The organism is uncultured Bifidobacterium sp. (assembly GCF_959020155.1).
Taxonomy (GTDB): Bacteria; Actinomycetota; Actinomycetes; order Actinomycetales; family Bifidobacteriaceae; genus Bifidobacterium.
This window is the reverse complement of sequence record NZ_CAUERC010000007.1, coordinates 1-57,671: the sequence shown is the minus strand read 5'-3', so window position 1 is coordinate 57,671 and position 57,671 is coordinate 1. Positions and strand designations below refer to the sequence as shown.

Below are 57,671 nucleotides of genomic sequence, written 5' to 3'. Positions count from 1 at the left end.
CTGCAGCTTGTAGGTGTCGCGCGTGCCCTGCATCATCGCGTCCTGCAGCTGCTCGACAATCTGGTGACGGACCTTGTCGAACTCGCTTTCGTCTTCCGCGACCGCGTTGAGGTAGATCTTCGGACCGGTGATGACATCCGCGGTCTCGGTGTCGACGACCACGAAGCTGGACACGAAGCCTTCGGTGCCGAGGATGCGGCGCTTCTCGAGTTCTTCGTCGGTCAGTTCGCCGACGGAATCGCCATCGACGTAGACGTAGCCGCACGGCACGGAGCCGACGACCGCGGCCTGGCCGTGGTACAGGTCGACGACGTCGCCGTCTTCGGCCAGCACGACGTTCTGCGGATCGACGCCGGTCTTGACGGCGATCATGCCGTTGGCCACCAAGTGGCGGTTTTCGCCGTGGATAGGCATGGCGCACTTCGGCTTGACGATGTTGTACATGTACAGCAGCTCGCCTTCGTTGCAGTGGCCGGAGACGTGCACGGCGGCGTTGTCTCGGTTGACCACGCGGGCTCCGAGCTGCACGAGCTTGTTGATGACCTTGTAGACGCCATGCTCGTTGCCTGGGATCAGGGAGCTGGCGAGGATCACCGTGTCGAACTCGTTGATGGTGATGTCACGATGGTTGCCGTCGGCGATGCGGCCGAGCGCGGCCATCGGCTCGCCCTGGGAGCCGGTGCACATGTAGACGAGCTTGTCGTCCTGCACGTCATGGGCCTGCTTCAGGTCGATGACGGTGTCCTCGGGCAGACGCAGGTAGCCCAGATCGGCGGCGATGGACATGTTACGGACCATGGAACGTCCGACGAACACGACCTTGCGGCCGTACTTGTGGGCCGCGTCGACGACCTGCTGCACGCGGTGCACGTGGCTGGAGAAGCTGGCCACGATGATCTTGCGAGTGGCCTGTGCGAACGCCTGGTCGAGCGCCGGACCGATGGAGGTCTCCGGCTTGACGAAGCCCGGGACCTCGGCGTTGGTGGAGTCCATCATCAGGAGGTCCACGCCCTTTTCGCCGAGCTTGCCGAATTCCACCAGATCGGTGATGCGGTGGTCGAGCGGCAGCTGGTCGAGCTTGATGTCGCCGGTGTCGATAAGCGAGCCGGCGGGGGTCTGCACGAACACGGCGAGCGCGTCCGGAATGGAGTGCGTGACGTTCACGAATTCCAGGTTGAACGGGCCGACCTTGAGCTTGTCGCGTCCCTTGACCTCGACGAGCGTCGGGTTGATGCGGTGTTCCTTGCACTTGGCCTCAACGAAGGCGAGGGTGAGCTTGGAACCAATCAGCGGAATGTCCGGGCGGAGCTTGAGCAGGTACGGCACGCCACCGATGTGGTCTTCGTGGCCGTGGGTGAGCACGAGCGCCTCGACCTTGTCGAGACGGTCCTTGATGTAGTGGAAGTCAGGCAGGATGAGGTCCACGCCCGGCTGCTCCTCTTCCGGGAAGAGCACGCCGCAGTCGATGAGCAGGATATGCCCGTTGTATTCGACCACGTTCATGTTGCGGCCGATCTCACCCAGACCGCCGAGCGGCACGATGCGCATGGAGCCCTTGCGGTACTTCGGCGGGGCGATCAGCACCTCGTCCTGCTGGGGCGCGGTGGATTGCGGCGCGGAATGCGACGGGCGACGGTTCGAACCGTTGCCGCCACGGGATCCACGGGAGCCGCCGTTGCGCGACGAGCCACCGCGGCCGCGGGTGGAGGACTTCGCCTTCTTGGTGGCGGTCTTCTCGGACTTCACAGCCTTGTCGGACTTGGTTGCCTTGGCTGCGGATTCGGTGCGCTTGGCAGCTTTGCTGCCGCGCTTGTGCGTTGTGGTGTTCTTGGTTTCTTCTGTTGCCATTTCCTAGTTGGATTTCTGTTACTCATTGTCTCCGCCTCTGCGAAGACGAGGAATTAAAGCAGGCCGCCGCCGTACATGCGCGGCGGCCAACCGCACGTTATGTAATGCGATTTTACAGCAGCCCTGCGGCGCGCATGCCCTTTTCCGCACGCACGAGCTCCGCTTCGCCCGGGCCGACGTTCGGCAGGCGCATTTCCGTGGAGTCGAGGACTCCGCGCACCTTCAGCGAGGCCTTGGCCATCACGGCCTGGAAGCCGTTGCCGTTCATCGCTTCGACGAGCGGCGCCAGCTGCACGGAGATGCGCTGCGCTTCGTGGATATCGCCACGATCGAACGCGTTGGCGAGGTCACGCATCGGACCGGCGGCCGCGTGCGCGATCACAGAGATGATGCCGACGGCGCCGACGGACAGGAACGGCAGGAACAGGCCGTCATCGCCCGAATACCAGGTCAGACCGGTCTCCATGCGCTTGCGCACCGCGCCTGCGATGTCGCCGGTGGCGTCCTTGACGGCCTTGACGTGGTCGAGTTCGGCCATACGGCGGTAGGTCTCCAGCTGGATGTGCAGTCCGGTACGGCCCGGCACATCGTAGACGATGATCGGCTTGTCCGCGGAGTCGTTGACCGCCTTGTAGTGGCGGAACACGCCCTCCTGCGACGGACGGGAATAGTACGGGGCGACCACGAGCACCGCGTCGGCGCCCGCCTCCTGGGTCTGCTCCACCATGCGCACGGTGTGCGCGGTGTCGTTGGAACCGGCGCCGGAAATGACCGGCACGTCCACGACTTCCTTGACGGCCTGAACCAGCTCGACCTTCTCCTCCATGTGGGTGGTCGGCGATTCGCCGGTGGTGCCGTTGACCACAAGACCGTCGGCACCATCCGCCACGAGCTGCCTCGCCAGCTGTTGCGCGGCTTCGAAATCTACGGCTCCGTCGGCCTTCATGGGGGTGACCATGGCCGGAAGGATACGTCCGAAGGGAGCAGGATCGAGCAGATGCATTGTACCGTCGTCAGTCTTAGGGCTTGTCATACGGCTAACGGTACTTCCCTCTGCGGACGCTTGCGATTTCATGAGACGCGAAAAGTCACATTTTGGAAGGCCTGCCGACGATGACCGCGACGACGCACTGCAGGAAAGCGACGAACGTGAACACCATCAGCGGCACATGATGGCCGCCGGTGGCCTGGACCAGCACGCCGAACATAAGCGGGCCGAGCGAGGCGATCAGATAGCCGAACGACTGCGCGACGCCCGACAGCACCACGGTTTCGGCGCTGTCACGGCCGCGCAACGCGATCAATGCGAGCGCCACCACCAGGGACGCGCCTTGCGCGCAGCCGCCGACGAACGCCCATACCGGCATGAGATGCGGCAGCAGCAGCATGCCAAGGCCGGCGATCAGCATGGGAGCGCTGGCGGTAAGCGCCGCGCAGACCTGGTTGCCGCGCACGTTCATGAATTTCGGAATGAGCAGGCCGGAGAAAATGCCGATGCCTTGGAAGATGAACAGATGCACGCCGGCGGTGGAGGCGTCGTAGCCGATGGACGCCGAGATGGACGGCATCCAGTTGGACATGGTGTAGAAGGCGGACGATTGCAGTCCCATGAAGGCCGTCACGTACCACGTCATCGGACGGCGCAGCACGCGGGTGAACACGCCATGCGACGATTGCGTGGAACATGCCGGTCGCTGTGCGGAATGCGGGTTTTGTGCGTTGGCCGTCGTGCTGCGATCGCCAATATCATCGATATCGCCAGTATCGCTGGTTTCGATGGTGCCGCCGGCGGAAGCGATAACGACTTTGCGATTGTGCAGGATACGCAACGCCCACAGCACGGCGACGACCAGCGGCGGCACACTCCAGAAGGCGAGTGACGCGCGCCAACCGCCCCACATCTGCGCAAGCGGCGCGGACAGCAAACCTGCGGTGGCGCTGCCGGCGGTGATGCAACCGGAATAGACGCCGGTCGCCATCGCGACATGGCCGGCATAGTCACGTTTCGCGATCACCGGCACAAGAACGTTGCCGACGGCGATGGCGGAGGCGAACACCACCGTGCCCAGCCAGATGCCAACGCCGCCGCCGAACGAGCGGATGGCGTCGCCCGCCGCGATGCACAGCAGGGCCAGCAGAATCGACATGTCGATGCCGATGCGGCGTGCAAGGAACGTGACCAGCGGGCTGACCGCGGCGAAGGCGATCAGCGGAATCGCCGTCAATACGCCCTGCACGCCCTCACCCCACGCAAGGTCGGTTCCCATTTGGGCGAGGACCGGCCCGACGGCGGCGATGGCGGGCCGCAGATTCAGCGATACGAGGAAGATCAAAGCCACCCACAATCCGGTGGAGGACCGGTCGTACGCCAGCATGTTTCGTTTTGAATTCATTCCGTTCCCATTCCCGCTTCCACTTCCGTTTACCGCCGTTCCAACGGGACGTGCCGCGCCTAGATTTTCCCTATCAATCTTCAAGCTCATCGAGCGCATCGAAGCAATCGTTGATGCCTTCGATACGCGCGTGCACCTCGTCTTCGGTATCGACGAGGCATTTTCCGACTTCGTCCACCATCAGGGCGATCAGGGCGAACGCCGCGGTGAAGCTCGTCAGCACGTGGGAGTTCAGCACCACTTTGAAGAAGGCGACGTTACGGCCGATGACGGCGTTGCGCGCCGAAATGTCGCCAATCACCACCACGGTCAGGCCGCGCTCAAGCATCACGTCGATGAGCCGCGAGAAGAAGGGAAGACGCCGGCCCACGCCGATGATGACGATTACGTCGCCTGCCGCATAATCAACCAGATCTTCGGCTATGGACTGGCCTGGATTCGGCAGAATATCAACGTTTCCGCGTAGCCGCATCAGCTGTTCGCGCATGTGCAGCGCCACGGGATAGCTGCTGCGGTACCCGACCACCGCCACATGCGGGGCCGTGGCCATGGCTTGGCATGCGGATGACAGTTGCGCGCGGTCGATGCCTTCAAACGTGCGTTTCAGGCTTTCCTCGTCACGGCGCAGATGGTCGGCGACCAAATCGTCGCACTGGGTGTGCCGTGAAAGCTCCGGAGAGCCAGGACGATGGACGCGACGCACGTCACGTCTGAATTCGCCCGCGTTCGCATAGCCGAGCTTGCGGTACAGGCGGCTGAGCGTCGGCTGCGAGATGCCGCTCAACTGCGACAGCTCCACGGAATTGCAGACCAACACATCGGTCAGATGGCCCAGAATGAACTGCGCGGCCTCACGTTCCGTCGCAGTCAGCGAATCGAAGGATTCCCGGATGCGCGCCACCAAGCCGAGGTCCGCGGCAGCATTGCCTTCCTCGTCCATGGCGTCCTTCGAAGCCCCCATATTGTCTGAAAGCATAATTCCAGAAGTCACGCTCATCGCCCTTCCCTGCAGTACATTCTCACGCGGCGCATCCGCTCTCCTGACGATGCTACCCCTTGCTTTCCGGGTTTCACCAGGTTTGGCCGCCGACAACTGTCACGACGAATGAAGAATTTCAGATGCCGTAAGCACTGAAATGCATCCATCACAGGCAGTGGCGGCGCCTCTTGGCAACGCGACCCACCATCAGGAGATGACCGACCATGGCAAAAACAGCTTACCCCACACAATCAACATCGCATATCGGGCGGATTCGGCATAGAAGAAACGGTGCCAAACCAGCGAAATGGGCGACTAACGCGGCAACAAAATCCCCGACTGTTGCGAACACTGTTGAACCGGCATCGCGCCCGGCCGAATGCGAGGCGAACGCGGTGCGCAAGATCGTACGGCTGGTGGCACGCACCGGCTGCCGCACGCATATTCTGCACGTGTCCAGCGGTCTGAGCGTGGACGTGCTGCGGCGGGCGAAGGCCGAAGGACTGCCGGTCAGCGCGGAGACCTGTCCGCATTACCTCACGTTGGATTGCGACCATATTCCCGACAACGCCACCGCGGTCAAATGCTGTCCGCCGATTCGTGATCTGCATGAGCAGGACGCGCTATGGGCGGGGCTTGCCGACGGCACGTTGGATGGTGTCGTCACCGATCATTCCCCGGCCAGCGCGGATATGAAAGCCGGCACGCTCGCCACCGCGTGGGGTGGCGTTTCCAGTCTGCAGGTCGGATTCCGCGCGGTGTTGACGGGTGCGATGCGGCGCGGCTTGAGTTTGGCCGACGTCGTGCGGTGGATGTCGTGCAACACCGCACGGCTTGTGGGACTTGACGATCGTGGCGATATAACGCCGGTATTGCGGGCCGATTTGGCGATTATTCGCCCGTACGAACGGTTTGTTGTGGATGCTACCGCTTTGGAAAGCCGCAATCCGATCTGCGCCTGCGATGGCATGACGCTTAACGGCGTCGTCACGCGCACGTTTGTAGCGGGGCGGGACGCGCTCTCCGGAGTGCGGGAGGGGAATCTTATCGTTCGTCCGTGAATCGGAATCCGTAAATCAACCATTCAACAAAAATCCCCAACCCGCCGACGGCCGGATGTCATTCGATGTCGGCAGATTGGGGACGGACGAGAATCAGGTCTCAGCCCAGGTAGGCGGCCGGGTTCTGGGCGAACTTGTCGGCGCAACCGGGGTTGCAGAAGTAGTAGGTGACGCCGCCGTATTCGCGGGTCGCGGCCGCGGTGGCCGGATCGACGCTCATGCCGCAAACCGGGTCCTTCGCAACGTTCGCCGCGGAATCGCCCATATTCGAAGCCATGCCGTGGCCGTCATGACCGCCGCAGCAGTGTCCGGCGCCCATCGCGCCCATGTTCTCGGCTTCCTTCTTGGCCTTGTGATCGCTGAACAGTCCCATGATCGTTCCTTTCCGACTGTGCTGGTTGCCATTATTTTTGCTCGGATCGGGCTTGCGTACCCGATACGTCTTGTTTTTCGCCGCCTCCGCGTCCGGATCGAACAGGCGCAGCCGGCTTGCGTTCGTCACCACGCACAACGACGAGAACGCCATCGCGGCGCCGGCGATCATCGGATTCAGCAGCGTTCCGGTGAACGGATACAGCACGCCGGCCGCGATCGCGATGCCGATGCTGTTGTAGCCGAGTGCGAAGCCGAGGTTTTGCGCGATGTTGCGCATGGCGGCGTGCGTCAGGTCGAGCGCATGCACGAGCCCCATGAGCGAGCCGCGCATCAGTGTCACATCCGCGGATTGGACGGCCACGTCGGTGCCGGTGCCGATGGCGAAACCGACGTCGGCTCGGGCGAGGGCGGGCGCGTCGTTGATGCCGTCGCCGACCATCGCCACCGTATAGCCTTGCGATTGGAGTTTTGCGATTTCGTCGGCCTTGCGTTCCGGCCGCACGCCGGCGATCACATGACGTTCGTCGATACCGACCTGGCTTGCGATGGCGCGTGCGGTGGTCGGATTGTCTCCCGTGAGCATGACGGCTTCGACGCCACGTTTGCGGAGCAGTTCGATGGCTTGGCGCGAGTCGGCTTTCGGCACGTCGGCGACGGCGACGATGCCGGCGAGATGGCCGTCGATGGCCGCTAGGATCGGCGTTTTGCCTTGCTGCGACAGGAGTTCCATGTCGGCGATGATGGCGTCGAGGTTCGTATCGTGGATGGTCTCGGAGGCAATTTCGGAGGTATCGGACGTAATGTCGGGCATGTCGACGTCAAGGTCGTCGATCAGGTCGGTGTTGCCGACGGCGACGGTGTGCGGCAGACCGCGGAAGGTGACGCGCGCGGTGACGCCACGGCCGGCAATCGCCTGAAAATCGGTGGTTTGCGCGAGTTCCGCAACGTCCGCGACGTCGGCTTTTTCCGCAGCTGCGGCAACGATCGCAGCAGCGAGCGGATGCTCGGAATCACGTTCGGCGGCGGCGACAATCGTCAGCAAATCATCGGGACGCCGATGCCACACGCCCAACGGCAGCACATCGGTAAGGGTGGGTTTGCCGGCGGTGATCGTGCCGGTCTTATCCAATACGACGGCATTGACTTTGCCGCATGTTTCCAACGCTTCGGCGGAACGGACCAGCACCCCCATGCGAGCCGCGCGGCCAGTCGAGACCGTCACCGACAACGGAGTCGCCAGTCCGAGCGCGCACGGGCAGGCGATCAGCAGCACCGATACCGCGGCGACCAGCGCGTGCGTGACACGCGGTTCGGGGCCGAACGCGAACCACAGCGCGCACGACCATACGGCGACGAGCACCACGATCGGCACGAAAACGCCGGAGATACGGTCCGCCAATCGTTGCACGGGGGCTTTCGAGCTTTGTGCGGCGGCCACCATGCCGATGATCTGCGCGAGCACGGTGTCCTTGCCGACTTTCGTGGCGCGGTACCGCAGCGAGCCACCACCGTTGATGGTGACGCCCGTCACTTCGCTGCCCTCGGTTTTGGCGACCGGCATGGCTTCGCCGGTGATCATCGATTCGTCCACGGTGGAGCTGCCGGATATGACGATGCCGTCGACCGGCAGCTGCTCGCCGGGGCGGATGGCGATGATGTCGCCGACGCGCACGTCATCGATGGCGATGCTGGTTTCCCTGCCGTCGCGCACCACGCGGGCGGTTTTCGGTTGCAGACCCGCCAATGCGCGCATGGCTTCACCGGTGCCTTTGCGGGCGCGCGCTTCGAGCAGCTGGCCGACAAGCATAAGCGTGACGACCACACCGACCGCTTCGAAATACGGTTCGCGCGCGTTCTCGGGCAGGACGTTCGGCGCGAAGGTGACCACGCAGGAGTAGGCGAATGCGGCCAGCGCACCAAGGCTGACGAGCGCGTTCATCTCCGGCGAGCGGTGAGCGATCGCGGCGAAACCGCTGCGGAAAATCGGCAATGCCGCATAGCCGACAATCGGCAGCATCAGCAGGAACTGCAGCCAGTTCGGCATCGGATACAGCATGAGCATGGTGGAGCCGAATACCGGAATCGTGCAGACGGCCGCCACGATAAGACGGGTGATGAGGGCGCGAATTTCCGATTCCGATCCGCGCGATTTGCCCGAATCACCCGAACCGGACGTTTGGACGGCGCCTTTTTGCGCGCATTGCACGCCTGTTTCCGCGGAACCGGCGGCGGCACCGACACTTGCATGCTTTCCCGGCAGTATGCGCAACGTGCCGTGCAGCATGTTCATACCGCATGCGAAGGGATACTCGCCCGGCTGGTCGGGATGAAGCGTCAGCGTGGTCGTGCGGAAGGCGGGCAACGCAAGATCGACCCCGAAATCGGAGAACACGACATGCGACGAGCATTCGCCGTCTTCCTTGCGATCGAAGATCAGCCGCAACGGCACGCCGGCTTCGGCTTCGATGACGGCCGGGCTGTACCCGCCTTTGACTTCGACGACCGCTTCCTGCACGCCGTCGCGCAACGGCGCACGATACGCTTTGCGCGGTGCGAAGAAGAACCACAGCACGCCCGCCGTGACGAGCAGCGCCATAATAAGCGCGATTGCGATGTGCATATTCCAGCCGCCTTCCGTCCGTAATTGGCTTTCGATTTCGGCAAACACCATCACAATATACCCCTATAGGGTATATTGGCAAGAAGGACGAGCAAACTTCAGCCGTAGATAAAATTTTCAGCGCAGCGAGGAGGACGATATGAACGCCACACAACATGGGTACGCAAGCGACCAGAAGAGGATCATCGCACGATTGAATCGCATCGAAGGGCAGGTGCGCGGCATTCGGCAGATGACGGAAAACGGCGAATACTGCATCGACATTCTGACGCAGATTTCCGCAGCGGACAGCGCGCTGAAGTCGGTGGCGCTACTGCTGCTCGACGACCATCTGCACCATTGCGTCGCCAAAGCCGCGGCGGAGGGCGGTACCGTCGCCGACGAAAAGCTGGCGGAAGTCAGCGCCGCCATCGCACGCCTTGCCAAATAATCGGAACAGATCCGCCATAAAAAACTGCCGACGGGAGACACATGCGCCCGTCGGCAGTTTGAAAAAGAATTACGGTTACAGGTCGAGGAACTGGTCGAGGCCGACGGTCAGCCCCGGATAGGTTCCGGTGGAGACCTTGCGCACGGCCAGCAGCACGCCCGGCATGAAGGAGATGCGGTCGAAGCTGTCGGCGCGGATGGTCAGCTGTTCGCCGGAGTTGCCGAACAGCACCTCCTCGTGGGCGTTGAGGCCACGCAGACGCACGGCGTGCACGTGGATGCCGTCCACCACCTGGCCGCGGGAGCCGCCATCGGTTTCGGTGGCGTCCGGAACCGGACCCAAGCCGGCCGCCTTGCGCGCTTCGGCGATGCCCTGCGCGGTGTGGAAAGCGGTGCCGGACGGGGCGTCCACCTTGGTCGGGTGGTGCAGTTCGATGACTTCCGCGGATTCGAAATACGGCGCCGCGACCTTTGCGAAATGGTCGGCGAGCACCGCGGAAATGGCGAAGTTCGGCGCGATGAACACGCTCTGGCCCTCACGCGGAGCTGCTGCGAGCGCGGCACGCACCTGGTCGAGCTTCTCTTCGGTCCAGCCGGTGGTGCCGACCACCACGTCGACGCCCTGCTTGACGAGGGCGAGCACATTGCCCAGCGACACGCTCGGCACGGTGAATTCCACCACGACGTCGGTGTTTTCGGGGGTGATTGCGGCCAGGTCGTCGCCTGCGTCGAGCGCGAGCGCGAGTTCGGTGTCGGCGGCGGAATCGACGGCGTCGACCACATGCGAGCCCATACGGCCCTTGGCGCCGACTACGGAAACCTTGATCATTGCAGCTCCTTGATGCTTTCGCGGACGCGCATGTTGCGCATGTCGTACGTTTGCCGTGCGCGCTTGCCGCGCGCATAATCGCATGCGTTTTCACACATGTTTTTGAATCACGCGCCCACGTCCATAACGTGTTCCACTTACGAATCTAAAGAGACGCTTCGACGCGGAGGCAGGCGGCTATGACGCTTGACGATCGAACGTCGGTCAGCCGCGGCGACGCGCCAGCAGCCAGCCGATCAGCGCGAACGGAATCGAACAGCCCACGAACACGGCGGGCAGGCTCAATCCCGCGCTTGGATTGAAATGGTCGAGCACGATGCCGGTGATCATGGAGCCGAACGACGCGCCCATCGTGCCGGCGGTGCTCACCCAGGACAGGCCTTCGGTGAGCGATTCCTCGGGCACGGTCTCCTTGACGACGAGGTTGCCGGAGGCGAACACCGGCGAAATGGTCAGGCCGGTAAGGATCTCCACCAGTCCCATCACGATCAGGTTGCCCTGGCACAGGTGGATCACCACGAAGCCGACGGTCATCAACGCGAGGAACATGATCATGTGACGCCAGCGGGAGCCTTTGAGCTCGCGCGAGCCGAAGACCAGCGCGCCCATGCAGGATCCGACGGCCAGCATGGCGAGCTGCACGCCGAGCACGGAGTCGAGGTGCAGCGATTTCATGACGGCGGTCATGGATGTATCGAACGCGGTGAACGCCATGTTGAACACGATGAACACGGCGAGGAGCGGCAGCACACCCGCATAGGTGAGCACGTTGCGTTTCCTGCGGTCGCGATCGCCCGTCTTGAGCCGATCCAAATCGAAACGGTCCGCGGAAACCGCGGCACCAGCGGCACCGCCGGCCGCCAATCGCACGTCAGCATCGTCCGTATCGGCCGCGACGACCGTGATTTCGCGCAATACCGGCGGTTGAGTGTCACGCAATGCGAAGAACACGGCACCGCCGAACGCGCAGGCGAGGGTCGGCACGAACAGCTGTGATACGGGATGCACGGACGCGGCCAGGAAAGCCGCCAGAATCGGCCCGAAGATGAACACGATCTCGTCGATGGCGGATTCGAGCGCATACGCGGTGTTGAGCAGGTCCTCCTTGTCGGCGCGGTCGAGCACGTACGCCCAACGGGTGCGCACAAGCGCGCCGAACGAGAACTGCGTCATGCCCATGACCACGGCAAGCACGAACAGCAGCGGAATCGGCACGCGCATCAGCGCGGCGAACGCGAAGCCCAGCATGACGATGATCTGCACCGTCAGGATCACCGGACCGACCTTGCGCTGGCCGAACCGGTCGAACAGGCGCGCGTACAGCGGCGTGACCGCGGCGGTGGCGAGCACGTACGCGGCGCTCATCACGCCGGCGATCGTCCAATTGTCGTACATGTGGTTGAGCGCGAGCACGATACCGAGGCCCATCATGGACATCGGCAGTCGCGCGATGGCTCCGGACACGCAGAACGCCTTCGTGCCGGGAATGCGGAAAAGCTGCGCGTATGGCGATTGCGTTTTCTGCGATTCGTGCGGTTCGTGCGATTGCGATTGCGGTTTCGCGCCCGTCACGCCGTCACCTTTCCCCGGTAGATGAACATGTCGTCGAACAGTGGCGGCACTTCGCCGTCGGCACTGCCGCCGAGCCGGGCGACCGTCTCGCTTGCCGTGCGGTGCGCGATGCAGTCCAACCCCTTGTGGTCGTAGAAGCTCACGTCGCAGTCGGAATCGGTGTGCAGGTAGAACGCGGGCACGTCCCATGCGGCGAAATGCTCCTGCATGCGTCTCCAAAGCCGCCCGCCCACACCGTGGCCGCGCACGTCGGGGTTGACGATGAACAGTTCCAGCTCGCCCATGGTGGTTTCGTTGGCGCGCCCTTCGCGTTCCAGATCGAGTTCCACCGAGAAGCCGGATTTCAGCGCCGCCATATGCTTGGCGGCCTCCGGATCGGCGTCGATGCGGCGTTCCAAGGCCTTCATTTCCTCGCCGACTTCGATTTCGTCGAGCTGCGGCGCCTCGCCGGCGACGCGGATGAACGTGACGCCCGCGAGTGTGCCGTCGGCGGCGAACGCGCCGTTGGCGAACGTGGTCGGCAGCAGGTAGTGCAGCACGAAATATCGGGAGATCAGCCGCGACATGTCCGCGCCGACCTTGTCCACATCCTGCGGCCAGGTACGGTCGAACAGGTCGACCACCGCGTCCAGATCGCCCCAGCCGATGGGACGGAAGACGATTGCCGATGCGTTGTTTGTTCCGGCACCCATGCCGGCGTTCGGGATTGCGGTTGCGCTGTTCGCAGCCATATCAAACACTCCTTAACTGTCGTTGCGTCCGGCATGTGCGCCCGCCCACACATGCTGCACGAGGGTAGCGGCGTTCCTCCACAACGCTGCCTGCATAGCGGTTTCTCCCGCAGGCAGGCCGGAAAGCGCCGCTCCCCCGCTTTCTTCGGTCAAGGAGCCATTGCGCACCGGCACTAGTCGTTGTCGGATTGCTGCGGAATTCCGTAGCTCAACTCGGCAAGGATCTCTTCTTCTGTTTTGTCGAGGGCGTCAAGCTCCCGATCGGCCTCGTGAGGCTCACTCACATAGTAGAGACAGGCGTCGATTGCATCCAACGGCACCCCTTCCATCGCCGCGAGCAGCAGGCGGTACAGGTCGAGCTGTGCGAGCTTCTCCTTGATTTCGTCCGGTTTGCGTGGTTTTACGCCGGTTTTCCAATCGACCACGGTGTAGCGTTTCATCTCGTCCGTTTCGTCGAGACCGCCGAAGAACACCGCGTCGAGTTTGCCGTTGACGATGGTGCCGAGCTGGGACATGTCGACGACGAGCTGGCGTTCCGCCCATGCTGGACGTCGTTTTGCCCACGGCGAAGCGACGAGACGACGCTGCCAAGCGGCCAGTTTCCGTTCGTCTCGCAATTGGGCGTCCTGCGATGGTGCGTCCTGCGATTGCACGCCGCCGTTGTCCGCGTCGACTTGCGTATCACCTATCAATGCGATCAGTTCCGCACGCGACTGCGCGGCCATACCGGCAGCACCTTCCGTACCACCGATGCCGTCGACGTCCGCATCCGCCATGATGAAACGCTCAGCCCATGCGTGGAACCGCGTGCCGAGCTGTGCCGCCGGCGAGGCGACGTGCGGAATCGGACGGACCAGACCACGCCAGTAGGCGCGGGAGTCACGCTCGCCCATGGAGCCGGCGCGCGCTTGCAGCGAGGTGACGTTTTGGCGGCCGGCAGCAAGGATACGTTCGCCTTTGGCACGCACGGCCTCGTCGAAGGCGTCCTGCGATTCGCCTGCGTCAGCCACGTCCGGTTCCGGCATGAGATGTTCGTCGGCGACGAGCAGTTTGGCGAGACGCAGCAGTGAGTTTCCGGTTTCCGGCGATGGCGTGGCGGATTCATCGGCAACGTCGCCCTGCGTTCCCGTGGATTCAGCGATATTCGGTTCGTCGGATTCGACGGCACGTACCTGTTCGGCCGCGGCACGCAGCCTGTCGGCGACATCGGCGCTCAGATCGCACGGCCAAGGCAAAGTATGGTCGTCCGAGACCGGTTCGAGCGGCGTGTTCCATGCATCGCCCACCACGGCATTCTCGAAATCGCGGGCGTGTTCGCCTACGAAATAGCCGTCGGGCAGGTCAAGTCCCAGCGTGTTCGGGGAGCCGTCCACATCGTCGGACAGGCTGTCCGGTTCGCGTACCGCGGTGACGATTCCGTTCATCGAATCGCGCGTCTCCAGCCAGAAATTCGACGGCGCGGCGCTTTTCTTTCCCTCCGCCAGGCGGGAGTCGCGGCTCGTCTCGTTGCATCCGCTGTATACGAGCAGCGCCTCGTAGCGGGCGCGCGTCAACGCCACGTAGGCGAGACGGCGTTCGTCGGCGTGCAGTCGGCGGCCGTATTCCTCCTGTTGCGTCAGGTACAGGCTTGCCGGATCCATTCCTTCCATATCGTCGACGGCCATGGTTCGCAAGGTGCCGAACACCTCGTCGTCGATCACTTCCGCATCGTCCAATCCGTCGAGCGATTCCACGGGATTGCCCCCGATGGGCGCGTCGTGCGGGAATCGTGGCAGGATATCCGCGTCGGCGCGCACCGGAACCGGCACCGCGGACGGGTCTTCCAGCCAAGTGTGGGCTTTTTCGAAGTATTCCGGCGGCTCCCATACGCCGTCGCGCCGACCGCCCGGATGGTCTTCGTCCGTTTTGACGCTCAGGTGGTCGCCTTGACTGGACGGGAAGGTGCCGTCGCGCATGCCGACCACGGCCACGGCGTCCCATTCCAGGCCTTTCGACTGGTGCACGGTCATGAGCACCACATCGACGGGGGTATCTGGTGCGGTGGCGTTGTCGTCGGACGCGTCACGCAGCGAATCCACCCACGAGATGAACGCGCGCAGGCTTGGCGTGCCCTGCGCGGCGATTTCCTGCAAGTAGGTGTCCACCAGAGACAGCATCGCGTCGAGTGACGAAGCGGCATGCGATGTGGCACGATTGCCGGCATCTGGATGCCGCATCCGTTCGGCGAGCAGCAGGTCGATGTCCAGTCCGAGCGCGGTGATGGCCGTGCGTACCACTTCCGGCAACGGATGGCCGGCCGTGCGCTGCACCTGTTGGATGACGCGACCGGCGTGGATGACGCTCGCGGCTCCCGTACGGCTCAATACGCCGTCGACGAGGTGCCGCAGATCGCCGCGCAGCAGCACGTCGATCAGGAAGACGGCGTTGGGCACTTGGTCGCGGTAGGCGCGCACGGTGGCGCGGATGTCGGCGTCGGACGGATTCGCATCCGCCTCCACGATGCCGGCCGACACGAGCGCGCGGTAGCGTTGCGCGGTGTTGAGCCGTTCGGCGATGCCGGCGAGCGCCTGCAGATCGTCGGCGGACAGGCCGAATCGTGGTGTGGCGAGCAGCCGCATGAGCGCGGCGCTGTCGGTGTGGTCGCATACGACGTGCAGCAGGGCGAGGATGTCTTTGATTTCGGGACGTTCCAGGAGTGCGGCCTGGCCGACGACGAGTGTGGTGAGGCCGGCTTGTTCCAGTGCGTCCTCGTAGGCTGGCATCTGCGTTTTGGAGCGGAACAGGAGCGCCACGTGCGGACGGTTGTCTTTGGCTCCGTCGGCGAGCTCGTTTTCGGTTGGCGTGTGCAGTGCGATCGCTTGTTTGGCGAAGCGTACGACGGCGTCGATTTCCTGGCCGAATGTGGCGTAGCCGAGCACGCCGAGCGTACCTTCGGGGGCATTGTCGATGTTGGCGAGCGGGGGCACGTCCACTTCGCGCATAAGCGAGCTGCCGCGACGTCTGGCGGGCAGGCGCAATGGTTTCGTCAGATTGTTGGCCGCTTCGAGCACCATGCGCGAGTTACGTCGGGTGACGGTCAGCGTGTAGGGCTTGTCGGTGGCGTCGTGGCCGAAGTCGTGTTGCAGCATGCGGAATGCGCCGGGGCTGGCTCCTCGCCATGCGTAGATCGATTGGAAGGGGTCGCCGACGGCGTTCACCGCGCTGCGATGGGTGGAATCGGCGTGGAACAGTGCGGTCAGGAGGGCCGCCTGCGTGGTGGAGGTGTCTTGGTATTCGTCGAGCAGCACGTGCGTGTAGCGTTTGCGGTAGGTGGCTCCGATGGAGGGGAATCGGGTGACGAGTTGGAATGCGGCGATGGTGAAGTCGCTGAATTCGGCCATGTTGAGGGCGCGTTTTTCGGCGTGGTAGTCGGCCACGAGGTCGAGTAGCAGGTCGCGTTTGCGGGCCGTGCCGGCCAATTGCGCGGTCTTGTAGACGCAGAGTTGGTGGCATTGGGCGCGGTATTCGCGCATGCGGGTTTCGAAGGCGGTGTCGGATTCCTTTTTCTTCTGTTTCGGAGCCTTGCCCACTTTCGGCTCGCCATCGGGAACGTCCTCGTCTTCAAGCGCTTTGGCCACTTGCGCCACGAACGCCTTATCCCATGCGCGCACGCGTTCCACGGCTTCGTCGAAGCTGGTGCAGTCGCTGCCGATCATGGCTCCTGCGATGGCGTTGGATAGGGTGAACACGTTGCCGGCGATGGTGGAGAATTTGCCGAGTTCGTCGCCGCCTTGGTCGAAGGCCATGAGCTGGTCCATGTGCTTGTCGAGCACGGTGTGGATGAGCTGCAGCGCTCCGGCTTCGCTCAATGGCTGCGTGTTTTGGTCGAAGCCGACGAGCAGGCCGTATTGGCGCACGATGGTTTGGAAGAACGCGTCATAGGTGGAGACTTCCGGTTTGAGGAAGGCGACGCGTGTACCGCGTCCGGCTTGGTTGCGTGTCACGGCAGCGGAGACGCGCGAAAGCAGTTCGGAGGCGGCTTTGCGTGTGAAGGTCAGGCCCAGAATCTTCTCGGGACTGATGCCCTGGTCGATGAGGGTGATGATGCGGCGGGTCATGGTGTAGGTTTTGCCGGAGCCGGCGCCCGCCACCACGACCACGTCCTCGTATGAGGGGGCTTGGATGACGGCGGCCTGTTCCGGACTGTCGGTGAATTTCGGCGTGGCGGCCGGCACAGTGCCCATCGCATCGCCCTTTGCTGTGGCCCCGTTCGTTGACATGCTTCCGTTCATACCGTTACTCCCGTTCATGCCACGGTCCTTTCGAATACGGTGTTCTGCTCGCCTTGGCAGGCCGGGCAGACCCCACTGCCGTACGTTCTGCAGTATCCGACGTGTTCCACGGTCGGACGCGCGGTGATGCGGGTGGCCCGGCTCGCCGCGGCCGCATAGAAGACGCGGGAGATCATGGTCAGCGACCATACCGTCATCTTCGACCGCGATTCCAGAAGTTGCTTCCAATGTTCTTCGCTGACCTGCGCCGGCCGTTCGACGTCGTCGAGGCCGCTGGTGAAGACGCTGGCCATTTTGGGCACGTATTTGCGGGGTATGAAATCGCCCGCGTTGATGCTTCCGCCGGCGAACAGCGCCTGCTGGTGGTACGCTTCGTCGCCTTGCCCTTTGCGTGGCGCGGGTGCCGCGTATTCCATGACGTGGAACAGGGCGCTTTGGGTGATGTCCGGCATGGCTGCGATCGCCTGCGCGCCGCGTTTTCCGCCGTGTTCCGGGAATGCGAGGCCCAGCTGGTAGCAGACGAGCTGCAGGTCGCTGAACAGGGAGCGTCCGTTTGGCACTTTGCCGGTTTTGTAGTCGATCAGCCGTACCTGTTCGCGGCCGTCTGCGGTACGGCGGTGTTCAAGACGGTCGATTCTGCCCGACAGGCGTACGGTGAGCCGGTCGCTCATGCCGGTTTCCGGCCAGCCGTCGACGAGCGCGCCCATGATGGCGATGAGTTCGTCGCGGGAGATCGGAGCGTTGCCGTCGATGGCGTTGTAGGCGTCGAGGATGTCGTCGAAGTCGAATCGCGCGGCGAACTGCCGTTCCGCTTCGGCATGGTCCAATGTTCCCACGGTGATGTTTTCGGTGTTGTTCGACGGGTATCCCGTACGGTTCGACTTGACGAAATATGTGGCGATGTTGCGCAATGCGACCGACGCCTTCGCGTCCTTGCCGAGCGCCTTGTACCGTTCCTCGGGGTCGTCGATGGCGTTGAGGTCGCCACGTAGGGTCTTGTATCGGCTGATCATCCATTGGGCGATTTCGTCGATGTTGTCCTCGTCGCTTACCGCGGTGTGGTTTTGGGGCAGGTCGAGGCCGGCTTCGGTGGCCTGTTGCGCGACGGCGTGGATGAGCGAGCCGAAGCTGGTGGCCGCGCTGCCCATGCGTGGGCCGGCGAAACGGTTCTCCAGCATCCAGCACACCGGGCACGCCCACAAACTGTCCACGGCGGATGGAGAAAGGGTGACCACGTCGGATTGGCCGTCCGTTTTTTCGATGGATTCCGGTTGTTCGATAAGCTTCGCCTTGTCGGCATGCTCCGTTTTTCCGTCAGATTCCATCTTGCCGTCGATTCCCGTCATATCGTCGGCTCCCGCATGTTCCGTAAGGAACGCCCAATTGTCGGGATTCGCGGCGGCGATGCCATGCGATGCCAACAACGCCAAGGCTTGCGCGGCATCGCGCGCTTGGGGGGAATCGGCCGGCGCATGGGCCAGCACGCTTCGCGCGGCGGCGACCAGGCCACGCGGGTCGGCCTCCAGTCCCGCGTATTCGCCGGCCTCGCCGACCGCCGTGTACACGCGTGTTTCCGCATCGGCATCCCGGTCGCGGTCGAACCATTCCGGCAGGTAGCCGTAGAGGAAGTCGGACGGCACATGGTCTTCGTTGAGGACCGCGCTTACCGTCACGCGCTCATCGGCGCGGGTGAGCGCCACAAGGAGGCTTTTCTGTTCGGAGGCGAGCACCGCGGCGAGCTGCGCGTTTTCGCGGCCTGCGGAAGTGACGATGTCGTCGGACAGTCGTCCATGCAGCATGATGTCGGCGAGCTCCTCCCCGCCAAACAGGGTGTTGCGCGGTGAGAGGTTCGGCCATTGGCCTTGTTGGAACGCAGGCATGAATACTAGTTTCCAATGTTTTCCGGCAGCTCCGGCGGGCGTGGCGAGCGTCACGGCCTGATCGATCGGCGCGGTATGCGCCAGGGAGTCGGCTTCGATGGCGAGCGCGCGGACCTGTTCGATGAACGCGTCGATGGTGTGCGCTGCCGTCACGCCGTTCGATTCGCCGCCGGACGCGTAGCTGAACAGGCGCATCGCGGTGTCGAGCCGGTCGTTGGCCGCGCGGCCTTCGGCGTTGTTGCGCAACGCCGTTTTCTGCCAGATTTCGGCTTTGCCGAACGCCTGCCATGCACAGTCGAGCATGTATTGCGGTTCGTGGGATGTCAGGCGTGCCTCCGACCGCAGGGTATCGTCAAGCATTTTCCACAGGCGTGCGAAGGCTTGCGCTTGGGGGTCTTTGCGGCCCAGTACGGAGGCGATCGCGTCGAGCACGCGGTCAGTGTCGCCTTCCAATAGCAGGATGTACAGCGCGTTCATGCCGAAGGATGGTTCGTCCGCGTCCTCAGCGGCACGCTCTCCCGTCATCAGCCGGTCGTCGGTGTCGATTGCCGGCAGGCCCATGTCGGCAGCGTTTTCCGTGTCCGACGCCGATGCCGCCACGCGTGCGGTGTGGAAGGTTTCGACGTAATCGTTCCAATCGTCGATCAGCTGTGGCAGCAGCGCGCGTCCGGACGTGTCGGACGTGGTCGGATCGGCTGTATCGTCATGCAAAACCGTGGCCAGCGAGCCGAGCGCGTTCATCGCCGATTCGACCACGCACAGCCGAGCCGGACGTTCGCCGGGGGTGGTGATCAGCGGCGAGTTCATGATTGATGCGACGCGTGAGCGCACGTATGCGCCGGCCGTGTCGAGGTTCATGGACGAGGTGGCGATGCCTTGCCGTTTCAGTTCGGCCAGTTCGATCATGGAGAACAGGCCCTGCACGAACGGTTCGTCCTTGAGGGGGCGGGTCACGCTCGAATAGCGTACGGGCACGCCGTCGGCGCGTAGCCGTTCGCCGAACGTGCGCACGGTGGCGTTGTCGTGGGCGATCACGGCCATGTCGTTCCAGTCGCGGCCGTGTTCGAGATGTTCGGTTTTGATTTTCCACACCACGTCGTCGAGTTCTTCGACGGTGGAACGGTACATCGCGGCTTCAAGACTGCCGTCGTGCGTCTCCGGTATGGCGATGGCCGGCATTTTGCCGGGGCGGTTCGCCAGCGCGTCGTCGGTCGATTCCGTGCTGGCGATGGTCAGGCTCACGCGGCTCGCCACCGCGGCCAGGTCCGTGCCTTCGGCCATATGGGACGGTTCCAGCCGTACCAGTCGCGCGCCCAATCGCGATTGCGCCATGTTGAACAAATATTCAGGGTACGATCCGCGGAACGTCTGCACCGCCTCGTCGGGGTTGCCGACGAGCAGCAGTCGCACGCCACGGTTGCGCAATGCGGTGAGAAAGTCGAAGCCGGCGAGTGTGGCGTCCTGGAAATCGTCGACGATGACGAGTTTCGGCAGGTCGGACGTTTCGGCTTCGTTCACGGCGGCCGCGGCGTCGATCATGAGCTGCGAGGCGTCGAGACGGTATTGGTCCGGATATGCCTCGTTGATGGCCTGGTTGTATTCGGCGCGCAGCGCGAAGGCGAGCCGCCATTGCACGCGCAGTCGTTCGCGTCGTTCGTCAAGCGTGCCGTGCTCGTCGGCAGCGCGGGAAATCAGCGCGTCTTCGAGTTCCGGTTTCGCGCCGATCTCGTTCATGCGGGCAAGCATGTCGCGCAGCTGGTTGGCGAAGGCGTCGGTGGCGTCGTCCACCACCATGCCCGACCAGTCGGCGACCACGAAGTAGGTGCGCAATAGCGCGCAGGTGGAGCATTCGTCGCCGTGCTCGGCATGTTCGGCATGCTTGGCGAGCACGCGGCGGATGACCACATCCTGTTCGGCCCCGTTGAGCAGTTTCGGCAGGGGTTGTCCGGCATGCGATCGCACGGCGGTCATGATGCGGAACGCGACGGCTGGCAGGGTGGTGACGGGGCGTGCCTGCGAGATCGCGGACAGTTCGCGGATCACGGTGTCGCCGAGCCGGTCGGCCACCTGTCTGCCGGAGACCGTCATCACGGCGTACGCGTCGCCATGCCGCTTCATCGCAGCGACCAGCATGTCCAGCGCGAACCGGGTCTTGCCGCTGCGGGGTGCCCCCGCAACCAATGTCGCGTCATCGAGATCGTCCACATCCATCATGTCTCCCCAGCTTAGCCGAACGGTCCGGCTACGAATCGCATATCATCGTCCGAAGCCGTCCTGAAAACGTCATCGTGGACACCGCCATCTTTATATATGGACATCGATACCCTCTACAAAGTTTTTCGGACACCGCCACCAATAAGATTGACTAGCGGCGCATCCCGGGAAGGTTCAACAGCGAACAGACGGCCTGCCCATGACGACGAGTACGGTCGAAGCATAGACGCAACGCACGGAACCGGGCAGGAACTACAGGAAAGAGGAAGCATGGAAGCCTCAAGGAGCATTCCCCCTCAGATTCCCGGCTACACACTGATCAAACGGCTGGGCTCCGGTTCCGAAGCCGACGTGTACCTGTACCAGCAGCTTTCCCCGGCCCGTCAGGTGGCCATCAAAATCAGCAAGAACACGCTCGACCCACGTGCCGCGGTCCGCTTCCGTTCCGAAGCGAATTTCATGGGGCAGATCTCCACACACCCCTACATTCTTTCCGTCTATGAGAACGGCGTGACCGTCAACGGGCGCGGCTACACCGTGTTCGAATACGCTCCGGGCGGCAATTACAAGACGTTTCTCGAGCATGGCCGTCTCACCGCCGACCAGATGCTCACCGTCGGCATTGATCTGGCGAGCGCGCTGTTCACCGCGCATCGCAAAGGCATCATCCATCGAGACATCAAGCCCAGCAATATTCTCATCAACGCGCACAATATGCCCATGCTCGCCGATTTCGGCATCGCCGGGACCGTCTATGGGCGTCCGGGTGTCGGCTTCACCATCGCGTGGGCCGCGCCGGAGGTGCTTGCCCAAGGCGGTGGCGGTAATGAATCGTCCGATATCTATTCGCTTGGCGCCACGCTGTTCGCCATGCTGATCGGCCAATCGCCGTACGAGTATTTCTACGCCGATGTGCTGGGCGATTCCCAACGGCAGGTGCGGGCCGAACGGCTCAAGTCCGTCATTCTCAACAATCCGCTGCCCAAGCTCAACCGTCCCGACGTGCCGGCCGAAGTGGAACGGGTGTTGCGTAAGGCCTTGAGCCGTACGCCCGAGGATCGTTACTATTCCGCGTTGGAGTTCGCGCGCGACATGCAGCGCGTGCAACAGGCCTTGTATGGCCGTGCCGTGCAGACCACCGTCGAGGGTGTGCCGGATTATCCGCAGAACATGTACGCGCAGACTTCCGCATTCGACCAGTCCGCCCCGGTTGCGAAACAGCATGCCCGGTGGGCGAAGCCGTTGGCCGTCACGGTTGCTGCGGCGGCCGCCGTGGTCGTGATGGCGTTGGCGTTCGTCACCGTCGTCATGCCGAATATGGATGCGTCCTCCGACAACAGCAAGGTGCAGGTGCAGAACCATGGCGCCCAGAACCATGCCGAGGACGATCCCGATTCGGCGATCACGTCGGGCAGTGTGCCGAGCGTGCAGGATCTTACGGGCGAATACACCGCCGACGGCAAAGTGCGGTTCACATGGGTCAATCCTTCGCCGAAGGATGGCGATTCGTACGCGTGGTCGCTGGTCGGCGATTCGGGAACCGACCCGAACGCGCAGGGCACCACCACGGAGTCGACGAGTATCGAAATCGATCCGGCCGACGGCGCGCAGACGTGCGTGCAGGTGAGTCTGGTTCGCGCGGACCGGCAGATGTCCGAGAATCCCATGATCGCGTGCGCGGCCAAGCCGTGAGTTTGCGGCCGGATGCGGGTGACATGAACCGATACGAACCAATACAGCCCGGCATGCATGCGGGCAAACAGGTAGGCGCATGCGGTTGGATGCGCGGTCAAGCAAAGTTTGGGCACAATCAGGGAAGAGCCAGTCGATGAGCAAGCATAGGAACGCCGAGAACCAGTCGGCGCAATCGTACGAACGGCAGTTGCGATTCGGGTCGATGCTGCGCAAGCTGCTGCCTTCCGGCAGTCGCCGGTGGATCACGCCGATCGTCATGCTGCTGCTGTTGCTGGGCATCGTCGCCGGGGCCGTCATCGTCAGTTCGGTGACGCAACGTCACGTGCAGCTCGACGATGGCACCGTGTGGGTCACTTCGCTCAAGGACCGCAAGGCCGCCCGTTTCAACGTGCGCAACCGGGACGCCGATGCGGGCGTCGCCTCCACTGCGGCCCGGTTCGACGTGGCCCAGCATGATGGCTCCACCGTGATCTCCGAAGGTACGAAGGCCAGCAACATCGAGGCCTCCACCGTCAGCGAAAGCGGCAACACCACCATCAAATCGGATATGCGGACCGTCGTCGGAGGCAACACCGCGGCGTTCATCAACGTCAAGACGGGCAATGTGTGGGTCGGGTCCGCCGATGATGTGAAATCCATGAATCCGACCACCGATTCGCCGAAGATGAAGCTGGGGTCGGGTGGCCGTATCGCGGTGACGCATGACGGTGTCGTCTACGGCTACCGCACGTCCGACGGCGCGGTGCTCAGTGTCGACGGACCTCAGGGAACGCCCGGCAAGGATGCGACGATCAAGGGCGCCACGAATGTCGAATCGTTCACCGTGGTCGGCAAGACGCCGGTCGTAGCCGGTGCCGGCAAGGTGTTCTGGCCGAAGGGCAGCGCGGATATCGGCCTGCAGGGTCAGGCGACGTTGCAGGCGCCATCCACGGATGGCAGGCAGACTGGCTGGGTGGCGGTTTCCACGCCGCGGGGCATCGCCATGGTCGATTTGGGCAGCAAAAAGGTCACGCAGCTGCCGAACGCCGGCAAGGGCGATGCCGCGCAGCCGGTGTCCACCAATGGCTGCGTGTTCGCCGCGTGGGCGCAGAAGGCCAACAATTACATCAGGGTGTGCGCGGCGAACGACAAGGACGCACAGTTTTCCTCGTTGGAAGATGTCAATCCCACCTCGCAGCTCGTGTTCCGCACCAACCATCGTCTGGTGGTGCTCAACGACGTGGTCAACGGCAATGTGTGGAATCCGCAGGAGTCCACCAAGGTCATCAAAATCCAGTGGAACAAGGTGGAGACCAAGCAGTCGAAGCAACAGCAGCAAAACAACGACAGCGCCAACAACCAGCACAATTTCAGCAAGAACTGTTCGGCGCAGTCGGGGCAGATCAAGGCCGTGGACGATTCGTTCGGCGCGCGCGTGGGATCGCAGCAGATTCTCGACGTGTTGCGCAACGACGAGCAGACCGACTGTTCCGTGCTGCGCATCACGTCGGTGAGCGCTCCGGATGGCGCGAACATCACCGTCTCCCCCGTGTATGACGGCCGGTATCTGCAGCTCGACGCCTCCGGTGCCGCCGCGGGCAACGTGTCCTTCAGCTATGAGATTTCCGACGGACGCGGGCAGACGTCCAGCGCCACCGTGTCGCTCACGCTGGCCGGCGGCGACGACCATGCGCCGCTGCAGAGCGACACTCCGCCGGAAATCGACGTGGAGCAGGGTGCTTCGTACACCGCGAACGCGTTGGGCAGCTTCTCCGACCCCGACGGCGATCCGCTGACCTTGGTGTCGGCATCGCCGCAGAACACCGATCAGGTGACGGTGTCCACGCGAGCCGACGGACAATTGGTCTTCAACGCCGGTTCGATGTCGTCCGGCAGGGCGGGCATCGAGGTCACGGTGTCCGACGGCCAGCAGACCGGCACCGGCATGATCTACTTCTCCGTGAAACCGGCGAACACGCTGGGCGCGGTCATCGACCCCGTGGTCAAACAGACCACGCCCGACACCCGCACTACCATCGCGCTCAAACCGTACGTGCACGGCACGTCCGTCGAACCGGCCGAATTGACCGCGGTGGAGACGCCGTCCGGCGCGGCCACCACCATGAACGCCACCGACATGTCGATCACGTTCACCGCCTCCAATCCCGGCACCTACTATGTGCCGTACACCATCACGCAGGGTTCCATTCCGTCGACCGGTCTGGCTCGTGTGGAGGTGCAGGCGGTGGCCGGAGACGCCGCCAAGCCGATCGCGGCGAACGATGTGGCGCTGCTCGGCGCGGACAATACCGCGATCGTGGAGCCGCTTGCCAACGACGTCGACCCGATGGGCGGCGTGCTGTCGGTGACCAGCGTCACCGCGGACGCGCAAAGCGGCATCAAAACCGGTGTGGTGAGCAACAAGCGCGTCTATATCACCGCGCGTCAGGTGCCTACCGAGCCGGTGCGGATCTCCTACACCGTGGCCAACGCGGCCGGATCGTCGACCGGCGTCATCGTCCTGCAGCCGCCGGCGCTGACCACGTCGAATTCCGTGCCGAAGGCCGAGAACATCACCACACAGGTGCGCACCGAAGGCATCGTGTCCGTGGACGTGCTCGACCATGTCACGTATTCCGACGGCACCACGGTGAGCCTGCAGAACGACTTGCAGTATGACAAGAACACGTTCAAGGGTCTGGTGTTCGTGTCCGGCGACACCGTGCGCTATCAGGCCACCAGACAAACCGGCTCCTTCCCCGTCACCTACACGGTGAAGGACAATCTCGGCAACGCGGCCTCGGCCACCATCACCATCAACGTGCATCAGAAGGACGCGTCCAACAAGGCGGCTCCGACACCGTCCGACGTCGAGGCGCAGGTGGCGGCCGGTCAGAAGGTGCAGATTCCGATCACGCTCACCGGCATCGACGCTGACGGCGATGACGTGCAGCTGCTCGGCTTGGGCAACAAAGCGCCGAAACTGGGCCGTATCAGCGAGGTGGGCGCCACGTATCTGGTGTATGAGGCGTATGCCGATTCGTCCGGAACGGACACCTTCTCCTACGCCGTGGAGGATTGGACCGGTCAGAGGGCCACCGCGCAGGTGCGTGTGGGCGTGTTCAAATCCGGAGCCGATTCGGGTGTGTACGCGCGCGACGACGAGATCACGCTGCGTCCGAACACCGCGGCCACCGTGCCGGTGGCGCAGAACGACATTTCCGGGGACAATACTGATCTGACCGTGTCCAAGGACGTGGAATCGCAAGGCATCGGCGGCATTCAGGTCGTTGACAACATGCTGTCGTTCACCACGCCGAAGCAGGCGGGCACGTATTACGTGGTCTACACCGTCAAGGACAAGGCCGGCCTGTCCGATTCGGCGACGTTGACGGTGAATGTCGACGAGAACGCCGCCATCGACCCGCCGACCGCGTACGATTACCGTGTTCCGGCCGCCGCCACGATCGACAAGAAATCCGTGGACGTGGACGTTTCGCAGTGGATCGCCAATCCGTCCGGCACCGCCGACGAGCTTCAGGTGGGCGTGGATCCTTCCGCGACCGACCATGCGCATGTCAAGGGCGGCAAGGATTCCACCATCATCACCGTTGATCTGACCGACGAGGCGCGCGCGGTGCCGTACACCGTCACGAACACGACGTACGGCATCACGTCCACCGCGTTCATCCAAGTGCCCGCATATGGCGTGTTTCCGCCGGTTCTACGTCCGAAGGCGCCGGCGTTGAAGGTCAATGCGCGTGAGACCATCACCATCAACATCGCCGACTACGTGCGTGTGGGCGCGGGCAAGACCGCGTATGTGGACGGCGCCGATTCGGTGAGCGCCACGAAGGCCGCGGACGGCGACCTGTACGTCAACGACCAGACGTTGAGGTTCACCGCGCCGAAGGATTACGCGGGTCCCGCGTCCATCACCTTCACCGCGGTGGACGGCAAGCGAGACAAGAACGACAAGGTGAAGATCGTCAATTCGGCGGTGCTCACGCTTCCGATCACGGTGATCGGACGTGAGGTTCCGCCGCCGACGTTCTCATCCTCCACCGTCGATGTGGTGGCCGGCGAGAAGGCCACTACCATCGATCTGACGGCGCTGACCCATTCGGCGTCGGGCCTGTACGAGGATGAGAAGCAGTACTCGTATTCCGGCGGCGTGAATTCCGGCAGTGTGGATGCCAGAGTGTCTCCCTCCGGCACGTTGACCGTGTCCGCGGACAAGACGGCCACGCCGGACACCACAGTGAGCGTGCCCGTCTCGATCAAATATGCGAAGGGTACGGTGAGCGCCGGTATGACCGTGCGCGTCACCGCGTCCAACAGGCCGCTCGCCCGTGTCACCGAGAAGACCGTGAAAATCAAGGCCGGTTCCAGCGAGCAGGTGAATCTGCTGTCCGACGCGTACAATCCGTTCCCCGACACTCCGCTGACGGTGACCGGATGCACGTCCGATGGCGCGTCGAAGCTGACGGTGGATTGCCCGTCCAACGGCGTGGTGTCCATCAGGGCGGCTTCCGACATCGGCGCGAACACCAACAAGGTGGTCGTCACCGTGCGCGACGCCACCAAAACAAAGGAACGTGAGGTGACCGGCACCATCAGCGTTTCGGTGATGGACAAGCCTGATGCGCCGCTGCTTTCCGCGGTGTCCGGCGACCCGCAGGATGGCGCCGTGAATCTGAGCTGGACGGCCGGTTCGGCCAACGGCAGCCCGATCACCGAATACAAGGTGATGTGGGGCGGAGACGCGTCCGGCGAGCGCTCGTGCGGGCAGAAAACCTCCTGTCTCATCGACGGGTTGAAGAACGGCAAGACCTACTCGTTCAAGGTGCAGGCCAGGAACGAGGTCGGCTGGTCCAAGGATTCCAACGCCGTCGAGGGCACGCCGGACAAGCTGCCTGATGCGCCGACGGATGTGACGGCCAGTGTGAAGGGCAACACGGTGAGCGTCACGTGGAAGGCTCCGGACGGCAATTTCTCGTCGGTGAACAATTACGAGGTGACTTTGTCCGGCAGGAACGCACCGTCCAAGCAGACGACAAATTCCACCGGAATCGATTTTGTTTTCGATAACAACGCGATTTCCGACGGCGACTCGTACACGGCTACGGTACGCGCCCACAACAAGGTGAATTGGAGCCAACCGTCCAAGGCGTCCGACGCGGTCAAGCCGTGGGGCAAGCCCGATGCGCCGAAGATCTCCGTGACGAACGACGACACCACGGGAACCGTCACCGTCGAATCCGTGGGCAACACCCGCAACGCGGGATGCAAGGCCGTCGAGATTTCCGGAGATGTCAGCGCAAGCATCGACGGATGTTCCGGATCCTACGATTTCAAGATTCCGGACCATGATCTCAACACCAGGGAATACACCATCAAGGCGGCGGTGGTCGGCAAGGAGAAAACGACCAGTGACGATTCGACCGTACGTTTCACACCGAAATACGCGGTGAAGGCGCCCGAATCGGTCAGCGTCAAGGGGCATGACGACGTGTGCGTAGTCAGTTGGAAGGAGAACGGCCACGCCGACGGGTTCACGGTGAGCGCGGACGGACTCGGCTCCTACCATGCCGGCGCTTCCGAACGATCGCACGATTTCCCGCTCAAGGAATGGCAGTTCTGTTCCTCGGGTTCCGTCACGCAGCATTTCAATGGCGCGGCAAGCACCTCCAAGTCCGGCAGGGCCGATCCGGCATACGTCCGCAAGGTGAAGGCCGCCGTCAAGGCGCCGATGCTGACGTGGGACGCCAATGATCCGAACATCATCAAGGTCAGCGGCGGATCGGTGAACATGTACGGCCAGCCCGGCAAAACCGTGATCACCTTCACCGCGGACGGCAAATCCTATGACGTCGCCTGGGCATTGGGCTCCGACAAACTGAACGTCAAGGACGTGCTGCCGACCGGAGCCGATTACGCGTGGAAGGCGAAGGTGGTGGGCACCGACACCGCGCTCAACAACGAGGACAATGGCGGCACACTGCTGGACCATGACAGGTACAAGGCTCCCACGCCGAAACCCGAACCGTCGGAACCTTCAGAACCATCAAAACCGTCGGAGCCATCGGATTCTGACGCGTCCACGGAAGGCGAAGCGGCCACGCGGAATGACCGGCCTGTGGCATCCTCCGTCGCCCTGTCCACCGTCGACGGCGCATCCAAGCCTTGGATCCGCGGCCTGGCCTACTACGCCAGATGGTGAAACGGACGATCACAGCAATCGCAAACACAACGAACCATCCACACGAGCAACACAACAAGCAAGGAGCAACCCATGAGCAACGATTTCGATGACGCCACCCAGCTGGGTTCCATCGGCCATAATCCAAGCGTTCCCAGCCAACCCGGCCAGCAGCAGCCGGCGTTCCACACGCCGAATCTGCCGGAACAGCCGCAAGCCGATGAGGATCCGGAGGGCACGCTGCTGAGCGCGCACGGCACCACCCAACCGGCGTTGCCGCAACAGTCCGCCCCGGCAACGCCGAACCAGCCGCGGTTCCGTCAGCCGATGCCGCAGAACCTTCGCCAACCGGCCGCCAATCCGGCAGTCGCAATGCCCGCGCAGCAGCCCGTCCAGCCAACCCAACCCGTCCAACCCAGCCAGCCTGTACAGCCCGTCAAACAATCCCAGCCGGTCGTCGACACGTCCATGATGACCGCACCCAGCAAAGACATCACCGAATTCCATGAGAAGTTCGCCAAGCTCGTAGACAACGTCTCCCAGGTCGTGGTCGGCAAGGAAGCACCCATCCGCCAATGCGCCACAGCCATGGTGGTCGGCGGGCACATCCTGCTCGAAGACAACCCGGGCACCGGCAAAACCCAGCTGGCGCGAGGCCTTGCCAACTCCATCGACATGTCGTTCAAACGTATCCAGTTCACCCCGGACCTGCTGCCGTCCGACGTGGTCGGCGTCACCTACTACGACCAGAAGCGCGGCGAATTCGAATACCGCGAAGGCCCGATCTTCGCGTCCATCGTGCTCGCCGACGAAATCAACCGCGCCTCACCGAAAACACAGTCCGCACTGCTCGAAGTCATGGAAGAGCAGAAGGTCACCGTCGACGGCGTCACCCACCCGGTGCCGCAGCCGTTCATGGTCATCGCCACCCAGAACCCGATCGAACAGCTCGGCACCTACAAGCTGCCGGAAGCGCAGATGGACCGTTTCCTCATCAAAACCACCATCGGCTATCCAAGCCACGACGTGAGCGTCAACATCCTGAAACAGGTCAACGTCACCGACCGCGCCGCCACCGTGCATCCGGTGCTCACCGGCGAAGACGTGCTGCGCATGCGCAACATCAGCGAAACCGTGCATCTCGACGACGCGATCCTCGAATACATCGTGCGACTGGTGGAAGCCACCCGCCACAACGAACGCATCCAAGTCGGCTCCTCCATGCGAGGCGCGCTCGCCTTGACCCGCTGCGCGCGCGTATGGGCCGCCTCCGACAACCGCGGCTACGTAGTGCCCGACGACGTCAAAAACCTCGCCGTACCCGTGCTCGCGCACCGCATCACCCTCACCGCCGAAGCCACCTTCGCCGGAAATACCCCCGAACAGATGATCGGCCAGATCCTCGAAGACGTGCCGGCCCCGACCCTGGGCGCCAACGCCTGAAACACAATCCGCCCCCGGCATACGCACCACACAATCCGAAAGGTCAAGGAATGCGGCATTCGCACACAGTGCAGCGCAGACGGACCATCCAACGATCCCTACGCCGCCTCAAACATCGCATCAAGCGACTGGCCACCTCATACGTGTCGCCGCTTGGCTGGGCGGTGACGGCGCTCGCCGTCGCCTCGCTGGTGGCGTTCGTCCTGCTGGGGTGGCATGAGCTGCTGGCCATGGCGGTGGTGTTCGCGGTCATGCTGGCCGCGGCGGTCATGCTTTCCCTTGGCAACACCTCGTTCCAAGCCACCATCGACGTGTCCAGCAGACGCGTCACGGTGTCAGACACGGTGAAAGTCGACGTCTGCGTGGACAATCCAGGCCGCACCCCCACCACGTCGGCGCGCGGCGACCTGCCCATCGGAGACAACCACGAACGGTTCGCCATTCCCATGCTCGCCGCAGGCCAGTCACGCCAGACGACCGTGGAATTCACCGCCGTCAGCCGCGCGGTGCTGCCCATCGGCCCGCTATCCATCCGCAAAGGCGACCCGTTCGGTCTGATCCGCCACGAAAAGAAACTCGTGGACCAGATCAACGTGTTCATTCATCCGCAGACCGTGCTGCTCAGCACCCTGAACGCCGGCATTCCACGCGATCTGGAAGGCCAGCCAAGCGGCGAAATCGTCGACGACGACCTCGACTTCTACGGCCTGCGCGAATACGAGCCCGGCGATGACGTACGCAACGTGCATTGGCTCAGCTCCGCGAAAACCGGATCGCTTATGATCCGCCAATACGAAGCCACCCGCCGTACCGACACCGCTCTGACCATCAGCGTGAACCCGGATGATTACATCGATTCCCAGGAATTCGAACTGGCCGTATCCGTCCACGCCTCCATCGGCGTGCAATGCCTGCAGCAGAACCGGCCAGTCACCGCGCATGCCGGTTCCACGCACGCCATTCCGCGCAACGCCACGGAATTTCTCGATGGCTGCAGCGGCATCGACCCTGACATCGACGACAATCCCAACCTCGCGCAAACCACTCTCGAACATGCCCCCGACGCATCCTTCTACTTCTTCACCGTCGGCAGGCTCAAAACCATCGACGACATCAAACACATGGTCCTCGCACTCCCCCGCTCCGCAACCTGCGTGGTGCTTCAAGCCGCAACCGGCCAACCGCGCGCCATCAAACGCTACTCCGACTTCACCTTGGCAACCGTGGGAGACCTCAACGACCTCCCCATGATCATGGGGGTGCTGGCATGAGCACCACATTCACCAACACCGGCAATTTCACCGGCAACCTCACCGGCACAGGCACCAACTCCGCCAACACCAACACTGGCATGGCAACCGGCACAGGCACCGGCTCATGGGCGGACTCCACCCACTCCGTCATCTGGATGTCCCGCAGCGGCAAGTCCCCAGCCATGCCCAACACCAACCAGCCGCACGCCGCGCAATACGCAAGCCTCACGGTCGCCGCCCTACTGACCATCGCCGCAGCCAGCAACCTCATCGACGTATACGGCTCCGCCCTGTCTTGGACGAGCGCCGCAATCCCCGCCACCATCATCGGCTCGCTCGTGGCGCTTGCCGGTCTCGTTCCCGCGTTGCGCCTGTGGTGGCAGATGTTGTTCATGGCGTGTGCGCAGCTGGTGGTCGGCCCGGTCATCTTCCTGAATGGCACCACCATCGCCCATGTCATTCCCACATTGCGCACGTTGACGCAAGGGTGGATGCGGATGCTCGGCTCGTTCAAATACCTGCTGGCCATCGACCCGCCGACCGGCACCGGCGACGGCTCGCTGCTCGCCGTGTGGACGATTTGCCTGTGGGCCGCGCTGCTGGCCGGTATCTTCGCGGTTGCGGAGGATGGCCGGCTTACGATGGTCGCGGTCGTTCCCGTCGTGGCGAATCTCGCGATCTGCGCGCTGCTTGGCACGTCGAGCGGCTTCTACCGTATGGCGATCGGCACGATTATGGCGGTCGTGCTGGTGGTTTGGGTCAGCGCGCGTTGGAAACTGTTGGAATTGGGCCGTTGGCTCAGTTCCGTAGTCATCGTGCTGCTGGCTTCGGCTGTGGCGATCGGCGGATGCTTGGTGGTCGGGCAAAACCGCACCATTCTGCGCGACCATTATGATCCGCCGCTGAGCCCGTACGATTACACCAGCCCGTTGAGCGGCATGCGTTCGTATATCAAGAACCATAAGGACGATGTGCTGCTGACCGTCGACGATCTGCCGGCCGGTTCCACGGTGCGTTTGGCGGTTATGGACCGTTTCGACGGCAATGTGTGGAACCTGTCCGATTCCACCATGGCTTCGGATTCCTCCAACTACCATCGTGTGGGCGATTCCATCACAAACAACGCCACCGGCAAGCGGTTCACCGCGAAATTCACGGTCAATGACGGTTTGAGCGACTATTGGCTGCCGATGGCCGGCGCGGCTTCCAGCGTGAAGTTCGCCACATCGTCGGACGCCGATTCGTTCTACTACAACACCGACACCATGTCGGCGATCTACCCTTCGCGCACCTCTCCGGGATTGTCCTATACGGAAACCGGCGTCATTCCGCGGACGCCGACGGATAAGGAGATCGCCAAGGCGAATGCTTCCTCCATCAGCCAGCCCAAGGCGGAAGATGTGCCCGATTGCGTGGATAAGCTGGCCACCGCGATTGCGGGCGGCCAGTCCAAGGGCGGCGAGGCCGCGCAGGCTCTTGCCGACAAGCTCAGGGAATCCGGCTGGTTCTCCCATGGTTTGAATGGCGATTACCCGTCCAGGGCCGGTCACGGCAACTATCGCATCGACCAGCTGCTCGCCGGCAGTGCGATGGTCGGAGACAGCGAGCAATACGCTTCCGCGATGGCGCTTATGGCCCGCAGTCTCGGCTTGCCGAGCCGCGTAGTGCTGGGCTTCCTGCCGAAGAACGACGAGGGCGAGATCAGTGACAGCCGCACCGAGAAGCATGGCAAAACCACCACCACGAAATTCACCGGCAACGATGTGACCGCTTGGGTGGAGATCAAGCTGGACGGTTACGGATGGGTGGCGTTCTACCCGACACCGAAGGAAACGAAGGTTCCCGACGAGAACCAGAATCTCACTCCGCCCAATCCGCAGACCTTGGTGCGTCAGCCTCCGGTGCCGCTTACCGATCCGCTGCGTGACGACAACCAAGCCAAGGGCAAAACATCGCTTGGCGGCAGCATGGCCGACGAGACGCCGACGAGCCTGTTCTGGCAGCGTTTCGGCAGAATCGTCAGAAAAGTCGCCATCTACGGCAGCCCTCTGTGGACGGTGCTCATCGTCTGCGGCCTGCTGCTCGCCATCAAGTCGATCGCCCTGGCTCGGGCGCGCAGGCATGGCAGCGCATCGCAACGCGTCGCTGCCGGATGGCAGGCGGTCGCGGCGCTTGCCCGGCAAAGCGGCCTTGACGTCCAAGGCACCAGAAACGAGCAGGCGCAGGCCATCGCCGAACAGATGGGCTTCGAAGCCGATACACTGCTCGCGCTGGGCAGGGAGGCTGATTACGCGGCCTTCTCCGGAGGCGATGTCACGCAGGAGCATGCGGAACGCTACTGGCATGACATCGCCGAAGAACGAAAGTTCATGCTCGGCTCGCTGCCGACGTTCCGCAGGTGGCGGGCGAAACTATCGCTTGCGGACATGTTCCACTTCCGGAAAATCCGCTTGCGGAAAATCGGTGTGAAAGGGCGGGACTCATGAACGTCAAACATATTGAGGTCGGTCTGAACAGCAATATCGGCTTGCGTAGGAAAGACAACCAGGACAGCGCCTGCGCAAGCCACGGCGTGTATGTGGTGTGCGACGGCATGGGTGGCGGCAAGGGCGGCAAGCAGGCCAGTTCCGATGTTGCGGAACGGTTCGCGCGTTTGGCCGAACTGCCGACGCGCGATCTTGACGCGATTGACGAAACGCTGATCCTTGCCCAGCAGGAGGTGCTCCGTCTGGGTGAGCAGCTCGGCGGCGTTGCGGGCACTACCATCAGCGGCGTGCTGCTGCCGACGCGTGTCGGCGATGACGCGATATGTTCCGACGAACGGTGTTACATCGTCAATGTGGGCGATTCCCGCACGTACCATATGCGCGCCGACGGCAATGGCGCGTGGCTGGCGGATTCGCTGACGTGCATCACCCGCGACCATTCGGAACGGCAGAACGCCATCGATTCGGGGCAGATGCTGCCCGATGAGGCGAGCCGTTGCATTCCGCGCAACATCATCACGCAATGTGTCGGCGCGCCTGCCGGCATCCAGCCTGACTGGTACGCCGCGCGTGCGGACGGACGGTTCATCATCTGTTCCGATGGGCTGCATGCGCAGATCGGCCGTGAGCAGCTTGCCGAGATCGCGGCGGCGTACGCCGACCCGCAGATGGCCGCGGACATGCTGGTACGCGCCGCGCTGAACGCCGGCGGCCGCGACAACATCACCGTCATCGTGGTGGATATGCGTTCCGATATGCCGTGCGACGAGGATTGGAACGTCAGCAAGATCGGCGATGACGAGGATATCGACGATGCGCTGGACGGTACGTTGCAAACGTTACGAGTCATTCAATAAGATGGTTACAGACCACGAGACAAGGAGATCATGATGGTCGATTTCGATGCCGCGGTGGCGGCCGTGCAGGATCCGAACGCCGATCCCGTGTTCCTGGCGAAAATCGCGTACGAGAATCCGGAATTCGGTGCGAATGTCGTTGCCAATCCGCGAGCGTACCCGGGTCTGAAGCGTTGGGTCGCCGAATTCGGCGATGAGCGCGCCCGCCAGCAGCTGGTGGCGATGGGCTGGCCGGTTCCGCAAAATGGCGTGCAGCCGCAGCCGATTGCCGAACCGACGGCCCAGCCAATGGCCGAACCGATTGCCGAACAGGTCCAGCCGGAACAGCAGTATCAGCCGGCAGTGGCGGAACAGTTCCAGCAGAAGCAGCAGTATCAGCCGGAACAGCCGGTGAACCAGCAATACGGTCAGGACGCTGCCTATGCGGCGTCTAACGAGGCTTCGACCGAGTATGTCGACCCATACATGAATCCCGCCGATTTGTCCGAAGTGGCCGATTATTCATCGAGCCAGCCGCAGAACGAACCGGAACAGCAGTATGCCGAACAGCAGTATGCCGCGGCCCAGGAATCGCCGGCAGACGCGGGGTTCACCGCGGAACTGGCCATGACCACCACCGATCAGATGCTGATGGCCCGTATCGCCAGCGAAGCGCCGGAGCTTCGTCCGTGTCTTGCGCGCAATCCGTACATCTATCCGGAATTGCTTGCCTGGCTTGGCCAGTTGAACGATTCGGCCATCAACGCGGCCATTCGTCTGCGCCAGCAGTGAGCTAACGCCGATTATCAGACCATTTGAAACATAAGGGGTTGTCGCGGGAATCTCCGTGACAACCCCTTATCGTCTTACCGCTAACCGTCCGCGCCGACGCTGTCAACACAAATCGTCAACGCAGTCCGTCAGCGTAATCGTGTCTTCACTGACAAACGCCCTCACTGTTTGCGGAATTGGAAGAACTGGTCGCCGATACGCACCGTGCATGGCGCCTCCAGCTGCATCGGCTTGTGTTCCACTTTGGTTTCGACATCGTCTTGGATGATGTACGTGCCGTTGAGCGAACCGTAATCCTCTATCCACAGCGTGCCATCCTGGTCGAAGCTGATCGCCGCATGGTTGCGTGAGATTGTGCGCGTCGGATCCTCCAGCTTGACCGATTTGGCGCCGGCGGGCACTTCGGCCGAAGGCTTGCGGCCAAGGAGCACGCCCATATCCACGATCACCTGCTGTCCGGTCTGCTCGTTGTCCAGCACGTACGTGTGCTTCGGCTGCTTCATGGTGAAGGCTTCGGAAAGCACGGTGCCGTCCCAGTCGATATCGTCCTCGTCCGAAACGGCAGCGTCGCCCTTCGCAACGGAAACATCCTGCATATCGTGGTCGCCCGACTCGTTCTGTGCGGCGAGCCGTTCGCGTGTTTCCAAGGAATCGGCGGCATTGTCGACGGGTTCGGCTGTGGGTTGCGCCATCACCGTGACGTCATCGTCATACCACCCTGGTTCGGGCGGCGGCGGGTAAGGTAGAAAACTCATATTCCCATTGTAGGAAGGTGACGTCCATGCCGTCTGACGATACTCATTCTGCAATACGATGCTCGCATATTCCGTCTCAAAATATTATGCTGTAACTCGTCAAAAGAGACGGACACGTCGATGTTTCCCTCCGTGTTCACGGATTCGACATTCAAAAAAAAGGAAAAAGGATAAGAAGGACTTTTCACATGGCGAACACTCCTCCGTATGGTCAACCGCAGAATGGGCAACCGCAGTATAACCAGCCTCCGCAGCCGCAGGCGCCAAACTACAGTCAGCCACAGCCGGGCGGGCCTCAATACGGACAGCCGCAACCCATGCCGTACGGCCAGCCGCAGCAATACGGACAACCGCAACCTTATGGACAGCCTCAGCCGCCGATGCCGCAGTATGGTCAGCCGCGGCCGATGCCGTACGGTCAGCCCGCCATGCCCCAGCCCACCGCGTCTCAACCGGCGGTTCCACAGCCTGCGATGCCACAATATGCCCAATCGCAACAATACGGTCAGCCGCAACCGCCAAAGCCCGGCAACTTTCCTTCCCAGCAAGCCGGCGCCGCGGCCAAAAATAAGCCGCCGGTCGCCATTATCATCGGCGCGGTGGCCGCAGTCGTCGTCATCGCGCTGGCAGCGGTGTTCTTCCTTACGAATCGCGTCAGCCGTTCCGATTACGAGGAAGCGCTGGTCCAAACGCAGGCGTTGGAAAGCAGCTATACAGCCATCAATGAGGAATTCAGCTCGGCGGCGAGCGCAACGGACAACGATTCATCCTCCGCTTATGACGAGGGCAAGAAGAAGTTGAAGACCTTCAAGCAGGACAGCGACAAGCTGGCTGCCATGAAGGCCGTGAAGAAAGACAAGGACGTCAAGGAGAAGTACGAGACGTTCGAGCAGGACCGTGCGAAATACGAGAGGTACATGAACGATCTGGCCCAGACCATGCCCGCGCTCATGAAGATGACGCATACCTGCACGAAGCTGCCGAAATTCGACTCCGCCGACATGTCTTCGTACTATCGCGATCTTTCCAAGGCGCTCGAAAGCTGTGCCGCCGACGCCGGCGATCTGGCCAAGGTTCCCATCAAGTCCTATGCCGAGTATGGCGCGGATATGCAGGAAAGCGTCAGCAAGAAGAAGGACATTGTGGATCAGATGGCCGATCTGAATCTCAACGATATCGAGTATGGGTCCGCCGATTACGAAAAGCTTCAGGATCTTCATGCGAAGATGTCCGACATCGATTCGCCGACCCTGGATCAGTCCGATTTGCAAAAGGCCGCGAAGGAGGCCGATCTCAGCGGTTCGTTGAAGGATCTGGAAACCACGCTTTCGGAGAAGATCAAGTAACGTCAAAAGACGACTGCGAAACCCTCCCCCGCGATTAATCCACAACCTCGCAATCCCACGACATATAGATATAGCGAAAGGCGGAACCGACCAATACCGGTCGGTTCCGCCTTTCGCTATGTCAGATGATTCGTCTGTCGACTATCGTGAGGGGAATCTCACAGGGTGTCGCCCAGATCGGTCTGGCCGCCGTTGTCGTCCAGGAAGTCATCCGGGTTGAAGTCATCGCCCAGCTTCAGGTCGCCGAAGTCGATGTTGGAGAAGTCCACATCGGACAGGTCGGTGTCGCCGAAGGAGCTGTCGGTGCCTTCGCCGCCCAAACCGAAGTTCGGGTAGATGGTGTCGCGGATGGCCTTGTCGGGCTCCACCGTGGCATTGCGGTAACGGGCGAGGCCGGTACCTGCCGGGATGAGCTTACCGATGATGACGTTCTCCTTGAGGCCCTTGAGGTCATCGACCTTTTGGTTCAGGGCGGCTTCGGTGAGTACGCGGGTGGTCTCCTGGAAGGAGGCCGCGGACAGCCAGGAATCGGTGGCCAGCGAAGCCTTGGTGATGCCCATCAGCTCCGGACGGCCGGCGGCCGGCTTGCCACCGTTCTTCACGGCTTCCATGTTGGCGGCCTTGAAGCGTGCCTTGTCCACGAGTTCGCCCGGCAGCAGGTCGGTGTCGCCGGAGTCGATCACGGTGATGCGACGCAGCATCTGGTGCACGATGACCTCGATGTGCTTGTCGTGGATATCCACGCCCTGGGAGCGGTACACGGTGTGCACTTCCTCCACGATGTTCACCTGTGCGGCGCGCGGGCCGAGGATGCGCAGGATCTTCTTCGGGTCGACGGAGCCTTCGATGAGCTGGGTGCCGGCTTCGACATGGTCGCCGTCCTTGACCAGCATCGGCGCACGACGGGTCACCGGGTAGACGATCGGCTCGACGGAGTCGTCGTCCGGCTTCAGGGTGACCTGACGGCCGCGCTCGGTGTCTTCCACCTTGACCACGCCGGCGAACTCCGCGATCGGAGCCTCGCCCTTCGGGGTACGGGCTTCGAAAAGCTCGGTGACACGCGGAAGACCCTGGGTGATATCGGAAGCGGAAGCGACGCCGCCGGAGTGGAAGGAACGCAGCGTCAGCTGGGTACCAGGCTCACCGATGGACTGTGCTGCCACGATGCCGACGGCCTCGCCGACATCCACCAGCTTGTTGGTGGCCAGGGACCAGCCGTAGCACTTGGCGCACACGCCACGCTTGGATTCGCAGGTCAGCACGGAACGGGCCTTGACCTCTTCCACGCCGTGGGCAACGAGATCGTTGAGCACGTCCATGGACAGGGCGTCGCCGGCCTTGTACAGCACGGTCTCGCCGTCGGCCGGGTCGATGACGTCGGCCGCGAGCAGACGGGAGTACGGGCCACCGTCGGCGGCCTTGACCAGGTGCAGGTTGCCTTCGGCATCGCGTTCGCCGACCTTCATGGTCAGGCCGCGCTTGGTGCCGCAGTCCTCCTCGCGCACGATCACGTCCTGGGAGACGTCCACCAGACGACGGGTCAGGTAGCCAGACTCTGCGGTACGCAGTGCGGTATCGGCCAGACCCTTACGCGCGCCGTGCTGGGAGATGAAGTATTCCAGCACGGACAGACCCTTACGGTAGTTGGACTTGACCGGTCGAGGAATGATCTCGCCCTTCGGGTTTGCCACCAAGCCTCGCATACCTGCGATCTGGTTGATCTGCATCATGTTTCCTCGTGCACCGGACTGCACGATGATGGCCAGGTTGTTCTTGGAGTCGAAGTGTTCCTCGACCGCCTCGGAGACCTCGCTGGTGCACTTGGTCCACAGGTCGATGAGTTCCTGACGGCGCTCCTCTTCGGTGAGCATACCGATTTCGTAGTTCTCGTTGACCTTGTCGGCTTCGTCTTCGTACTTTTCGATGTACTCGTCCAGTTCCGGCGGCTGGATAACGTCGGAGAACGCGAAGGACACGCCGGACCACGGTGCGCGGGTGAAGCCCAGATCCTTCAGGGCGTCCAGCGTCGCGGCCACCTGAGCGGTGGAGTAACGGGTCGCGATGTCGTCGACGATCTTGCTCAGACGCTTCTTCGGCGCCTGCTCGTTGACGAACGGGTAGTCGACCGGCAAGGTGCCGTTGAACAGGATACGGCCGTAGGAGGTGGCGAACAGGACGGAGCCGTCATGGAAACGCTCCTCCTTGACCACGTCCGGGCTGCCCGGTTCCGGATCGACGACCTTGACCTCGCCCGGCTCCCAGTCCTTCGGCAGCACGAAGTCCTGCGGAAGGCGGATGAGCACCTTGGCCTGCATGTCGATCTCGTGCTTGTCGAGCGCCATTTCGGCCTCTTCCAGCGAGGAGAACACGCGGCCCTGGCCCTTGGCGCCGTCGATGACGGTGGTCAGGTAGTACAGACCGAGGATCATGTCCTGGCTCGGCATGGTCACGGTGTGGCCGTCTGCCGGCTTCAGGATGTTGTCGGAAGCCATCATCAGGGAACGGGCCTCAGCCTGGGCTTCGGCGGACAGCGGCAGGTGGACTGCCATCTGATCGCCATCGAAGTCGGCGTTGAATGCGGCGCAGGCAAGCGGCGGCAGGTGGATGGCCTTGCCTTCCACCAGGATCGGCTCGAATGCCTGGATGCCCAGACGGTGCAGCGTAGGTGCACGGTTCAGGAGCACCGGATGCTCGGAGATGACCTCTTCGAGCACGCCCCACACTTCGGAGTCGGCGCGGTCCACGAGGCGCTTGGCGCTCTTCATGTTCTGCGCGAAGCCCTGGTCCACGAGGCGCTTGATGACGAACGGCTTGAACAGCTCGAGGGCCATCGGCTTCGGCAGACCGCACTGGTGCATGCGCAGGGACGGGCCGACCACGATCACGGAACGGCCAGAGTAATCCACACGCTTACCGAGCAGGTTCTGACGGAAACGGCCCTGCTTGCCCTTGAGCATGTCGCTCAGGGACTTGAGCGGACGGTTCGAAGCGCCGGTGACCGGACGGCCACGACGGCCGTTGTCGAACAGGGAGTCGACGGCTTCCTGAAGCATGCGCTTCTCGTTGTTGAGCATGATCTCCGGGGCGCCGAGCTCGATGAGACGCTTCAGACGGTTGTTACGGTTGATCACACGACGGTAGAGGTCGTTGAGGTCGGAGGTGGCGAAGCGGCCACCGTCGAGCTGCACCATCGGGCGCAGGTCCGGCGGGATGACCGGGATCACGTCGAGCACCATGGCCTCCGGCTTGTTGCCGGTGGTCAGGAAGGCGTTGACGACCTTGAGGCGCTTCAGGGCACGGGCCTTGCGCTGACCGGTGCCGGTGTCGATCTCCTCGCGCAGCTGCTTGGAAGCGGCGTCAAGGTCGAAGTCCTGCAGACGCTTCTTGATGGCTTCGGCGCCCATGCAGCCTTCGAAGTAATCGCCGTAGCGGTCTTCCATCTCACGCCACAGGTCGACGTCGCCTTCCATGTCTCCCGGCTTCAGGGTCTTGAAGCGGTCGAACACGGCGCTCAGACGCTGGATCTGCTCGTCGTAGCGGGTACGGATGGCGGCCATTTCACGCTCGGCGCTGTTACGCAGCTTGGCGCGTGCGGAGCCCTTGGCTTCGCCTTCGGCTTCGAGCTCGGCCAAATCGGCTTCGACCTTCTTGGCGCGCTCCTCGATTTCGGCGTTGCGGCGCTTCTCGAGGTTGGCGATCTCGTTGTCGAACTCCTGCTGCAGGTCCGGCAGGTCCTGATGACGCTGCTCTTCGTCCACCTTGGTGACCATGTAGGCCGCGAAGTAGATGACCTTCTCGAGGTCCTTCGGCGCGATGTCCAGCAGGTAGCCCAGTCGGGACGGCACACCCTTGAAGAACCAGATGTGGGTCACCGGAGCGGCGAGCTCGATGTGGCCCATGCGCTCACGACGCACACGGCTCTTGGTGACTTCCACGCCGCAGCGTTCGCAGACGATGCCCTTGAAGCGCACGCGCTTGTACTTGCCGCAGGCGCATTCCCAGTCGCGGGTAGGTCCGAAGATCTGCTCGCCGAACAGGCCGTCTTTCTCCGGCTTCAGGGTACGGTAGTTGATGGTTTCCGGCTTCTTGACCTCGCCGTAGCTCCAGTTGCGGATGTCGTCGGCGGTAGCCAGTCCGATCCTCAGTTTGTCAAATTCGTTGACGTCCAGCACTCTATTGTCCTGTCTATCGATTCTTAATGCTTATCACGTTGTTCAGGGACCGACCGCGGCGCACGCTGTGTCATGCAGCGCGGCCGGTCCTTTCGATCACTGGAATTCGGGTTCCTCGGCAACCTGATCTTCCTTGGCGGCAGCGTCAGGACGCGCACCAATGTTGAAGCCCAGATCATCGGAGGATGTGGACGGATCGTCGTCCTCTTCCTTCATGTCGATAGCCACGCCGTCGGCGTTGAGCACTTCGACATTCAGGGACAGGGACTGCATTTCCTTAAGCAGCACCTTGAAGGACTCCGGGATGCCTGCCGGCGGCAGGTTCTCGCCCTTCACGATGGCGCCGTAGACGCGCACGCGGCCGTCGACGTCATCGGACTTGGTGGTCATCATTTCGTGCAGCGTGTAGGCGGCACCGTAGGCCTCGAGGGCCCACACTTCCATCTCGCCGAAGCGCTGGCCACCGAACTGAGCCTTGCCGCCCAGCGGCTGCTGGGTGATCATGGAGTACGGGCCGGTGGAGCGGGCGTGGATCTTGTCGTCGACCAGGTGGTGCAGCTTCAGCATGTACATGTAGCCCACGGAGATCGGCTTCGGGAACGGTTCGCCGGTACGGCCGTCGAACAGGGTCGCCTTGCCGTCAGGGCCAACGAGCTTGTTGCCGTCGCGGTCCGGAAGGGTGCAGCTGAGCAGGCCCTTGATGGTCTCCGGACGGACGCCGTCGAACACCGGGGTTGCGACCGGGGTGCCCGGAGCGCCCTTTTCGGCGCCCTGCGGCACGTACTTCTTCCAAGCGGCCTCGGCATCCGGATCCAGGGAGATGTCCCAGCCGGCGTGCGCGATCCAGCCGAGGTGCAGTTCCAGCACCTGGCCAAGGTTCATTCGAGAAGGCACGCCCAGCGGGTTCAGCATGATGTCCACCGGAGTACCGTCGGCGAGGAACGGCATGTCCTCTTCCGGCAGGATGCGGGAGATGACGCCCTTGTTGCCGTGACGGCCGGAGAGCTTGTCGCCCTGGGTGATCTTACGGTGCTGTGCGATGTAGACGCGAATCATCTGGTTCACGCCGTTCGGCAGTTCGTCGCCGTCTTCCTCGGCGTCTTCGCGGGTGATTTCCTTGACCGCGATGACGGTGCCGGTCTCGCCGTGAGGCACGCGCAGCGAGGTGTCACGCACTTCGCGGCTCTTCTCACCGAAGATGGCGCGCAGCAGACGCTCTTCCGGAGTCAGCTCGGTCTCGCCCTTCGGGGTGACCTTGCCGACCAGAATGTCGCCGGCTTCGACTTCGGCGCCGATGCGGATGATGCCACGCTCGTCGAGGTTGGCCACCGCGTCCTCGCCGACGTTCGGCAGGTCGCGGGTGATCTCTTCGGCACCCAGCTTGGTTTCGCGGGCGTCGATCTCGTACTCCTCGATGTGGATGGAGCTCAGGGTGTCGTCCTGCACGAGGCGCTGGGAGATGATCACAGCATCCTCGTAGTTGTAGCCGTTCCACGGCATGAAGGCGATGAGCAGGTTCTTGCCCAGTGCCATCTCGCCCTTCTGGGTTGCCGGACCATCGGCCAGCACGGTGCCGGCTTCCACGCGTTCGCCGTCGTGGATGAGCGGGACCTGGTTGTAGCAGGTGGTCTGGTTGGAGCGCTGGAACTTGGCCAGCTTGTAGGAGCTGGTGGTGCCATCGTCGTTCATGGTACGGATGATGTCGGCGGACACGTAGGTCACCACGCCCGGCTTCTCGGCCAGGATGACGTCGCCGGAATCGACGGCGGCGCGCCATTCGGCGCCGGTGCCCACGAGCGGACGCTCGGATTCGATCAGCGGCACGGCCTGACGCTGCATGTTGGTGCCCATCAGCGCTCGGTGTCCCTCATCGTGCTCCAGGAACGGAATCAGGGAGGCGCCGACGGAAACCATCTGACGCGGGGAGACGTCCATGTAATCGACGGAGCTGACCGGCACATCGACCGCTTCCTCTTCGCCGACTCGGGCAAGGGCCTGCTTCTTGACGAAGTTGCCGTTCTCGTCGAGCTCCTGGTTGGCCTGGGCGATGACGTGCTCGGCATCGCGGTCTGCGGTCATGTACTCGACTTCGTCGGTGACGTGGCCGTTGACGACCTTACGGTACGGGGTCTCGATGAAACCGAACGGGTTGATGCGTCCGAAGGTTGCCAGAGAGCCGATCAGACCGATGTTCGGGCCTTCAGGAGATTCGATCGGGCACATACGGCCGAAGTGGGACGGGTGCACGTCGCGCACTTCCATGGAGGCGCGGTCGCGGGACAGGCCACCGGGGCCCAGAGCGGACAGACGACGCTTGTTGGTCACGCCAGCCAGCGGGTTGTTCTGGTCCATGAACTGGGACAGCTGGGAAGTGCCGAAGAACTCCTTGATGGTGGCGTTCACCGGACGGATGTTGATCAGGGACTGCGGGGTGATGGCCTCCGGATCCTGGGTGGTCATACGCTCGCGGACCACACGCTCCATACGGCTCAGGCCGGTGCGCAGCTGGTTCTGGATCAGCTCGCCGACCTGGCGGATACGACGGTTGCCGAAGTGGTCGATATCGTCGACGTCCACGCGCAGGTCAACGTCCTTGCCGTCGCGCTTGCCCGGGAACTTGGTATCGCCCGCATGCAGGGTGACCAGGTACTTGATGGTGGCGATGATGTCCTCGCGGGACAGGCTGCGGTCGTTGACGTCCTTTTCCAGACCAAGCTTGCGGTTGATCTTGTAACGGCCGACGCGGGCCAGATCGTAACGCTTGGTGTTGAAGTAGAAGGAGTCCAGCAGGTTCTTGCCGGCTTCCGGGGTCGGGGTGTCGGCCGGACGGATCTTGCGGTACAGGTCGGTCAGGGCCTCGTCCTGGGTCTGCACGGTCTCCTTGGCGAGAGCGTCCATGACCAGCGGGTAGTCCTTGAAGGCGTCGGCGATCTCATCCTTGGTCATGCCGATGGCCATGAGGAACACGATGGCGGACTGCTTGCGCTTACGGTCCACGCGCACGCCGAGGACGTCGCGCTTGTCGATCTCGAACTCGAGCCATGCGCCACGGCTCGGGATGATCTTCGCGCCGAAGACTTCCTTATCGGAGGTACGGTCCTGGGAGCGGTCGAAGTACACGCCCGGGGAACGCACGAGCTGGGACACGATCACTCGCTCGGTGCCGCCGATGATGAAGGTGCCGTGCGGGGTCTGCAGCGGGAAATCGCCCATGAACACGGTCTGGGACTTGATTTCGCCGGTGTCGCCGTTTTCGAATTCGGCGTTCACGTACAGCGGTGCGGAGTAGGTGTAATCCTTCTCCTTGCACTCCTGCACGGTGTGGCGTGGCTCCTCGAAGTACGGATCGGAGAAGGTCAGGCTCATGGTCTGAGCGAAGTTCTCGATCGGGGAGATCTCCTGGAAGACCTCATCAAGACCGGAGGTGTGGGGCACGGTGTTGGTGCCGTTCTCCAGATCCTCCTCGACACGCTTCTGCCAGCGCTCGTTGCCGATGAGCCAGTCGAAGCTGTCAGTCTGTACACCCAACAGGTAGGGTACATCAATGGGCTCGCGGATGGAGCCGAAGTTCACACGGTCCGACGCTTTGTGCAGATCAATATCATGCTGGTCGGCGCGTGCGATGATGGTGGTGGTGTTCGTCGTAGCCTCAGCCAATGGACGTTCCTTATCGCTCGCTAATCGTATCGATATGTTTCCCCGGAAGCGCTCTCATTGGCCACCATATGCCTAATACGCGGGCGCCTCTTCCTTGTCAGCGTGCCCGCTATATGACACGCATCTACGCAAAGTCATTAGAATAACATAACCTGTAGATTTTATTCCACTGTGATGCCGACCGGTTCCGACTTGGTTTTCGCATGTCCTTTGACCGACAGTTGGGCCGAATACACGCCACGGTCCACGTTCGGCAGGTCCGCCGCGTCGGCGCATTCGCTGCCGGAACGCACGCCCGGCCAAGTGATCGTCTGCTTGACCTCGTCGCCCTTGGCTATCAGCCGGTAATCCGTGTCCACGGGGCATACGTTCGATTTCCAGACCACGTCCTTGCCCGACTTGATCGTCAGCACCATGCCCGCCTGGGACACGTCGATCAGACAGCCAGCCTTGCCGGAACCGTTGTATTTCACGGAAGCGGTGAAGTCCATCGTGCCGCCCACACCGAAGCTCGATGCGGCCGGAGTAAGCGACAGCGCGACGTTGGATGCGTCGCAATCGGGAACGCTGCTTTTCTGCTGTTGGGTCGGCGACGGCACCTCCTTGCGGGAGATCGCGTAAACATCGGCATGGTGGATTTCGCGGTTGACAGCGACGACGCCCTGCGTCAGCGAATACAGGCAGAATACGATGAAGCTCAGCACCAGCACCGTCGCGATACCGAAAACGATGCGGCGGCGGCGATACATCGCCTGCTGTTGTTTCGTACGTTTCTTACCGGTCCGCGGGGAGGTCTTGTAAGCCATGGCTCCCAGTCTAGCGTGTCATCCTCCGTGCGGCACCGCGGCCGCACGCACCACGCATGCCGTGTACGTTACACCGGCAGCCGCACCCCTCCTCCGGGCAGGATTTCGATCAGACCGTCCTCGTCAAGCGACGCGATGCATTTGTCCAGCTGCACGTGGTCTTTCCACAGCCGTTCGACGCTCTTGCGATCAAGCACCGTCTCGCCATCCGGCAGGCCGCGCAGCGCGTTCAGCACCAGCCCGCGCACCTGCCGGTCCGTACCTTGGAATCGTTGGCGTGGTCGCGTACGCCGCTGCCCCAATCCCGGTCTTCCGTTGCGTAGGAACGCGCATTTTCCGGCGATCGGACAGGCTTCGCATAATGGCGATTTCGCAGTGCACACCGTCGCGCCGAGTTCCATGACGGCCTGGTTCCACACGACGGACGGGCGATCGAAACGACGGCATTTCGCGGAATCATCGTCCGGCAGCAGCCGTTTCGCCAGCGCGCGTTCCGCGGGACTTGCGCTGCCGCCGAGCGATTCGACGCCGACGAACGCACGTGACAGCACACGGCGGATGTTCGTGTCGACCACCGCGATACGTTCGCCGAAAGCGAACGACAGCACCGCGCTTGCCGTGTAATCACCGATGCCGGGCAGAGCAAGCAATTCGTCGTACGTATGCGGCAGCTCGTCGGCGTAATCGTATGCGATGACGTGCGCGCATTCCTGCAATCGCAGGGCGCGCCGCGGATAGCCAAGCCGCCCCCATGCGGTGATCACGTCGGATTTCGGGGCGTCGGCGAGCGCGGCTGCGTCCGGCCATCGGTCCATCCATGCGGTCCAATACGGCACGACGCGGCCCATCTGCGTCTGCTGGCTCATCACTTCGGAAACGAGCACGCCCCACGGTGTGGTGCGGCCGAATCGCCATGGCAGGTCGCGCGCGTTGGTCTGCCACCATTGCGCGAGCGTCGTTGCGATTTCGTCAGCATCGGAAGCATCGGAGGTGACGGCGGTGGCGGAATCGGCAAAGTCGTCAAAGTCGGCGTCACGTACGGCGGTGTCGTATGTGGTGTTCGTGTCGTTCATCGTTCCTATTCTTAGCATTTATGACGAACGAAGAACATACCGATAACGCGCAGGGCGCAACGCGCGACGCCGAGACGCAGGCGGCCGAAGCCAAGGTCGAGAAGATGTTCGAATACGGGTACCGCAAGTCCAATTACGGCCCGGACGAACTGGTGACCGACGCGCACGGCAATCCGATTTCCGTGGTGGACGCGATGCTGAGCGCGAAGGACGCGGCGAAGGCGGAGACCTCCACCCCGCACCTGTGCTACTACTCCCCGCGTATTCCGGGCAACACGGGTTCCGCGATCCGCCTGTGCGCCGTGACGGGAACGATTCTGCACCTGGTGGAACCTTTGGGTTTCAATCTGCGGGATACCAAGCTGCGCCGTGCGGGGCTCGACTACCATGACATGGCGCATGTGGTGCTGCACCCGAATTTCGAGGATCTGGTGGAATCGATGCCGGATTCGCGCATCATCGCCTTCACCGCGCACGCCACCAAGCTGTACACCGACATCGAATACAAGCCGACCGACATCCTGCTGTTCGGTCCGGAGCCGGGCAATATCCCCGATCCGATGGACATCATGGCCGGCCCGCATGTGGCCGAGCAGGTGCGTCTGCCGATGCGTCCTTCGCTGCGTAGCCTGAATCTCACCAACTGCGCCTCCATCGCCATCTACGAAGCCTGGCGACAGTTGAACTTTGCCGGCGGTAAGTAAAAACAGTTTTACAAACGCAAAAGAGCCCGGCCCTCCGTGCAGGAAGGTCGGGTTCTTTCGTAAGAACGTCAGTTCTTGAAGGAGTGGATCGGCGCCGGAATGCGGCCGCCACGGGTCACGAAGGCCTCGCAGCTGGTCTGGTTCACCGGAATGATCGGCGCGTAGCCCATGAGGCCGCCGAAGTTGGCCATCTCGCCCACGCCCTTGCCTTCCACCGGGATTACACGCACGGCGGTGGTCTTCTGGTTGACCATGCCGATGGCCGCCTCGTCGGCGATGATGCCGGAAATGGTGGCCGCGGTGGTGTCGCCGGGGATGGCGATCATGTCAAGGCCGACGGAGCATACGCAGGTCATGGCCTCAAGCTTTTCGATCTTCAGGCAGCCGTTGTTGGCCGCGTCGATCATGTTCTTGTCTTCGGAGACCGGAATGAACGCGCCGGACAGGCCGCCCACATAGGAGGACGCCATGATGCCGCCCTTCTTCACCTGGTCGTTGAGTATGGCGAGCGCGGCGGTGGTGCCTGGGGCGCCCACCTGTTCGAGGCCGATCTTCTCCAGCACTTCGCCGACGGAGTCGCCCACGGCGGGGGTCGGGGCGAGCGAGAGGTCGATGATGCCGAATGGCACTCCGAGTCGGCGGGAGGCCTCCTGGGCCACCAGCTGGCCGACGCGCGTGATCTTGAACGCGGTGCGCTTGATGGTTTCGCACAGGAATTCGAAGTCTTTGCCCTTGGCTTCGTCCAGCGCGCGGGAAACCACGCCGGGGCCGGAAACGCCGACGTTGATGACCGCGTCGCCTTCGGTCACGCCGTGGAAGCCGCCTGCCATGAACGGGTTGTCGTCCGGGGCGTTGCAGAACGCCACGAACTTCACGCAACCGTAGGAATCATTGTCTGCGGTGGCGTGCGCGATGTCCTTGACGATGTGGCCGAGCAGTTCGACGGAGTTCATGTCGATGCCGGTTTTGGTGGAGCCCACGTTCACGGAGGAGCAAACGATGTCGGTTTCGGACAGGGCCTGCGGCAGGGAGCGGATGAGCATTTCCTCAGCCGGGGTCATGGACTTGGACACGAGCGCGGAGTAGCCGCCAATCAGGTCGACGCCGACCTTCTTGGCCGCGCGGTCGAGTGCGTGTGCGATCTTGACAAAATCCTCGGAGCTCTTGCAGGAGCTTGCGCCGACCAGGGAAATCGGGGTGACAGTGATGCGCTTGTTGACGATCGGGATGCCGAAATCGCGTTCGATGGCCTGGCCGGTGGACACGAGGTCCTTGGCGTACGTGGTGATCTTGTTGTAGATGTTCTCGCAGACCTCGTCGACGCTGTCGGCTGCGCAATCCAGTAGGCTGATGCCCATGGTGATGGTGCGCACGTCGAGCTTCTCCTGCTCGATCATCTTGTTGGTCTCGTGGACCTCCATGATATTCAGCATGGTTTTTCCTTACGATTGGTACGATTCGTGGCTTCGGTTGCTTGCATGGCTTACGTGTGCCGCGGATCAGACGCGGTGCATCTTGGTGAAGATCTCCTCGCGCTGGCAGCGGATGCGCACGCCGATCTCCTCGCCGAGCTTGTCGAGATCGTCGACGACTGTGCCGAATTCCTCGTCCGCGTTGGAATAATCCACAATCATCATCATGTTGAAGAAACCGTCGATGATGGTCTGGGAAATGTCAAGCACGTTGACCTGATGTTCGGAAAGGTATGTGCAGACGCGTGCGATGATGCCGACAGTATCCTGGCCGACGACGGTGATGATTGCCTTGTTCATGGAACTCCCTAAATGCTAGGTGCGAATATCCAGTTACCGTCTCGGCGAATTGCCGGACGTGCCCTCAAGTATAGGAAAGGCACGTGCCAAAACACCCCTCTCTCCCGCTTTTCGCATTACATGGTGAGACGCCACACGCGCATGTCAGTAGTCAAACGTTTACCTAGGTCGTCACCGCCCACGGATTCACCCGCGCCGTGTCGCAACACAGCATGACATGCAACATCCGCCGGCAAATTACAACGCAGCGCACATATCGTGCCCATATCGCGTACATACCCCTGCACATACGGCAGCGGCCCCGCACCCGCCGTGTCACAAGGAACACGCAGGAACGGGGCCGCCGGATACGGCTCTACGTCTTAGCGCCAAATACCGTTCAATGCACGCGCATCAACCGCATCGATCTTGCCGGACGACGCGATGCGAAGCTCACCGTCGCCATCAGCGCCTTGGAACAGCATGCTTCCTGCCGTCTGACCGCCATTGAGGAACACTTCGACAACATTGCGGTCGAAGAACACCTCCACCTGGCGAACATCGGTGATGCCGCTGTCGAAGTCGACATCCTCCACCGCAGTGCCCTTGGCCACCAGGCGGGTCACGCCATCAGTGCGCTGCAGCAGCAGTTCGGTCGGCCTGCCGTCCTGCGGGTTGACGCCCTTCGCCAGCACCATGATGGCATCGGCATCATCCGCCAGATGCACGTTCGCATAGTATGCGTTGCCGGGAGCCGTAACGACCATATCCCCGCCATCGCCGTGCACGGCAAGACGCTCGCCGAGCAGCTCGCGGTACACTTCGCTCACCGGCTTGCTGTACAGCCTGCCGTCACGCACATGCAATTCGCGCGGCAGCGACATCATGCCGTTGGCCAGGCACGGCTGTTCGACACGCATCTCCGGAAAATCGGTGAACCAGCCGAATACGATGCGACGGCCGTTATCGTCGGCGAAGCTTTGCGTGGCGTAATATCCGGTGCCGAAATCGCACCAGTCGCTGGCCTTGACATCCAGTTTCGGACCATTATCGGTATTCACCAAGTCGCCGGCATACCAGCGCACCTGCTGGAAACGTCCCTGCTTGTCGCGGTAATGCATCAGCGCGCCCACAGCAACGGTCACGCCGTCGACCTGGAACAGGTCAGGGCATTCGTAGGTGCGTGCGATCTGATGACCGAAATCGGCGAGCACCGGCCCTTCATAGCGCCATGTCACATTGCGCTTGAGCGGTTTCTTCGCGGAGAACAATGTCATGGCGGGAACGGTGGCGTTGTTCGGCTGGTCGACCCCCGGCTTGCCCTGAGGAGAATAAGTGAACCAGCCGCCGGTGTTCTGGGTGCTGATGCCGGGAACCGCACTATCGGCGGCGTCTGCGCTAAATTCCGATACCGGCAGATTGGTGGCGGTTACCATATAGGCACGATCCGGGTCGAGAGCCTCGCCGCCCATGCCGCATTCAACCTTCGGATCACGGAAGTCATAGCCAAAATCGTCATTCGCACGCAGCGCCACCGGCGATTCCACGCGAACATGCACGCCGTCCTCGCACAGGCAGGTGGTCTGGTATTCGGTGACGGAGGATTCGTCGCCGCGGGTTTCCAGATGACGGGTCAGGTACAGGCGGATGGCGTTTGCCTCGTTGCCGGCGACCGGATTGTCATGCTCGTCCACGGTCACGGCCGAACCGGAGAACGCGCCGCCGACGATACGCTCGTCGGTGTGCAGTTCGGGCTGCGGTTCCAGGAAGACTGGCAGATGAGTCCAATGCACCAGATCACGGCTTACCGCGTGCCCCCAATGCATATTGTCCCAGCCGAAACCATACGGGTTGAGCTGGAAGAACAGGTGGTAGCGCCCTTGGAACTGGCACAGGCCGTTCGGATCGTTCATCCAACGTGCGAACGGTTCGAAATGCGCGCCCGAACGCCCGAAACGGTTGTAGATCTGTTCCAGCGTGGGCTGTGCAGGCCAATCGGTGTCGCTTGGATTCATGTTCACGTAGCGAACGCCGTTGTCAAGCAGGTCATCGCATTCGGAAAGGTAGCCGAAGCGTACAACCAGGCCGCTTGCCGCCACGGTGACGGTGGATTTCTGCGGCACCGCAATGGAGAAATGATGCCTGCGTTCGGCGATGGGCATGGTGTGCGCCGCGATTGCGACGCCGTTGCCGTCCGCAACGGTAACGACGGCGTTCCCCTCGCCACAGCGTTCGGTGAACAGATCGAGCTGCCGGTAGCCGCCGGTTTCGATGGAGATGGAATAGGTATTCGACATAGTAGACCCCTCTACACGTGTGAAATGAATATGGAAAATGGATGGAAATACTCAAAGACGCAGTGCCGTCAGGAAACGATCGAATCGCGTTCGATGATGCGGCAACGCAACGGTGTCATCGGGCCGTTCTCCGAACGCCTGACCGAATCCTCACTGCGTGCAAGGCTTTCCGTGGCGGCTTCATCGTCGATCATGGCGACCAGCTGATGCACCGCTTCGAAGCCCATTTCGTAGTGAGGAAGCTCCAAGGTGGTCAACGCGGGTTTGAGCACGTCCGTAATGAGCGGCTGGTTGTCGATGCTGATCACGGAAACGTCTGTGCCGATGCCGACCGACCGCTCTCTGGCCGCCTCGTAGATGAAGGTCGCGCGCACATCGTTGAAGCAGAAGATGCCGTCCGGCTTGATCTCGTCGAACACGCGACCGGCTTCCGAAGCGGCGTTTGTGGCCTCTTCCACGTTGACGACCAACTGCTCGTCGAAGGGGATGCCCGCGTCCGCGAGCGCTCGGCGATACCCGGCGAACCGCTCCCCCTGGGCGATAATGGTGATTGAGGAACCGTAGTAAACGATGCGTTTGCAGCCGGCCTGAATCAGCCGATTGGTGGCATCGTACCCTGCCATTTCGTCGTCGGGGTAGATCGAGGGAATCTTGCGATTCTCGTCTTCGCTGTCGACGACGACCGTGGGGCTGCCTTCGAGTTCGGCGGGGATCTCCACAACACGGTGGTACATCATGGCATACAGGAAACCGTCCACGCGGTACTGCCGCAGGGCCGCGATCTCCTGGTTCTCCAGTTCCCGATCGTTTCCCGTGTTGACGGTGAGCAGAATATAGCCGAGTTTGCGCGCTGCCTCCTGCGCTCCCACCAGTACGCGCCCGGCATATGGCGTGGTGGCGATCTCATCGGTAATAAAGCCGAGGACATACGACCTGCTGGTGCGCAATGTACGCGCCACGGAGTTCGGCTTGTATCCCATTGATTGGGCCGTTTCGCGCACTCGTTGCGCCACCGCCTTGCTGACGCGATTGCGGTCCTTGTTGTTCAGGACCAACGACACGGTGCAAATGGAGACGCCGGCCTCTTTTGCGATGTCTTTGATCGATATCAATGGTTTTGCCTTGTCTGCTTGGCGGCTTTGTGAAGCGGATTCCATTGTATGCCCGCCTTTCTTTGGCGACACTCTGCCGTTCAGCTTTTCGCGTATCGGATGCCCGGCTGCTCCCGGTCATGGATGTCCATTCCCGGAATCCGGCCGAACGAGTACACGATCCACGCAGTGCAGAACATCGGCAGCGACATGCCGAACACCATGAGCAGACCCGGCCATTGCGCCCAGGCAAGGATCGCCAGCAGTGCGAGTCCGATCTGCAGCAGGGTGCACAGCGGACGGGCCACGATCATGGTCAGCGTTGTGCGGACGATCCACAGCGGACGTTCGTCATAGTTCGCGCGCACCACCCAGACCAGCATGGTGAAGGCCAGCAATACCAGTGCCAGCACGAACAGTACGCCGGAAACCGCCACGTCGAACGTTCCGCGTGCATGCCAGTTCATCATGTAGTAGTCGATGGCGAGCACCACCCAGCATATGGCCAACGGCCAGCCGAAGAGATTCGCCTGCTTGAGCTCGTTTTTCCATGCGCCGTGGAAGATGCCCCATACTTCCTTGGCACGCATCGACCGATCCTCGGCACGCAGCCACGTGCGAAACGTGGTTTGCGCGGCGGCGCAGGATGGGAAGAATCCCAGCACCACGGCACCCAGCAGTGTGTGCACGAGCATGGCGATGTTCACCACGAAGATCGTGAGCAGCAGACGGCAGAACCGTTCATAGGCCACGGAAAAACGAGCGAGCATGGCGAATCCCTTTCAATCAGCCCTTGACGGCGCCGAGCATGACGCCCTTGTTGAAGTACTTCTGCAGGAACGGGTACAGCACCAGCAGAGGCAGGGTGGAGACGATGATGATGCCGAACTTGATCTGGTCGGCCGCCTGCTGTTGGGCCGCGGCGTTGACGTTCGTACCGGTACCTTGCGCCACCAGCAGCAACTGCTGCAAGACCACCTGCAACGGCTGCTTCGAATCGTCGGTGATGTAGATCAAGCCTGTCATGAAGTCGTTCCAGTGGCCGACGAAGTAGTACAGGCCGATGACGGCGAGGATGGCGGAGCTCAACGGCAGCACGATCTTGAAGAAGTAGCCGAAGTAGCTCAGGCCGTCGATCTGCGCCGCGTCATGCAGCTCCTCCGGAATGGAGGTTTCGAAGAAGGAGCGTGCCACGATTACGTTGTACACGGAGACCGCGCCTGGCAGGATGAACACCCACATGGTGTTGTTGATGCCGAGGGCCTTGTACAGCAAGTAGTTCGGGATCAGGCCGCCGCTGATGAACATGGTGACGGTGAACAGGAACATGATGACGCGGCGCGGCTTGAATTCGCGGCGGGACAATGCGAAGGCGCAGGGGATGGTCACGGCCATGTTGACCGCGGTGCCGACCACCGAGTAGATGATCGTGTTGAGATAGCCCTGCCAGATGCGATGGTTGGCGAACACCTTCGCATACCCGACGAAGGTCACGCCTTTGGGCAGCAGGGTCACTTCGCCGCCGGCCACGGCATTCGGGTCGGAGAACGATGCGATGACCACGAACCACAGGGGGTAGAGCACTGCGACCACGGTGAACACCAGAAGCAGCACGATGACGAAGTCGACGGCCAGATCACCTGGCGTTTTCTTCTGACGTACATGCTTGTTCCAGGGAATATCGTTCTTGCTTTGGGCAACGGCCCCGGTTGTTGTTGCAGACATGATGGCTGCCTCCTAGAAAATACTCGTATCGGAAACGCGCTTGGCGATCGCGTTCGCGGTGATCAGGAAGACGAAGTTGACCAAGGTATTGAACAGGCCGATGGCGGTCGAATACGAATACTGGCCGTTAATAATACCGATCTTGTAGGTGTAGGTCGCGATGACCTCGGTGGCCGGCATATTCAGCGAATTCTGCATCAGGTAGATCTTGTCGAAGCCCACGTTGAGCACGGAACCCATGTTCATGATGAGCAGGATTGCGCAGGTCGGCATGATCGCCGGCAGGTCGACGTAACGAATCAGTTGCAGACGGCCGGCGCCATCGATCTTCGCGGCCTCGTACAGCGAGGTGTCCACACCGGCGAGCGCGGCCAGGTAGATGATGGAGTTCCAGCCGACGTGCTGCCAGACTTCGGAGATCCAGTAGACGGCGGTGATGGCGCTGGTGGAGCCCATCAGCGATTCGTCGCCGAAGAAGCGGCCCAGGATGCCGGAGCCCGGGGACAGGAAGATGTTGAGCATCGAGACGATGACCACCACGGAGATGAAGTGGGGCATGTAGGTGACGGTCTGTACGAAGCCCTTGATTTTCTTGGAGCCGATCTGGTTGATCAGCAGGGCCAGGATGATTGGGAAGATGAAGCCCATGACCAGCGTCCACAGGGAGATGCGAATGGTGTTGGTCATGATCTCGCCGAATAGCGGGTTATGGAAGAACTCGTTGAAATATTTGAATCCTACGAACTTGCCGCCGGTCAGACCCTTGGTCGGGTCGAATTCACGGAAGGCAAGCTGGATGCCCCACATCGGCACGTAGGCGAACAGGCCGACGAAGAACAGGGCGGGAGCGGTGAGGATCCACAGCTGCCAGTAGCGGCGGAAGTGGTCGGCGATGCGATCGAGCAGACCTGGTTTCTTGCGGTCGGGAGCCGCTTCCATCGCCACGGTCCGTGCAGCAACGCCTTGCGATGTTTGTGCACTCATGTTGGTCTCCAATTTAGGATGATTGCTAGGGAACAAAAATGCGGGGTCCGGCGGCAGTCACGGGAGAGAAACGAACCCGTGCGATGGACCCCGCGGTATTACTTGGCTACTTGGTGTACTTGTCGTACCACTTCTGCCAAATCTTGATGTTGGCGTCGAGGCCGAGGGTCGGTTCGGACACCTTCTTCACGTAGGCATCCCATTCCTTGTCGATGCCGCCCTTCTGGACCCACTTCGCGATCTGGTTGTTCGCGTAGTTGGAGATGGCGGTGTTGTTGTTTTGCAGGGTGTTGGAGTCCTCGGTATTCGGGCGCACGTAAATCGGTACGACATCCTTGACGCCGTCGACGCGGTTGCGCGCCTCACGAATGGCCAAGTCGGACGCAGTGACCTGGTCGGCGTTGGTGTCGTTGACCATCTTCACGTCGTCGCGAATCCAGCCACCGAAGCGGTCCTGCAGGGCGACGGCGCGGGTATCAGGATATTCGGCGTAAGCTTTAGCCTTGTCGATGGTGTACTGGTGGTCGCCGTCATCGGAAACGATATCCGGAATAGAGCCGAAGAATCCAGCCACGGAAAGCTTCTCGCCGTACATGGCGTCGATCACCTTGTAGATGGCGTCCTGGTTGGCTGCGTTCGGGTTGACGGTCAGGCCGGAACCGGAGTAGGCCCAGCGGCAGGCGTCCTGGGAATAATCCCACTTGACCTGGGAGTCGGGCGTGGAGGCGTCCTTCTTCAGCGGCGGCAGGGTGACGTACTGGTCGCCAAGCGCGTTGCCGTATTCGGCGTAGTTGGACCAACCGAAGGAGACGCCGGTCAGCGCGGTCTTGCCGTCACTGACGGTCTGCGAAGTGTATTGCGAGGCGTCGCGGGTGAGCACATCCTTCGGGATAAGGCCCTTGGCCATGAGTCCGTGCAGGTAGGAGACGACGTCCTTGAGCGCGTCGGAGGTGTAATAGCTCTTAACCTTGCCGTTGTCCACATAATAGCCCTGTTCGGAAGCGCCGCCGCCCATGAAGGAGGTGACCACGCCTTCGGAGTTCATCAGCGCCAGAGGGCTCCACAGGCCGAAGCCGAGGCTGCGGATATTCATCGGCACCTCATCAGCCTTGCCGTTGCCGTTCGGATCCTGGGTCTTGAATGCATCGAGCACGTTCTCGAGCTCGTCCCAAGTGGTCGGCATCTGGAGTCCCAGCTTGTCCAGCCAGGTCTTGTTGATGAACATGTGAGTGCCGGAAACCTCGTAACCCTTGCCGCGGTCGGAAGGCAGCATGGCGATCTTCGTGCCGTCGGTGACGTACTTCGCGGCGCCCGGCTGGGCCTTGAGGAACTTCTTGACGTTCGGCATCTTGTCCAGATGCGGCTTGAGATCCTCGAAATAGGTGCTGTACTTGGCCGCATCCACCATGCTGAACAAGCTCA

The 57,671-nt window shown here is 62.3% G+C and carries 35 protein-coding genes (1 of these 35 running past the window's edge); 11 read left to right on the top strand and 24 right to left on the bottom strand.

Going from position 1 to position 57,671, the window contains the following annotated elements; genetic code table 11:
* From Q5H31_RS03600 to Q5H31_RS03585, 4 genes are all read right to left on the bottom strand, one after another.
* Positions 1-1,848 carry the 5' portion of a ribonuclease J gene (locus Q5H31_RS03600; RefSeq protein WP_302457512.1) on the bottom strand. The gene continues 129 nt to the left of window position 1, outside the view, so only the first 1,848 of its 1,977 coding nucleotides appear in the window; it begins with the start codon at positions 1,846-1,848; the stop codon falls past the left edge of the window.
* Between the two features lie 112 nt (positions 1,849-1,960).
* On the bottom strand, positions 1,961-2,851 hold the full coding sequence (gene dapA / locus Q5H31_RS03595) for a 4-hydroxy-tetrahydrodipicolinate synthase (protein ID WP_302457514.1): 891 nt from the start codon (positions 2,849-2,851) through the stop codon (positions 1,961-1,963).
* Between the two features lie 85 nt (positions 2,852-2,936).
* On the bottom strand, positions 2,937-4,241 hold the full coding sequence (locus Q5H31_RS03590) for an MFS transporter (protein ID WP_270292399.1): 1,305 nt from the start codon (positions 4,239-4,241) through the stop codon (positions 2,937-2,939).
* 73 nt (positions 4,242-4,314) lie between these two features.
* Positions 4,315-5,217 (bottom strand): MurR/RpiR family transcriptional regulator, encoded by a 903-nt coding sequence (locus Q5H31_RS03585; RefSeq protein ID WP_151912624.1) that lies wholly within the window; start codon positions 5,215-5,217, stop codon positions 4,315-4,317.
* A gap of 398 nt (positions 5,218-5,615) precedes the next feature.
* On the opposite strand from Q5H31_RS03585, the gene Q5H31_RS03580 reads away from it, so the two are divergent.
* Positions 5,616-6,281: a dihydroorotase family protein gene (locus Q5H31_RS03580; protein ID WP_021913168.1), complete on the top strand. Its 666-nt coding sequence runs from the start codon at positions 5,616-5,618 to the stop codon at positions 6,279-6,281.
* Between the two features lie 100 nt (positions 6,282-6,381).
* Here Q5H31_RS03580 and Q5H31_RS03575 read toward each other — a convergent pair whose 3' ends face one another.
* Entirely contained in the window at positions 6,382-9,276 is a 2,895-nt protein-coding gene (locus Q5H31_RS03575; protein WP_302457511.1) for a heavy metal translocating P-type ATPase, read from the bottom strand.
* 139 nt (positions 9,277-9,415) lie between these two features.
* Here Q5H31_RS03575 and Q5H31_RS03570 point away from each other — a divergent pair, with 139 nt between their 5' ends.
* Complete coding sequence (locus tag Q5H31_RS03570; RefSeq protein WP_003806707.1) at positions 9,416-9,706, top strand: metal-sensitive transcriptional regulator; 291 nt, start codon at positions 9,416-9,418, stop codon at positions 9,704-9,706.
* A gap of 75 nt (positions 9,707-9,781) precedes the next feature.
* On the opposite strand, the gene dapB is transcribed toward Q5H31_RS03570, so the two are convergent.
* From dapB to Q5H31_RS03540, 6 genes are all read right to left on the bottom strand, one after another.
* Entirely contained in the window at positions 9,782-10,534 is a 753-nt protein-coding gene (dapB, locus tag Q5H31_RS03565; protein WP_070122704.1) for a 4-hydroxy-tetrahydrodipicolinate reductase, read from the bottom strand.
* A 204-nt stretch (positions 10,535-10,738) separates the two neighbouring features.
* Positions 10,739-12,106, bottom strand: a complete 1,368-nt coding sequence (locus tag Q5H31_RS03560; RefSeq protein ID WP_070122705.1) for an MFS transporter — start codon at positions 12,104-12,106, stop codon at positions 10,739-10,741.
* Positions 12,103-12,837, bottom strand: a complete 735-nt coding sequence (locus Q5H31_RS03555; RefSeq protein ID WP_003806711.1) for a GNAT family N-acetyltransferase — start codon at positions 12,835-12,837, stop codon at positions 12,103-12,105. Before Q5H31_RS03555 ends, Q5H31_RS03560 begins: the two co-directional genes overlap by 4 nt.
* Positions 12,838-12,849: 12 nt before the next feature.
* On the bottom strand, positions 12,850-12,990 hold the full coding sequence (locus Q5H31_RS03550; protein ID WP_195229052.1) for a hypothetical protein: 141 nt from the start codon (positions 12,988-12,990) through the stop codon (positions 12,850-12,852).
* A gap of 20 nt (positions 12,991-13,010) precedes the next feature.
* Entirely contained in the window at positions 13,011-17,060 is a 4,050-nt protein-coding gene (locus tag Q5H31_RS03545) for a UvrD-helicase domain-containing protein (protein ID WP_302457513.1), read from the bottom strand.
* 62 nt (positions 17,061-17,122) lie between these two features.
* Positions 17,123-21,202 (bottom strand): PD-(D/E)XK nuclease family protein, encoded by a 4,080-nt coding sequence (locus tag Q5H31_RS03540; protein WP_302457510.1) that lies wholly within the window; start codon positions 21,200-21,202, stop codon positions 17,123-17,125.
* 270 nt (positions 21,203-21,472) lie between these two features.
* Here Q5H31_RS03540 and Q5H31_RS03535 point away from each other — a divergent pair, with 270 nt between their 5' ends.
* From Q5H31_RS03535 to Q5H31_RS03505, 7 genes are all read left to right on the top strand, one after another.
* Positions 21,473-22,894, top strand: coding sequence for a serine/threonine-protein kinase (locus Q5H31_RS03535; RefSeq protein ID WP_055309188.1), 1,422 nt, complete (start codon positions 21,473-21,475; stop codon positions 22,892-22,894).
* A gap of 136 nt (positions 22,895-23,030) precedes the next feature.
* Positions 23,031-29,099, top strand: a complete 6,069-nt coding sequence (locus Q5H31_RS03530; protein ID WP_302457509.1) for an Ig-like domain-containing protein — start codon at positions 23,031-23,033, stop codon at positions 29,097-29,099.
* Between the two features lie 72 nt (positions 29,100-29,171).
* Complete coding sequence (locus tag Q5H31_RS03525) at positions 29,172-30,521, top strand: MoxR family ATPase (RefSeq protein ID WP_038444940.1); 1,350 nt, start codon at positions 29,172-29,174, stop codon at positions 30,519-30,521.
* A gap of 50 nt (positions 30,522-30,571) precedes the next feature.
* A complete protein-coding gene (locus Q5H31_RS03520; RefSeq protein ID WP_011743631.1) occupies positions 30,572-31,792 on the top strand; it encodes a DUF58 domain-containing protein in 1,221 nt (406 codons plus the stop codon).
* Positions 31,789-34,260, top strand: coding sequence for a transglutaminase domain-containing protein (locus tag Q5H31_RS03515; protein WP_038444936.1), 2,472 nt, complete (start codon positions 31,789-31,791; stop codon positions 34,258-34,260). The genes Q5H31_RS03520 and Q5H31_RS03515 overlap by 4 nt, the downstream gene beginning before the upstream one ends.
* Entirely contained in the window at positions 34,257-35,117 is an 861-nt protein-coding gene (locus Q5H31_RS03510) for a PP2C family serine/threonine-protein phosphatase (protein WP_038444933.1), read from the top strand. The genes Q5H31_RS03515 and Q5H31_RS03510 overlap by 4 nt, the downstream gene beginning before the upstream one ends.
* Before the next feature lie 30 nt (positions 35,118-35,147).
* Entirely contained in the window at positions 35,148-35,888 is a 741-nt protein-coding gene (locus Q5H31_RS03505) for a hypothetical protein (RefSeq protein WP_195248195.1), read from the top strand.
* Between the two features lie 161 nt (positions 35,889-36,049).
* On the opposite strand, the gene Q5H31_RS03500 is transcribed toward Q5H31_RS03505, so the two are convergent.
* A complete protein-coding gene (locus Q5H31_RS03500) occupies positions 36,050-36,643 on the bottom strand; it encodes an FHA domain-containing protein (protein ID WP_070122712.1) in 594 nt (197 codons plus the stop codon).
* Positions 36,644-36,831: 188 nt separating this feature from the next.
* On the opposite strand from Q5H31_RS03500, the gene Q5H31_RS03495 reads away from it, so the two are divergent.
* On the top strand, positions 36,832-37,989 hold the full coding sequence (locus Q5H31_RS03495; protein ID WP_302457508.1) for a hypothetical protein: 1,158 nt from the start codon (positions 36,832-36,834) through the stop codon (positions 37,987-37,989).
* A 158-nt stretch (positions 37,990-38,147) separates the two neighbouring features.
* Here the strand turns inward: Q5H31_RS03495 and Q5H31_RS03490 are convergent, their stop codons facing one another.
* The 4 genes from Q5H31_RS03490 to Q5H31_RS03475 form a co-directional block, all read right to left on the bottom strand.
* Complete coding sequence (locus tag Q5H31_RS03490) at positions 38,148-42,161, bottom strand: DNA-directed RNA polymerase subunit beta' (protein WP_302457507.1); 4,014 nt, start codon at positions 42,159-42,161, stop codon at positions 38,148-38,150.
* Between the two features lie 96 nt (positions 42,162-42,257).
* Positions 42,258-45,818 (bottom strand): DNA-directed RNA polymerase subunit beta, encoded by a 3,561-nt coding sequence (rpoB, locus tag Q5H31_RS03485; protein WP_302457506.1) that lies wholly within the window; start codon positions 45,816-45,818, stop codon positions 42,258-42,260.
* Between the two features lie 161 nt (positions 45,819-45,979).
* Complete coding sequence (locus Q5H31_RS03480; RefSeq protein ID WP_011743638.1) at positions 45,980-46,624, bottom strand: hypothetical protein; 645 nt, start codon at positions 46,622-46,624, stop codon at positions 45,980-45,982.
* 68 nt (positions 46,625-46,692) lie between these two features.
* On the bottom strand, positions 46,693-47,697 hold the full coding sequence (locus tag Q5H31_RS03475) for an A/G-specific adenine glycosylase (protein WP_223895647.1): 1,005 nt from the start codon (positions 47,695-47,697) through the stop codon (positions 46,693-46,695).
* Positions 47,698-47,801: 104 nt separating this feature from the next.
* Between Q5H31_RS03475 and Q5H31_RS03470 the strand changes: the two genes are divergently transcribed.
* A complete protein-coding gene (locus Q5H31_RS03470) occupies positions 47,802-48,401 on the top strand; it encodes a tRNA (cytidine(34)-2'-O)-methyltransferase (RefSeq protein ID WP_169740288.1) in 600 nt (199 codons plus the stop codon).
* 68 nt (positions 48,402-48,469) lie between these two features.
* Here the strand turns inward: Q5H31_RS03470 and Q5H31_RS03465 are convergent, their stop codons facing one another.
* From Q5H31_RS03465 to Q5H31_RS03430, 8 genes are all read right to left on the bottom strand, one after another.
* Positions 48,470-49,834, bottom strand: coding sequence for a PFL family protein (locus tag Q5H31_RS03465; protein ID WP_302457505.1), 1,365 nt, complete (start codon positions 49,832-49,834; stop codon positions 48,470-48,472).
* Between the two features lie 66 nt (positions 49,835-49,900).
* Positions 49,901-50,173: an ACT domain-containing protein gene (locus tag Q5H31_RS03460; RefSeq protein ID WP_117320182.1), complete on the bottom strand. Its 273-nt coding sequence runs from the start codon at positions 50,171-50,173 to the stop codon at positions 49,901-49,903.
* 362 nt (positions 50,174-50,535) lie between these two features.
* The gene (locus tag Q5H31_RS03455; protein WP_033500021.1) at positions 50,536-52,449 is read right to left on the bottom strand and encodes a glycoside hydrolase family 32 protein; all 1,914 of its coding nucleotides are present in this window, start codon (positions 52,447-52,449) and stop codon (positions 50,536-50,538) included.
* 68 nt (positions 52,450-52,517) lie between these two features.
* Entirely contained in the window at positions 52,518-53,606 is a 1,089-nt protein-coding gene (locus Q5H31_RS03450; RefSeq protein ID WP_302457504.1) for a LacI family DNA-binding transcriptional regulator, read from the bottom strand.
* A 35-nt stretch (positions 53,607-53,641) separates the two neighbouring features.
* Entirely contained in the window at positions 53,642-54,310 is a 669-nt protein-coding gene (locus Q5H31_RS03445) for a YesL family protein (RefSeq protein ID WP_033500023.1), read from the bottom strand.
* Between the two features lie 16 nt (positions 54,311-54,326).
* Positions 54,327-55,265, bottom strand: a complete 939-nt coding sequence (locus tag Q5H31_RS03440; protein WP_033500024.1) for a carbohydrate ABC transporter permease — start codon at positions 55,263-55,265, stop codon at positions 54,327-54,329.
* A gap of 12 nt (positions 55,266-55,277) precedes the next feature.
* Positions 55,278-56,249: a sugar ABC transporter permease gene (locus Q5H31_RS03435; protein WP_033500025.1), complete on the bottom strand. Its 972-nt coding sequence runs from the start codon at positions 56,247-56,249 to the stop codon at positions 55,278-55,280.
* A 106-nt stretch (positions 56,250-56,355) separates the two neighbouring features.
* Positions 56,356-57,671, bottom strand: a 1,316-nt coding sequence (locus Q5H31_RS03430; RefSeq protein WP_302457503.1) for an extracellular solute-binding protein, incomplete at its 5' end; no start/stop codon positions are given.

Bases quoted from the DNA above. Each gene is read 5' to 3' on its own strand.
- Q5H31_RS03520 (WP_011743631.1), top strand. From the start codon at position 30,572: ATGCGGCATTCGCACACAGTGCAGCGCAGACGGACCATCCAACGATCC.
- Q5H31_RS03475 (WP_223895647.1), bottom strand. From the start codon at position 47,697: ATGAACGACACGAACACCACATACGACACCGCCGTACGTGACGCCGAC.
- Q5H31_RS03440 (WP_033500024.1), bottom strand. From the start codon at position 55,265: ATGTCTGCAACAACAACCGGGGCCGTTGCCCAAAGCAAGAACGATATT.
- Q5H31_RS03435 (WP_033500025.1), bottom strand. From the start codon at position 56,249: ATGAGTGCACAAACATCGCAAGGCGTTGCTGCACGGACCGTGGCGATG.
- Q5H31_RS03465 (WP_302457505.1), bottom strand. From the start codon at position 49,834: ATGCTGAATATCATGGAGGTCCACGAGACCAACAAGATGATCGAGCAG.
- Q5H31_RS03460 (WP_117320182.1), bottom strand. From the start codon at position 50,173: ATGAACAAGGCAATCATCACCGTCGTCGGCCAGGATACTGTCGGCATC.
- dapA (WP_302457514.1), bottom strand. From the start codon at position 2,851: ATGCATCTGCTCGATCCTGCTCCCTTCGGACGTATCCTTCCGGCCATG.
- Q5H31_RS03555 (WP_003806711.1), bottom strand. From the start codon at position 12,837: ATGGCTGCGAACAGCGCAACCGCAATCCCGAACGCCGGCATGGGTGCC.
- Q5H31_RS03570 (WP_003806707.1), top strand. From the start codon at position 9,416: ATGAACGCCACACAACATGGGTACGCAAGCGACCAGAAGAGGATCATC.
- Q5H31_RS03540 (WP_302457510.1), bottom strand. From the start codon at position 21,202: ATGATGGATGTGGACGATCTCGATGACGCGACATTGGTTGCGGGGGCA.
- Q5H31_RS03480 (WP_011743638.1), bottom strand. From the start codon at position 46,624: ATGGCTTACAAGACCTCCCCGCGGACCGGTAAGAAACGTACGAAACAA.
- Q5H31_RS03535 (WP_055309188.1), top strand. From the start codon at position 21,473: ATGGAAGCCTCAAGGAGCATTCCCCCTCAGATTCCCGGCTACACACTG.
- Q5H31_RS03530 (WP_302457509.1), top strand. From the start codon at position 23,031: ATGAGCAAGCATAGGAACGCCGAGAACCAGTCGGCGCAATCGTACGAA.
- Q5H31_RS03585 (WP_151912624.1), bottom strand. From the start codon at position 5,217: ATGCTTTCAGACAATATGGGGGCTTCGAAGGACGCCATGGACGAGGAA.
- Q5H31_RS03505 (WP_195248195.1), top strand. From the start codon at position 35,148: ATGATGGTCGATTTCGATGCCGCGGTGGCGGCCGTGCAGGATCCGAAC.
- Q5H31_RS03495 (WP_302457508.1), top strand. From the start codon at position 36,832: ATGGCGAACACTCCTCCGTATGGTCAACCGCAGAATGGGCAACCGCAG.
- Q5H31_RS03450 (WP_302457504.1), bottom strand. From the start codon at position 53,606: ATGGAATCCGCTTCACAAAGCCGCCAAGCAGACAAGGCAAAACCATTG.
- Q5H31_RS03445 (WP_033500023.1), bottom strand. From the start codon at position 54,310: ATGCTCGCTCGTTTTTCCGTGGCCTATGAACGGTTCTGCCGTCTGCTG.
- Q5H31_RS03525 (WP_038444940.1), top strand. From the start codon at position 29,172: ATGAGCAACGATTTCGATGACGCCACCCAGCTGGGTTCCATCGGCCAT.
- Q5H31_RS03455 (WP_033500021.1), bottom strand. From the start codon at position 52,449: ATGTCGAATACCTATTCCATCTCCATCGAAACCGGCGGCTACCGGCAG.
- Q5H31_RS03470 (WP_169740288.1), top strand. From the start codon at position 47,802: ATGTTCGAATACGGGTACCGCAAGTCCAATTACGGCCCGGACGAACTG.
- Q5H31_RS03590 (WP_270292399.1), bottom strand. From the start codon at position 4,241: ATGAATTCAAAACGAAACATGCTGGCGTACGACCGGTCCTCCACCGGA.
- dapB (WP_070122704.1), bottom strand. From the start codon at position 10,534: ATGATCAAGGTTTCCGTAGTCGGCGCCAAGGGCCGTATGGGCTCGCAT.
- Q5H31_RS03510 (WP_038444933.1), top strand. From the start codon at position 34,257: ATGAACGTCAAACATATTGAGGTCGGTCTGAACAGCAATATCGGCTTG.
- Q5H31_RS03575 (WP_302457511.1), bottom strand. From the start codon at position 9,276: ATGCACATCGCAATCGCGCTTATTATGGCGCTGCTCGTCACGGCGGGC.
- Q5H31_RS03515 (WP_038444936.1), top strand. From the start codon at position 31,789: ATGAGCACCACATTCACCAACACCGGCAATTTCACCGGCAACCTCACC.
- Q5H31_RS03545 (WP_302457513.1), bottom strand. From the start codon at position 17,060: ATGGGCACTGTGCCGGCCGCCACGCCGAAATTCACCGACAGTCCGGAA.
- Q5H31_RS03500 (WP_070122712.1), bottom strand. From the start codon at position 36,643: ATGAGTTTTCTACCTTACCCGCCGCCGCCCGAACCAGGGTGGTATGAC.